The organism is uncultured Cetobacterium sp. (assembly GCF_947038635.1).
GTDB lineage: Bacteria > Fusobacteriota > Fusobacteriia > Fusobacteriales > Fusobacteriaceae > Cetobacterium_A.
On sequence record NZ_CAMQXC010000001.1, the window covers coordinates 1 to 57,671 of the forward strand.

Annotated in this window: 60 protein-coding genes and 2 riboswitches (1 of these 62 running past the window's edge); of the genes, 35 read left to right on the plus strand and 25 right to left on the minus strand. The window is 27.4% G+C overall.

Annotation, left to right across the window (positions count from 1 at the left end; genetic code table 11):
• Positions 1 to 45: 45 nt before the first annotated feature.
• The 22 genes from ispF to rpmH all read right to left on the minus strand — a co-directional run bounded on the left by ispF (position 46) and on the right by rpmH (position 16,054).
• On the minus strand, positions 46 to 522 hold the full coding sequence (gene ispF / locus Q0V08_RS00005; RefSeq protein WP_297430942.1) for a 2-C-methyl-D-erythritol 2,4-cyclodiphosphate synthase: 477 nt from the start codon (positions 520 to 522) through the stop codon (positions 46 to 48).
• Between the two features lie 9 nt (positions 523 to 531).
• A complete protein-coding gene (gene rfaE1, locus Q0V08_RS00010; RefSeq protein ID WP_297430943.1) occupies positions 532 to 1,518 on the minus strand; it encodes a D-glycero-beta-D-manno-heptose-7-phosphate kinase in 987 nt (328 codons plus the stop codon).
• Between the two features lies 1 nt (position 1,519).
• Complete coding sequence (locus tag Q0V08_RS00015; protein ID WP_297430945.1) at positions 1,520 to 3,076, minus strand: hypothetical protein; 1,557 nt, start codon at positions 3,074 to 3,076, stop codon at positions 1,520 to 1,522.
• Positions 3,077 to 3,532 (minus strand): hypothetical protein, encoded by a 456-nt coding sequence (locus Q0V08_RS00020; RefSeq protein WP_297430946.1) that lies wholly within the window; start codon positions 3,530 to 3,532, stop codon positions 3,077 to 3,079. It lies immediately after the preceding gene.
• Positions 3,533 to 3,702: 170 nt separating this feature from the next.
• Positions 3,703 to 4,395: a hypothetical protein gene (locus Q0V08_RS00025; protein ID WP_297430949.1), complete on the minus strand. Its 693-nt coding sequence runs from the start codon at positions 4,393 to 4,395 to the stop codon at positions 3,703 to 3,705.
• Positions 4,376 to 4,930 carry a hypothetical protein gene (locus Q0V08_RS00030; protein ID WP_297430950.1) on the minus strand — a complete coding sequence of 185 codons (555 nt, stop codon included), beginning with the start codon at positions 4,928 to 4,930 and terminating at the stop codon, positions 4,376 to 4,378. The genes Q0V08_RS00025 and Q0V08_RS00030 overlap by 20 nt, the downstream gene beginning before the upstream one ends.
• Positions 4,899 to 5,423 (minus strand): prepilin-type N-terminal cleavage/methylation domain-containing protein, encoded by a 525-nt coding sequence (locus tag Q0V08_RS00035; protein WP_297430952.1) that lies wholly within the window; start codon positions 5,421 to 5,423, stop codon positions 4,899 to 4,901. The genes Q0V08_RS00030 and Q0V08_RS00035 overlap by 32 nt, the downstream gene beginning before the upstream one ends.
• A complete protein-coding gene (locus tag Q0V08_RS00040) occupies positions 5,404 to 5,739 on the minus strand; it encodes a hypothetical protein (RefSeq protein WP_297430954.1) in 336 nt (111 codons plus the stop codon). Before Q0V08_RS00040 ends, Q0V08_RS00035 begins: the two co-directional genes overlap by 20 nt.
• Positions 5,726 to 6,187, minus strand: a complete 462-nt coding sequence (locus Q0V08_RS00045) for a prepilin peptidase (protein WP_297430956.1) — start codon at positions 6,185 to 6,187, stop codon at positions 5,726 to 5,728. Before Q0V08_RS00045 ends, Q0V08_RS00040 begins: the two co-directional genes overlap by 14 nt.
• Entirely contained in the window at positions 6,172 to 6,618 is a 447-nt protein-coding gene (locus tag Q0V08_RS00050) for a prepilin-type N-terminal cleavage/methylation domain-containing protein (protein ID WP_297430958.1), read from the minus strand. The genes Q0V08_RS00045 and Q0V08_RS00050 overlap by 16 nt, the downstream gene beginning before the upstream one ends.
• Positions 6,619 to 6,626: 8 nt before the next feature.
• On the minus strand, positions 6,627 to 7,781 hold the full coding sequence (locus Q0V08_RS00055) for a type II secretion system F family protein (RefSeq protein ID WP_297430960.1): 1,155 nt from the start codon (positions 7,779 to 7,781) through the stop codon (positions 6,627 to 6,629).
• Positions 7,778 to 8,923: a GspE/PulE family protein gene (locus Q0V08_RS00060; protein ID WP_297430962.1), complete on the minus strand. Its 1,146-nt coding sequence runs from the start codon at positions 8,921 to 8,923 to the stop codon at positions 7,778 to 7,780. The genes Q0V08_RS00055 and Q0V08_RS00060 overlap by 4 nt, the downstream gene beginning before the upstream one ends.
• Before the next feature lie 3 nt (positions 8,924 to 8,926).
• Positions 8,927 to 9,079, minus strand: a complete 153-nt coding sequence (locus Q0V08_RS00065) for a hypothetical protein (protein ID WP_297430964.1) — start codon at positions 9,077 to 9,079, stop codon at positions 8,927 to 8,929.
• Positions 9,076 to 9,642, minus strand: coding sequence for a hypothetical protein (locus Q0V08_RS00070; protein ID WP_297430966.1), 567 nt, complete (start codon positions 9,640 to 9,642; stop codon positions 9,076 to 9,078). Before Q0V08_RS00070 ends, Q0V08_RS00065 begins: the two co-directional genes overlap by 4 nt.
• Before the next feature lie 22 nt (positions 9,643 to 9,664).
• On the minus strand, positions 9,665 to 10,480 hold the full coding sequence (locus Q0V08_RS00075; protein ID WP_297430968.1) for a histidinol-phosphatase HisJ family protein: 816 nt from the start codon (positions 10,478 to 10,480) through the stop codon (positions 9,665 to 9,667).
• 108 nt (positions 10,481 to 10,588) lie between these two features.
• The gene (mnmG, locus tag Q0V08_RS00080; protein ID WP_297430970.1) at positions 10,589 to 12,439 is read right to left on the minus strand and encodes a tRNA uridine-5-carboxymethylaminomethyl(34) synthesis enzyme MnmG; all 1,851 of its coding nucleotides are present in this window, start codon (positions 12,437 to 12,439) and stop codon (positions 10,589 to 10,591) included.
• An 87-nt stretch (positions 12,440 to 12,526) separates the two neighbouring features.
• A complete protein-coding gene (mnmE, locus tag Q0V08_RS00085) occupies positions 12,527 to 13,894 on the minus strand; it encodes a tRNA uridine-5-carboxymethylaminomethyl(34) synthesis GTPase MnmE (RefSeq protein WP_297430972.1) in 1,368 nt (455 codons plus the stop codon).
• Between the two features lie 11 nt (positions 13,895 to 13,905).
• Positions 13,906 to 14,643, minus strand: a complete 738-nt coding sequence (jag, locus tag Q0V08_RS00090; protein ID WP_297430974.1) for an RNA-binding cell elongation regulator Jag/EloR — start codon at positions 14,641 to 14,643, stop codon at positions 13,906 to 13,908.
• A gap of 10 nt (positions 14,644 to 14,653) precedes the next feature.
• Positions 14,654 to 15,262, minus strand: a complete 609-nt coding sequence (locus Q0V08_RS00095; protein ID WP_023050042.1) for a YidC/Oxa1 family membrane protein insertase — start codon at positions 15,260 to 15,262, stop codon at positions 14,654 to 14,656.
• Between the two features lies 1 nt (position 15,263).
• Positions 15,264 to 15,500: a membrane protein insertion efficiency factor YidD gene (gene yidD, locus Q0V08_RS00100; RefSeq protein ID WP_040406499.1), complete on the minus strand. Its 237-nt coding sequence runs from the start codon at positions 15,498 to 15,500 to the stop codon at positions 15,264 to 15,266.
• 13 nt (positions 15,501 to 15,513) lie between these two features.
• Positions 15,514 to 15,855, minus strand: coding sequence for a ribonuclease P protein component (gene rnpA, locus Q0V08_RS00105; RefSeq protein WP_297430977.1), 342 nt, complete (start codon positions 15,853 to 15,855; stop codon positions 15,514 to 15,516).
• A gap of 64 nt (positions 15,856 to 15,919) precedes the next feature.
• Positions 15,920 to 16,054, minus strand: coding sequence for a 50S ribosomal protein L34 (gene rpmH / locus Q0V08_RS00110; protein ID WP_023050045.1), 135 nt, complete (start codon positions 16,052 to 16,054; stop codon positions 15,920 to 15,922).
• Positions 16,055 to 16,817: 763 nt separating this feature from the next.
• On the opposite strand from rpmH, the gene Q0V08_RS00115 reads away from it, so the two are divergent.
• From Q0V08_RS00115 to Q0V08_RS00145, 7 genes are all read left to right on the plus strand, one after another.
• Positions 16,818 to 18,668 (plus strand): replication initiator protein A, encoded by a 1,851-nt coding sequence (locus Q0V08_RS00115; protein ID WP_297430979.1) that lies wholly within the window; start codon positions 16,818 to 16,820, stop codon positions 18,666 to 18,668.
• A 225-nt stretch (positions 18,669 to 18,893) separates the two neighbouring features.
• Positions 18,894 to 19,157 carry an HPr family phosphocarrier protein gene (locus Q0V08_RS00120; protein ID WP_023050032.1) on the plus strand — a complete coding sequence of 88 codons (264 nt, stop codon included), beginning with the start codon at positions 18,894 to 18,896 and terminating at the stop codon, positions 19,155 to 19,157.
• Positions 19,158 to 19,248: 91 nt separating this feature from the next.
• Positions 19,249 to 20,991, plus strand: a complete 1,743-nt coding sequence (gene ptsP, locus Q0V08_RS00125) for a phosphoenolpyruvate--protein phosphotransferase (protein WP_297430981.1) — start codon at positions 19,249 to 19,251, stop codon at positions 20,989 to 20,991.
• An 84-nt stretch (positions 20,992 to 21,075) separates the two neighbouring features.
• Positions 21,076 to 22,125, plus strand: coding sequence for an alanine racemase (locus Q0V08_RS00130; protein ID WP_297430983.1), 1,050 nt, complete (start codon positions 21,076 to 21,078; stop codon positions 22,123 to 22,125).
• Positions 22,126 to 22,195: 70 nt separating this feature from the next.
• A riboswitch (SAM riboswitch) is annotated at positions 22,196 to 22,283 on the plus strand.
• Between the two features lie 76 nt (positions 22,284 to 22,359).
• The gene (locus Q0V08_RS00135; protein WP_297430985.1) at positions 22,360 to 23,367 is read left to right on the plus strand and encodes an ATP-binding cassette domain-containing protein; all 1,008 of its coding nucleotides are present in this window, start codon (positions 22,360 to 22,362) and stop codon (positions 23,365 to 23,367) included.
• On the plus strand, positions 23,357 to 24,007 hold the full coding sequence (locus Q0V08_RS00140) for a methionine ABC transporter permease (protein WP_297430988.1): 651 nt from the start codon (positions 23,357 to 23,359) through the stop codon (positions 24,005 to 24,007). The genes Q0V08_RS00135 and Q0V08_RS00140 overlap by 11 nt, the downstream gene beginning before the upstream one ends.
• A gap of 2 nt (positions 24,008 to 24,009) precedes the next feature.
• Positions 24,010 to 24,780: a MetQ/NlpA family ABC transporter substrate-binding protein gene (locus tag Q0V08_RS00145; protein WP_297430990.1), complete on the plus strand. Its 771-nt coding sequence runs from the start codon at positions 24,010 to 24,012 to the stop codon at positions 24,778 to 24,780.
• A 36-nt stretch (positions 24,781 to 24,816) separates the two neighbouring features.
• Here the strand turns inward: Q0V08_RS00145 and Q0V08_RS00150 are convergent, their stop codons facing one another.
• Positions 24,817 to 25,260: a DUF134 domain-containing protein gene (locus Q0V08_RS00150; protein WP_240219122.1), complete on the minus strand. Its 444-nt coding sequence runs from the start codon at positions 25,258 to 25,260 to the stop codon at positions 24,817 to 24,819.
• A gap of 2 nt (positions 25,261 to 25,262) precedes the next feature.
• The gene (locus Q0V08_RS00155) at positions 25,263 to 25,634 is read right to left on the minus strand and encodes a NifB/NifX family molybdenum-iron cluster-binding protein (protein ID WP_297430994.1); all 372 of its coding nucleotides are present in this window, start codon (positions 25,632 to 25,634) and stop codon (positions 25,263 to 25,265) included.
• A 153-nt stretch (positions 25,635 to 25,787) separates the two neighbouring features.
• Here Q0V08_RS00155 and Q0V08_RS00160 point away from each other — a divergent pair, with 153 nt between their 5' ends.
• From Q0V08_RS00160 to Q0V08_RS00175, 4 genes are all read left to right on the plus strand, one after another.
• Entirely contained in the window at positions 25,788 to 27,545 is a 1,758-nt protein-coding gene (locus Q0V08_RS00160; RefSeq protein ID WP_297430996.1) for a sigma 54-interacting transcriptional regulator, read from the plus strand.
• A gap of 225 nt (positions 27,546 to 27,770) precedes the next feature.
• A complete protein-coding gene (locus Q0V08_RS00165; protein ID WP_297430998.1) occupies positions 27,771 to 29,057 on the plus strand; it encodes an L-serine ammonia-lyase, iron-sulfur-dependent, subunit alpha in 1,287 nt (428 codons plus the stop codon).
• 27 nt (positions 29,058 to 29,084) lie between these two features.
• Positions 29,085 to 30,428, plus strand: a complete 1,344-nt coding sequence (locus Q0V08_RS00170; protein ID WP_297430999.1) for a CoA-disulfide reductase — start codon at positions 29,085 to 29,087, stop codon at positions 30,426 to 30,428.
• Positions 30,429 to 30,476: 48 nt separating this feature from the next.
• Complete coding sequence (locus Q0V08_RS00175; protein WP_297431001.1) at positions 30,477 to 31,907, plus strand: cation:dicarboxylase symporter family transporter; 1,431 nt, start codon at positions 30,477 to 30,479, stop codon at positions 31,905 to 31,907.
• Positions 31,908 to 31,942: 35 nt separating this feature from the next.
• Here the strand turns inward: Q0V08_RS00175 and Q0V08_RS00180 are convergent, their stop codons facing one another.
• On the minus strand, positions 31,943 to 33,652 hold the full coding sequence (locus Q0V08_RS00180; RefSeq protein ID WP_297431003.1) for an ABC transporter ATP-binding protein: 1,710 nt from the start codon (positions 33,650 to 33,652) through the stop codon (positions 31,943 to 31,945).
• Positions 33,653 to 33,811: 159 nt separating this feature from the next.
• Positions 33,812 to 33,989, plus strand: a riboswitch (cobalamin riboswitch).
• A 123-nt stretch (positions 33,990 to 34,112) separates the two neighbouring features.
• Between Q0V08_RS00180 and Q0V08_RS00185 the strand changes: the two genes are divergently transcribed.
• From Q0V08_RS00185 to Q0V08_RS00300, 24 genes are all read left to right on the plus strand, one after another.
• Positions 34,113 to 34,955 carry a sirohydrochlorin cobaltochelatase gene (locus Q0V08_RS00185; RefSeq protein WP_297431005.1) on the plus strand — a complete coding sequence of 281 codons (843 nt, stop codon included), beginning with the start codon at positions 34,113 to 34,115 and terminating at the stop codon, positions 34,953 to 34,955.
• Positions 34,956 to 34,999: 44 nt separating this feature from the next.
• Positions 35,000 to 35,860: an ABC transporter substrate-binding protein gene (locus Q0V08_RS00190; RefSeq protein WP_297431008.1), complete on the plus strand. Its 861-nt coding sequence runs from the start codon at positions 35,000 to 35,002 to the stop codon at positions 35,858 to 35,860.
• Positions 35,857 to 36,888, plus strand: coding sequence for an iron ABC transporter permease (locus Q0V08_RS00195; protein ID WP_297431010.1), 1,032 nt, complete (start codon positions 35,857 to 35,859; stop codon positions 36,886 to 36,888). The genes Q0V08_RS00190 and Q0V08_RS00195 overlap by 4 nt, the downstream gene beginning before the upstream one ends.
• Positions 36,889 to 36,890: 2 nt before the next feature.
• Positions 36,891 to 37,640: an ABC transporter ATP-binding protein gene (locus Q0V08_RS00200; protein WP_297431012.1), complete on the plus strand. Its 750-nt coding sequence runs from the start codon at positions 36,891 to 36,893 to the stop codon at positions 37,638 to 37,640.
• A 134-nt stretch (positions 37,641 to 37,774) separates the two neighbouring features.
• Positions 37,775 to 38,905, plus strand: a complete 1,131-nt coding sequence (locus tag Q0V08_RS00205) for a peptidoglycan DD-metalloendopeptidase family protein (protein ID WP_297431014.1) — start codon at positions 37,775 to 37,777, stop codon at positions 38,903 to 38,905.
• Between the two features lie 72 nt (positions 38,906 to 38,977).
• Positions 38,978 to 39,970 (plus strand): iron ABC transporter permease, encoded by a 993-nt coding sequence (locus tag Q0V08_RS00210; RefSeq protein ID WP_297431016.1) that lies wholly within the window; start codon positions 38,978 to 38,980, stop codon positions 39,968 to 39,970.
• The gene (locus Q0V08_RS00215; RefSeq protein WP_297431017.1) at positions 39,970 to 40,752 is read left to right on the plus strand and encodes an ABC transporter ATP-binding protein; all 783 of its coding nucleotides are present in this window, start codon (positions 39,970 to 39,972) and stop codon (positions 40,750 to 40,752) included. Before Q0V08_RS00210 ends, Q0V08_RS00215 begins: the two co-directional genes overlap by 1 nt.
• Positions 40,749 to 41,603, plus strand: a complete 855-nt coding sequence (locus Q0V08_RS00220; RefSeq protein WP_297431019.1) for an ABC transporter substrate-binding protein — start codon at positions 40,749 to 40,751, stop codon at positions 41,601 to 41,603. The genes Q0V08_RS00215 and Q0V08_RS00220 overlap by 4 nt, the downstream gene beginning before the upstream one ends.
• A gap of 100 nt (positions 41,604 to 41,703) precedes the next feature.
• Positions 41,704 to 42,084, plus strand: a complete 381-nt coding sequence (locus Q0V08_RS00225; protein ID WP_297431021.1) for a hypothetical protein — start codon at positions 41,704 to 41,706, stop codon at positions 42,082 to 42,084.
• Between the two features lie 89 nt (positions 42,085 to 42,173).
• Entirely contained in the window at positions 42,174 to 42,782 is a 609-nt protein-coding gene (locus Q0V08_RS00230) for a MotA/TolQ/ExbB proton channel family protein (protein ID WP_297431023.1), read from the plus strand.
• Positions 42,783 to 42,786: 4 nt separating this feature from the next.
• Positions 42,787 to 43,176, plus strand: coding sequence for a biopolymer transporter ExbD (locus Q0V08_RS00235; protein WP_297431025.1), 390 nt, complete (start codon positions 42,787 to 42,789; stop codon positions 43,174 to 43,176).
• Positions 43,169 to 43,873, plus strand: a complete 705-nt coding sequence (locus Q0V08_RS00240; protein ID WP_297431027.1) for an energy transducer TonB — start codon at positions 43,169 to 43,171, stop codon at positions 43,871 to 43,873. The genes Q0V08_RS00235 and Q0V08_RS00240 overlap by 8 nt, the downstream gene beginning before the upstream one ends.
• A 70-nt stretch (positions 43,874 to 43,943) precedes the next feature.
• Positions 43,944 to 45,149: an RNA polymerase factor sigma-54 gene (gene rpoN, locus Q0V08_RS00245; RefSeq protein ID WP_297431028.1), complete on the plus strand. Its 1,206-nt coding sequence runs from the start codon at positions 43,944 to 43,946 to the stop codon at positions 45,147 to 45,149.
• Between the two features lie 90 nt (positions 45,150 to 45,239).
• Complete coding sequence (gene bioA / locus Q0V08_RS00250; protein ID WP_297431030.1) at positions 45,240 to 46,577, plus strand: adenosylmethionine--8-amino-7-oxononanoate transaminase; 1,338 nt, start codon at positions 45,240 to 45,242, stop codon at positions 46,575 to 46,577.
• Between the two features lie 12 nt (positions 46,578 to 46,589).
• Complete coding sequence (locus Q0V08_RS00255) at positions 46,590 to 47,243, plus strand: GntR family transcriptional regulator (protein WP_297431032.1); 654 nt, start codon at positions 46,590 to 46,592, stop codon at positions 47,241 to 47,243.
• Positions 47,244 to 47,421: 178 nt separating this feature from the next.
• Positions 47,422 to 48,807, plus strand: a complete 1,386-nt coding sequence (locus tag Q0V08_RS00260; RefSeq protein ID WP_297431033.1) for an oxaloacetate decarboxylase subunit alpha — start codon at positions 47,422 to 47,424, stop codon at positions 48,805 to 48,807.
• 24 nt (positions 48,808 to 48,831) lie between these two features.
• Positions 48,832 to 49,143 (plus strand): OadG family protein, encoded by a 312-nt coding sequence (locus Q0V08_RS00265; RefSeq protein ID WP_023050002.1) that lies wholly within the window; start codon positions 48,832 to 48,834, stop codon positions 49,141 to 49,143.
• A 19-nt stretch (positions 49,144 to 49,162) separates the two neighbouring features.
• Positions 49,163 to 49,519: a biotin/lipoyl-containing protein gene (locus Q0V08_RS00270; RefSeq protein WP_297431037.1), complete on the plus strand. Its 357-nt coding sequence runs from the start codon at positions 49,163 to 49,165 to the stop codon at positions 49,517 to 49,519.
• A 72-nt stretch (positions 49,520 to 49,591) separates the two neighbouring features.
• Positions 49,592 to 50,668: a sodium ion-translocating decarboxylase subunit beta gene (locus Q0V08_RS00275; protein WP_342663782.1), complete on the plus strand. Its 1,077-nt coding sequence runs from the start codon at positions 49,592 to 49,594 to the stop codon at positions 50,666 to 50,668.
• Between the two features lie 21 nt (positions 50,669 to 50,689).
• Complete coding sequence (gene citD, locus Q0V08_RS00280; RefSeq protein WP_023049999.1) at positions 50,690 to 50,971, plus strand: citrate lyase acyl carrier protein; 282 nt, start codon at positions 50,690 to 50,692, stop codon at positions 50,969 to 50,971.
• Between the two features lie 10 nt (positions 50,972 to 50,981).
• Positions 50,982 to 51,881 carry an aldolase/citrate lyase family protein gene (locus Q0V08_RS00285; protein ID WP_297431040.1) on the plus strand — a complete coding sequence of 300 codons (900 nt, stop codon included), beginning with the start codon at positions 50,982 to 50,984 and terminating at the stop codon, positions 51,879 to 51,881.
• A 1-nt stretch (position 51,882) separates the two neighbouring features.
• On the plus strand, positions 51,883 to 53,433 hold the full coding sequence (gene citF, locus Q0V08_RS00290) for a citrate lyase subunit alpha (protein ID WP_297431042.1): 1,551 nt from the start codon (positions 51,883 to 51,885) through the stop codon (positions 53,431 to 53,433).
• Positions 53,434 to 53,493: 60 nt separating this feature from the next.
• The gene (locus tag Q0V08_RS00295) at positions 53,494 to 54,846 is read left to right on the plus strand and encodes a 2-hydroxycarboxylate transporter family protein (protein ID WP_297431044.1); all 1,353 of its coding nucleotides are present in this window, start codon (positions 53,494 to 53,496) and stop codon (positions 54,844 to 54,846) included.
• Between the two features lie 126 nt (positions 54,847 to 54,972).
• Positions 54,973 to 57,671, plus strand: partial view of a DEAD/DEAH box helicase gene (locus tag Q0V08_RS00300; protein WP_297431046.1) — the 5' portion only. The gene runs 73 nt beyond the window's last position; the window shows 2,699 of its 2,772 coding nt (coding positions 1-2,699); it begins with the start codon at positions 54,973 to 54,975; its stop codon lies beyond the right edge, outside the window.

Genomic DNA, 57,671 nt, shown 5'->3' on the forward strand with positions numbered 1-57,671 from the left:
GTATAGCACAATCCATTCACTAACGCAACTATTTTTTTATATTTTTTATTTTTTTTGTAAAAGAACAACACAATAAGATTTTATTCCTTCCTCATTGCCTGTAAATCCTAGTTTTTCTTCTGTAGTAGCTTTTATACTTATATTTGAAATTTCCGTTTCTAATACTTTAGAAATTTTATCTCTCATTTCATCTAAATAAGGTTTCAATTTAGGTTGTTGAGCAACAATTATACAATCTAAATTTATAATTCTATATCCTTTTTCTTTAATTAAACTAAATACTCTTTCTAAAAGTATCATACTATCTATATCTTTATATTCATTTGATGTATCTGGAAAATGTTGACCTATATCTCCTAAAGCTAAAGCTCCTAAAAGAGCATCCATTACAGCATGGACCAATACATCACCATCTGAGTGACCCAAGACACCTTTTAGGTGAGGTATCTCTACCCCACCTAAAATTAATTTTCTTCCTTCAACTAATCTATGAACATCATAACCATTTCCTATTCTTAACATGAAGACTACCTACTTCCACTCATTATAAATTCTATTATAAAAATCTAAAATCTCTTCAGTTGTAACTGTTGATGTTCCCATTTTTCCCACTACTACACCTGCTGCAGTATTTGCTATCTTAGCAGCTTCATGCAATGTTACACCTGCTGCACTAGCTAACGTAAATACAGAGATAACTGTATCTCCTGCCCCTGTTACATCAAATACTTCTTTTGCATATGTTGGAATATTTATTACCTCATCATTTTGAAACAAACTCATTCCCTCTTCACTTCTTGTTAAAAGAAGATTATTTAATTCTAATTTTTCTTTTAATTCTTTTCCAACTTCTATTATATTATCAAAACTTTTTTTACCTAAACACTCAATGGCTTCCTTTCTATTTGGTGTCATTGAAGTCGCTCCAATATAGTTTAAAGCGTTTTTAGGCTTTGGATCAACTGTTACTATTATCCCTTTTTCTTTACATAATGATATTATCTTTTTTACAACTTTTGGTGTTAGAACTCCCTTATCATAATCAGATAAAATTATTGCATCTAATCCATCAATTTGTTTCTCTATCTGTTTTAATAAAATATCTTCTAAATTTTCAGTGATTGGTCTTGCATCTTCCCAATCTAATCTTAAAAGTTGTTGGTTTCCACCTATTATTCTCCTTTTTACAATAGTAGGCCTATCTTCACTTCTTACAATCCCCATTGTTTCTATAGATTTTTTTTCTAACTCTTTTATTAATCTATCTCCATCAAAATCTTCTCCAACAACTCCAAAACAAACTGCTTTAGCTCCTAATGTTGATAGATTATTAACTACGTTTGCTGCTCCACCTAATACAAATCTTTCCTCTTTTATTGAAACTACTGGTACTGGTGCTTCTGGAGAAATTCTTTCAACTGATCCAATTAAATAATCATCTAACATCATATCCCCAACTACTGCTACTTTTAAATTTTGAAAACTTTTAAGTATCTCTTCTAATCTACTTTTTTCCATTTTAAATCTCCTCTATTACTTCAGCTTTTAATTTTATGTATAAATCTGTATGTTCTAATCTACTTGATTTACTCTTAAATAAAATTCCTACAGCTGGAATTTCACTTAAAATAGGAACTTTACTATTTATTTTTTGATCTATTTTTCTTTTTAAACCACCTATTAAAATCACATCATTATTTTTTAATCTAACTTTTGTTTGAAGATTTCTAGATATTTTAGAACCTCCATCCGCATTAAATGTTCCAGAATTAATATCACTAGGTTTTAAAGATTTTTTTAATTTAAAATCACTTGCTTCTAAATTCAAATCTAAATAAACACTATTATCTTCTTTTATGTATGGTAAAACTTTTAATATAATTCCAGCTTCTTTAAATATAGGTGTATATGTAACAGTATCATTATTTGTGTTTTCTTCTTTATCTTGACCAACAATAACCTCTTCCGTCATTTTCAAAACTCCAGTTTCACCATTCAATAATATTATTGATGGTAACGCATTTATTGTTAAATCTTGAGTTGTTTCTAACAAAGTCAAAGTTAAGTCTAAAACATCTTTTCCACTGTTAAATTTACTTATAAAATTTATAGAACTTCCCATTATTTCACCTAAACCATCTACTGTCCCAGATATAAGCGTTTCTAAATATATACCACTACTTTTATCAGATAATCTTCCTTGAGTATCATAGGCCCAATTAAAACCAAGCTCTTCAAAAAGATTTTCTTTTACATCAATTATCTCTGCGGTAACTCTAACTTGTTTTTTTCTTCTATCTAATTTCTTTATTAAACTTTTTGCAGTATAAACTATATCACCTTTTCCAAAAAGCACTATAGAATTATTTCCAGAACTAATTGAAACTTTTAATTTATCTTCAAAAGTTTCTTTTATTATTTTTTCAATCTCTTCATGGTTTAAATTTTCCAATGAAATATTTTCTATTATATCATCTTTTTTGTTTTTTTGTTCCCTTTCTTGAGGGATATTTTTAGGGAAATTCAAATTTTTTCTCTCTACGTAAAAATCAAATTTATTAACTCCATCCTTTATTTCTAAAAAATCACCATTATAAGTATAATCATTAGATAAAATAGATATAAAATAAGTTCCCTTTACAATACTATCTATTAAATATTCTCCATAAGTTCCTGAATAAGCTTCAATAGTTTCTCTTCTTTTTAAAATTATTTTTACTCCCTTTAACTCTTTATTTGTATTTTTATCAAATACTTTTCCAACTAGCATATCTTTATCTTCTGATTTTCTTCCACGAAATATTAATGTTTTTCCATTTTTTATTTTAGTTAGTCCGTATGTTGTTTCCATTACATCCAAAATTTCATCTATAGATGTTCCCTTTTTAAAATATCCATCAACAACTATATCTTTTACATAGCTATCTCCAATCATTGTATATTTAGAATATTTCGAAAGATGAGCAAATAAATCTACAATAGGGATATCCTTTAAATCTAATTCCTTTGGATATGTTTCCATTGAGAAATTAGCAAGATATATGAAAATAAATAATATAAAAATTTTATATTTCATTTAAATAGACCTCCTTTTTTTACCAATTTCTCTTGTTTTATTTTTTTTAAAAGTCCCATCATTATAATAATCATAATCTAAATTTTCTTTTTTATTATTGAATATATACATAACATTCATTTTTAAATCTAAAATATTATCATTTATTTCTATCAATATAGAATCCTTTTTTAATGTTATATATCTTTTTTCTTCTTCTAACTGAAATATAAAATTATAGATATCCATTTCTCTTCCTGTACTATGATAAAAAAAAGTTCCCTCTATATCATTTAAACTTTTTATTGCTTTTACTTCTCTTCCAATTACCTCAATTGTTAAATTATTTTCATTTGAAATATCATCAATGAATTTGAAAACATCGTATTCATTATTGAAAATTAATTTTTGTTTCTCTTCTAATAATTCATTTTTTTTTGAAATTAAATTTTTTTCTTCATCAGTATTTCTCTTCAATATTCTTTGTTTTTCTATTTCTATACTTTTTAAATTTTTAAGTTCTATTTTTAATTTTTCTCTTATATCAAATCTGTTTTTTAAAACTAATATTGGTTTAAATAATAAAAAATATATTATTAAAAAATTTATTATTGTAAGTATAACTTTAATTTTTAAATTTAAATTCTTTAACTTATCTCTAATTCCATTAAAAAATATACAATTTCCCCCTCTTTTTTTATAAAATCAAATTTTGATTCAATAATTTTTTTATCCATTAATAAATATTTTTTCAGCTTAAATATATTATTTATATTTTTTCCTGTTCCATTTAATATTATTTTATTTTCTAAAAACTCTATTTTTTCTAAGTTTACATCAGATTTTTTACATGCTTTTGATAAAAAAACTAAACTATCCCCAATTTTAGTTTTTTTAAATTTTAACTCTTCATCTTCATCTAAGGAAATTTGAGAAATTTTAATATCTAACTCTTTTAAACTTTTCTTATGACTAATAATTTCTTTTTTTAAATTTAAATTTTCTATATCTAACTTATAATTTCTTAAATAAATAGCTAAACCAAAAATAAACTCTATTGTTAATATTGTCAATAATACTATTTTAATCTTTTTTCCTGTTACTTTAGGTTCTTTTAATAACCATCCATTTTTATTAATAATTTCTTTTATTTGAAGAATTATTTCATTATCTAAAACAATTTTTATTTTTAGTATTACTTCATCAGCAACTTCATATATAGATAATAATTCATTTATTTCTCTTGGAATATCCTCTTCATTTTGAAATAAACCTTGATTAATTATTTCTCCATCTTCTGATAATTTTATTCCTCTATCACTAATTTCCAATATTTTCATTTTTTAATCTAGCCTCAACTCCTCTTATCTCTCTTTTATAACTTTTAAAAAAATCTAATTCTCCTTGTAAATATTCATAAAATAAATCTATTTTAATTTCTATTTGATTTTTTTCTATATCTATAACTTTAATTAATTTTATTTCAAAAATATTTTTTGTAAATGGAATAAACTTTAATCTATCTTCTATAAGTTTTTCATTTTGTTTAACTGTATCTCTTTTATAACCACTTTTAGAAATTTCATTTACATCAATCCAAATAAGAGTTTTATCTTCAAAATACTCAATTATATCTCTATAATCACCACTTTCAATTAAATTGTTTCCTTTAAAAATTTCATACTCTGCTACTGTAGAAAGATTTTCTGTAATCCAATAGTCATCATTTGATATTTTTAAAGAAGATAAACTATCAATTTCATTTTTATAATTTAATAAGCTCATCGAAAATAACCAAACTAAAAGAGTAAGAATAAATAAAATACTTGGAAGAATATATCCATTATTTTTTGAACTCTTTTTTAAATTTTTCATTTAAGTAGTGTCCCTCCATTGAAACTCCATAATCTTCTAAATTAAAATTTGCTTTTAGATTTTTTATAATATTCTCTCTACTTTCGATCTCTACATTTATCATATTTTTTCTTTTATATTTTCCAGAAAAAGATGTAATAATACTGTCTTCTGAATAATATATCTCTATATCGGAGTAAGATTCTTCTCCAGGAATATATTTTTCAACTATAAGTGTATTTCCGTTCTTTAAAGATGGCTTAGAGTAATCAATATAAACATTTATTTTCTCTAAATTATATATTTTATATTCCAATGATTCATATATAGATGTATTTATACTTTCTAATATTAATTTCATATTCTTATTAAAACGAAATCTATTCATTTCTAGTTTTCTTTCTATGTTTAGATATTTTAAATAATAAAATAAAATTTGGAAAATAATTGTAATTATTACTAAAGTAGATAATATTTCTATTATTGAAAATCCTTTATTTTTGTCTATATACATATAATTTACTCTCTCTTTTTAAACTATTTTTTTCCACTTTTATCTCTAATTCGTATATTTTTTCATAAATTTTCTTTGTTTTTATATTAATTGTATACTCTTCATTTGAAGAGATATAATCACCTATATTTAACGAATTTTTATAAAATGATCTAATTTTTTCTATTTCATTTTCTAAATTATTAAATTCATTTAATTTATTAAATCCTTTTTTTAAAGAGATTAAAGAATATAATAGTGGATTTAAAACTAATAATAATATAATTAGACTTATTAAAACCTCTAAATATGTTCCTCCCTTTCTACCATTTTCCATAATTTTCCTTAATTATAACTAAAAAATATGACAAAATTAAAAATGGCCCAAAAGCTATATCTTTATCTAGTTTTTTTAAAAATATATATTTTCCTCCTAAATAAATTAAAGGAGTAATAAAACTTATATTTAAAAAAATTAATATATCAAAAACTTTATCAAATTTTAAAAGAAATCCTAAACTTGTAACTAGTTTTACATCTCCCATTCCTATACATTCTTTATTTAAAATATCACTTCCATATCCATATATTAAGATAAAAGGCAATGTATATAATGCAGCACCCAAAATTCTTTCTTGTAAATCTCCTTCTAAAAAACCTAAAATTATCCCTAAAAAAAGTAATGCTAAATTGCTTTTATTCAAAATTATTTTTTCTCTTACATCTCTTATTATTATCTCTAATAAAATTACTACTATAAAAAAATATACTATAACTTTGACCATTCATCTCCCCTTATATTAAATTCAGCTGTATCTCCATGAGGAGTTAATATAAATTCTTTATTACTATTTAAATCTACCTTTACTTTTCCACCATATTTTATTTCTTTAGTTTCTGGACTTTCTTTACTTCCTCCAATATCTATTAAAAGTTCATTTTCTACTAATTCAAATTTATCTCCTACATATTTCGATAATTCTACTAAAATATCATTCATACTATTATCTTTTGAACTTGGATAATTTCCGTTTTCTAAATAGTAAGTTTCATTAGCCATTCTTAAACTTTGCAGTGTATTTATTGCCTTTGAATCCTTTGCAAGAGCTAAGTAGTCTCTTACTTTTGGAGCTATAAAACTACTTAAAATACCTATTACACCTAAAACTAAAACTATTTCAATTACACTAAATCCTTTATTTTTCTTCTTTTTCATTAAACCTCCTAAATTTCTAAAATATCACTCATATTTAATATTGGTAAATACAAACCAATTACAAATACGCTTATTAATATTCCTACAAGCAATAATAAAATAGGCTCTGATAGTTTTAAAACTATCTTTAACTTTTTATTTAACTCCTCTTCTCTCACTAAAGAAATCTCTTTTAAAACTATTTCGACAGTTCCACTTTCTTCTCCAACTTTAATCATATCTATTTCTTCTAAAGATAATATATTGAGTTTCTTAAAACATTCTGAGAGCAACTCTCCTTTTTTTATATTTTTTAATATAAACATTCTGTTTTTTAAATATCCACTATCTAAATTTTCTAAAATAATATCTATTCCCTTATCTATCGATATTCCTGATTCTAATAATAGAGAAAGATTTTCTAAAATATTTATTATATATTTTTCCAATAAATATTTTTTTATAAAAGATACCTTTTGTAATTGCTTTTTTAAATGAAAAAATTTTATAGAAAAAAAAAATACACAAATTATTATAATTATTGTGTAGGGAAATTTATTCAAGATATGTTGAGTATTTAAAATTATTCTTGTTAAAAATGGTAATTTATTTTTTTCTATTTCATATAATATTTGAAAATTAGGTACAATAAAGTAAAAAATTAAAAGTATTATTATTGTTGATATGAATAAGATAAAAGTTGGATATGATAAAGCTATTTTTAACTCATTTTTTAATTTTTCTTTTTTTTGTTTCAAATAAGCTACTTTTAAAAAACCATCACCTATTTTTCCAGCATTTTCTGAAACATAGATTATTAAAAGCTCTCTTTCTTTTATTAAATTCTCACTTCTTAAAATTTCATATATATCCTCTCCTTTCTCTAATTTTTTATAAAGATTAAAAATTCTAAATTTTAAACTTAAATTTTTACAACTATTTTTTTGAAACTCTATAGATTTTTTTAAGGAAAGTCCTGCGTTTAATAGTCTTCCTATTTTAAAATATATTTTCTCTAACTCTTTCTCTTTAATCCTCCTTTCAAATTGTATTTCTAAAATTTTTATTAATTTTTTTTTATCTTTAACTAATCTATCTAAAAGTATTTTTTTATTTTTTTCTAAATATATATCTTCTATCTGATTTCTTTCTTTATCAAGAATAAGACATCTATATAATTTCATATTAAGCACTCTTTTAAAACTTCAGATTTTGTTGTAATTCTAGTTTCGACTTTTATAAAACCATTATCTAAAAGTGTTTTAAAACCTTTTAACTTTAAATAATTCTCTAAATCTTTTATACTTTTATTTAAAATAATATCTCTTATCTCTTTATCAAAAAATATTATCTCTTCTACAACTTCTCTACCTTTAAAACCTTCATTGCAACAACTATTTTCAGTTTTGCCACCACATATTTTACATACTTTTCTAACTAATCTTTGACTTTCAATAGCATTTATAGCTGTTGCAATAATAAATTTATCTACTCCAAAATTGATTAATCTATCAATAGCTGATATTGCATCTTTTGTGTGAAGAGTAGTTATAACCAAATGACCTGTTAAAGATGCCATTAATGCTATTTCTGCAGTTTCTTTATCTCGTATCTCTCCAACTAATATAATATCTGGATCTTGTCTTAAAACACTTCTTAATATTTTTGAAAAATCTAGTCCTATCTCATTTTTACATTGAATTTGATTAATATTTGGAAATTGATATTCTATTGGATCTTCTATTGTAATTATATTTAATTTTTCATTATTTAAATAATTTACTATTGAATAAAGAGTTGTTGTTTTTCCACTTCCAGTTGGTCCACAAAATAGTAATAATCCATTTTTTCTATTCAACAGTTCTTTTAGTTTAATTAAATTTTCATTTGTAAATCCTAAATTTTCTAAAGAAACTTCAGATATATTATTTTTTAATATTCTTAAAACACACCTTTCTCCAAATATAGTTGGAACTAATGAAACTCTAAAATCTATTTTCTCATTCTTGTATCGTCCTTTAAATCTTCCGTCTTGAGGAAGTCTTTTCTCTCCAATATCAAGTTCACTCATTAACTTTAGCTTAGTCATTAATTTTAATCCAAAATTTTTATTTAAATCTTGATAGTATTTTAAGATACCATCTATACGAACTCTTATTTTAATATCAATTTCTTTTGATTCTATATGTATATCTGAAACATTCTCTTTTAAACTATAGAATATTAATTCATTTAAAAATTCTAAGATATCTTCTTTATTATTTTTTATTTCACTAAAGTCCCTTATTTCAAAAACTTCTCTTTTAAAATAAATATTTTCCCCCATATATCATCTCCTTTCAACTTTTAATACTTTGAATTGAATTTTATTCTCATTTGTAGAAACTTTTACATATTTAATTAACATTTTATTTTTATATGTTGTTTTTATTGGTACAACAGTAAAAACAATCATTATTAAAAAATAATTTTTTAAATTCATTGTTCCTCCATCCATCCAATTCTATTTTGTCCCTCTTGTGAATAGTGATAATTCAATATGTTATCGTAATTAATATCCTTTACAGCTCTATTTAAATATATATTTATTTTTAAAACTTTTTCTTTCTGAAATGTATAAAATGCAACTCTATTTTCAACTTGATTATTATAACCAAATACATATATTGTAAAAGCTTTACTTAAATTTCCACTTTTTGTTGTATCAACTTTAAATTTTTGATTTCTACTGTTATCATAAATTATTTCATATTTTAGTTTTTCAGGAAGATATAATTTTTCTATAATTTCACTATTTAATTTTTTTACATTTAAATTCTTATTTAACATGTCAATTTCTATCTGATATTTACTTTTTTCATATAGCGATCTCATAGTATATTTAATAAAAAAAGTTTGAATGATACGTCTACTTTTTTCAAGGTCCATTTTCTCATTATATTTTAATATTTTGTAAAATAAAAAAGAGCTAACTATAAAAATAATAGCAATACATGCTATTGTCTCTAAAAAAGTTAGCCCTTTGTTCTTTTTATTTTTGTTCATACTCACCTTCTCTTAAAGAAAATTATTTTATTTTTTTAAAAGATACATCAAGTTGGTCAAAAGATGAAATATATTTCACTCCTATACTTTCTAAAAAATCATATGCTTTTTTAAAATCTTTACCTAAATCTGATGCTTTATGTGAATCTGAACCTATTGTTATAACTTCTCCTCCTAGTTTAAAATAACGTTTTACTATATCATCACAAGGATAAAATCTATTTTCATTATATCTTATTCCAGAAGTATTAATTTCAATACCCTTTCCTTTAGAAATAATTTTTTTTAAAATCTCATCAATTATATCTTGATATCTTATATAATCTATAAAACCTTTTTTGTCAATACCACCATATCTTGTAATAAAGTCAAGATGACCTTGAACACTAAACCCATTGAAGTTTTCTACACTTTTTAATATTTCTAAAAAATATTTGTCATGAGCTTGTTCTCTTGTTTTGGTTTCCCAAAACTCCTTTTGATCTAAAAGTAATTTATCCACACTGTGAACAGAAGATATTATAAAATCAAATGGATATTTTTCTATAATTTTATCTCCAACTTCTCCTAGATGTCTTTGAATTCCAAATTCCATCCCTAATTTTATATCTAAGTCACCCTTATGTTGTTCTTTTAACTTTAAAATCGTTGGAACGTATTCATCTAAATTTAACATAAAATCATTACTATTCATTGTCCCAATTACATCTAAATCCATATGATCAGTTATTGCAATTTCTTTAATACCTAATTCTTTTGCTTTTCTACAAATTCTATCTAAATCTTCTACAGAATCTCCAGAAAAACTACTATGTATATGATAATCACTAATAATCACTATTTTTCCTCCAAAATCTATTTTATAGTTATAAGTATAACAAAAAAAACTGTAAATACAAGTTATTTAACTTTATCTTTACAGTTTTTATTATTGTCCGTAGTACTATTATTTTTTTAAAGTTGCTAAAAGTAAAGCTATATCATTTCCTGTTACTCCACTTATTCTTGAAGCTTCTCCTATTGAAAGAGGTTTAATCTCTTTTAATCCAGCTTTAGCTATATTTGAAATACCAGTTACAGTATCAAAATCAAAATCTTCCGGAATACTTAAAGCTTCTAATCTTTTAAATCTTTCTATCTGCTCTCTCTCTCTTTCAATAAATACCTCATACTTTATCATCGTCTCAATTTGATTTTTTACAAATTCAGGATATTCAGGAATATGTAATAAATGAGCTAAATCATCATATGAAACCTCTTTAAATTTAAGAAGTTCATTTGCTTGAACCCCTTTAGTTAATCTTTGTTCTGCTCCCTTTTTTTCTAATAATTCATTAGCATCTTTCATTGGAACTTTTGTTTCTTTTATTCTCTCAATCTCTTTATATACATCTTCTCTACATTTTTTCAAATAATTAATTTTATCTTCTGGAACAATTCCAATCTCCTCAGCTTTATCTAATAGTCTCATAAAACCATTATCAAATCTAAGTGTCAATCTATACTCTGATCTAGATGGTAACACTCTATAAGGCTCAGGTGTCTTTTTATGAATGATATCATCAACTAGTACTCCTATATATCCTTCACTTCTATCAAAAATTACAGGCTGCTTATTTAATGTTTTTCTTGCTGCATTAACTCCAGCAATAAATCCTTGTGTTGCTGCCTCTTCATATCCAGATGTTCCATTTATCTGACCTGCAAAATATAATCCTTTTATTTTTTTACTTTCTAAACTTGGATATAATTGTGATGCAGGTGCATAATCATACTCTACTGCATAACCATATCTCATTATTTTAGCATTTTCTAGACCTTTGATAGATTTTAACATCGCTTCTTGAGCAAACGGTGGCATTGCTGTCGTTAATCCATTCACATAAAGTTCATTTGATTCACTTGATTCTAACTCCAAAAATATCTGATGGTCATATTTATCTGGAAAGTTTAAAACCTTTCTATCTAAAGATGGACAGTGTCTAGGTCCATGTGTTTCAATTATTCCAGAAACTATTGGAGAAAATTTTAACATCTCTTTTGTTACATTTAAAGTTTCCTCTGAAGTATGAGTTAACCATGTTGGAACTACATTATTTTTTTCTTTTTGTGTATATATAGAAAAATATCTTGGATGCTCCTCTCCATAAAGTGGCTTCATAACAGAAAAATCCACAGTTCTCTTATCTATTCTTGGAGGAGTTGCTGTTTGATATCTTTCTAAATGTATTCCATTCTTTTGTAAACTATCTGATAATTTTTCAGCTGAATTTTCACCCATTCTTCCAGCAGGATATTTTACATCTCCTATAACTATTCTTCCTTTTAAAAATGTTCCAGTAGCTAATACAACTGTTTCTGCTAAATATTCAATTCCTAAAGCTGTTTTAACACCTTTAATCATATCATTTTCAAGCAAAAGTTCATCTACACTATCTTGCATAATCTCTAAGTTTTCAGTTTCTTCAAGTAATGTTTTCATTTTTGTTCTATATAAAAATTTGTCAGCTTGTCCTCTTGTTATTCTAGCAGCAGGACCTTTACTTGTATTTAAATGTTTTAATTGAAGATTGTATTGATCTGTATGTCTTCCCATCTCTCCACCTAAAACATCTATCTCTGCAACTAAATTACTTTTTCCAGGTCCACCTATTGATGGATTACATGACATCATTCCTATATTATCTAATGCCAACGTAAAAAGTAGTGTTTTTCTATTCAATCTAGCACTTGCTAAAGCAGCTTCAACTCCAGCATGTCCTCCACCAACAACTATTACATCATATTTAAAAGTCATATATTTCTCCTTTTATTTTTGTCCATATACATAAATAAATATCAAAAAAATTATAGCCACAGACAATAAATCTGTGGCTGATACCTTTTATTTTCCTACACAGAAATTACTAAAGATATGATCTAAAAGATCTTCATTACTAATCTCTCCCGTTACCTCTGACAATGAATCTAAAGCTTCTTTTAAATCGACAGCTATTAAATCCATTGGTAATCCCATATCTATTGTTTCAAATATATTTTCCACTGCTTGCTTAGTTTTTTCCAATGCTGACTTATGTCTAACGTTAGTAATAACTAATTTTTGTGAACTATCTTCAACTTGGCCAGAAATAACATAATTGTATATCTCTTTCTCCATTGAATCTATTCCTATTTTTTCTAATGCAGAAATTTTTATCCATTTTTTTATTTTTGTTAATGGTGTTATATCTAATTTAGATTCTACATCTGTTTTGTTTATAAGACCTATAACTTTATCAGCATGAATTCTTTCATGAATTTTTAAATCTTCTTCATCTAATTCTCTAGAGTTATCAACAACAAATAAGACTAAATCTGCCTTTTCAATTAACTCTTTTGATTTTTCTACACCTATATTCTCTACTAAATCATCTGTTTTTCTTATTCCTGCAGTATCTACTAAAACTAAAGGAATTCCATTCAGATTGACAACTTCTTCAATAATATCTCTAGTAGTTCCAGCTATATGAGTTACAATAGCTCTTTCTTCTCTTAAAATAGAGTTTAATAAACTTGATTTTCCAACATTAGGCTTTCCTACAATAGCTGTTTTTACACCCTCTTTAATCATTTTTCCTTTATTATAAGATTTAATTAAAGCATCTGTTGTATTTACAACGTTATGTAAATTTTCTACTAAGTCATGTGGTAATGGATCATCTATTCCTTCTTCAGGATAATCTAAAACTACATTGACATGTGCTGAAACATCTAAAAGTTGTTTTTTTAATATATCAATTTGCTCTCTTAAATCTCCTCTAAGTTGATTTAATGATAATGATATACTTTTATCAGTTTTTCCATGTATTAAATCTATTACAGCTTCAGCTTGAGTTAAGTCTAATCTTCCATTCATGAAAGCTCTTCTAGTAAATTCACCTATTTCAGCTATTCTAGCTCCACTTTTTAAAACTAATTCTAAGACTTTTTCTGTAATCAGAAATCCACCATGACAGTTTATTTCTACAATATCTTCTTTTGTATAAGTGTTAGGTCCTTTCATTATTGAAACTAAAACTTCATCTATAATTTCATCTCCATCATAAAGATGACCATAGTTAATGCTAAAATTTCTAAGTTCGCTAACATCTTTTTTTGATATAGGTTTAAATATTTTTGTTAGTATACATAAAGAATCACTTCCTGACATTCTAACAATTCCTATTCCACCTTCTCCTCTTGGAGTTGAAATGGCAGCAATAGTATCAAACATATAACTCACCCCTATTTCTTTTTTCTAATAACAATATATCTCTTAGGGTCTTTTCCTTCGCTATAAGTATCTAATTCTGAATATTTATTAACAACTTCATGTATAATTTTTCTTTCTCTTGGTGGCATCGGATTTAATTTTATTGGTTTAGTAGTTTTCATAGCTTTTTCAGCCATCTTTCTTGCTAAATCTCTCAATGTTACATTTCTTTTTTCTTTAAATCCTTCTACATCAACATCTATTCTAACATCTTTAATTAAAGTATTTAACAGATATTCATAGCTATTTAATGTTTTACCTTTTTTTCCAATAATTATTCCATTATCTTCACCATAAAGGTTTATAACACAATTTCTACCCTCTAATCTTAAAATTTCAACTTCTAAATCAAGTCCCATTTTATTTAATAATTCTTGAGATGTTTTTATTATCTCTTTTTCTCTATTTTCTTTTAATTCTTTTTTTGATTCTTTTTTTTCTTGTTCTGCTTCTATGTTAGTTTCTGATTTCTCTGTAGTTTTTACTACTTCATCTTTTTCTGGACCTGAAATCTTAATCTCTTCAGCTTCTACTTCTCTGCTAACTTCAACTTTATATAATCCATCTTTAGCAAAAAAACCAAAGAACGACTTAGGCTTCTCTAATTCAGTAACTTGAACAACTTGATCAGCAGTAACCTCCAATATCTTTATAGCTCTAGCAATAGCAACTTCTCTATTACTCGCTTTGATTTCAATTATATTTTCCATAACTCTAGTCTTAGTCTCCTTTTTTCATTATGAAATATTGTTGTACAATTCCCACAAAGCTTGATGTTAACCAATAAACTTGTAGTCCTGCTGGCATTTTGTAAGAAATAAATACCATCATTACTGGGAAGATATACATCATTTGTTTCATTTGTGGATTACTATCTGTTCCTGTTAATTTCTGTTGAATAAATGCAACAACTCCATTTAAAACAGGTAATATATAATAAGGATCCGGTTGTAATAGATTCATCCATAAGAATGATTCAGCAGGAACGATTCCTCTTTCAGCTCTTAAAACACCAAATAGTGCCCATAAAATTGGTAATTGAACTAAAAGTGGTAAACATCCTCCAGCCGGATTTACATTTTTTTCTTTATAAAGTTCCATTGTTTTCTGGTTTAATAAATTTTTATCATGACCATATTTTTCTTTGTATTGCTCTAATATTGGTTGTAACTCTTTCATTTTTTTCATTGATTTATCTTGTTTCAATGTTAACGGTAATAATATTATTTTTATTAATATTGTTAATCCTATTATAGCTAAACCGAAATTTCCTGTAATTCCATTTATAAATAGCAATATTTGTTCAAATATTTTGTATAAAAATTCCATTTTATTTTTTTCCTCCGCATTTTTTAACTGGTGGCACTGGATCATATCCGCCTTTAGAATATGGGTGACACCTTAAAATTCTTAATATTCCCAAATACACTCCTTTAAAAACTCCATGCATTTCAATTGCATCATACATGTATTTTGAACAAGAAGGTTGAAATATACAGTTTTTCCCCAAAAATATTGAAATATATTTTTGATAAAATCTTATTAAAATCAAGATAGTTTTTTTCAAAATATAAACTAAACTATTTTTTAAATAATTTAGAATTTTTAAGAACACGGTCAAGATCTTTTTTCATCTCCTCAAAACTTAAAGTCTTAAATTTTTCTCCAGCTGTTCTTTTTGCAACAAAAATTATGTCATAACCTGTTATTAGGTTTTCTTCATTTAAACGACAATACTCTCTAAATAATCTTTTTAATCTGTTTCTACAAACTGCATTTCCAGTTTTTTTACTTACAACAAATCCAAATTTGTTTTCATTAGTTTCATTTGCTTTAAAAAAAATAAGAGAGTAATATCCAAATGATTTTTTTCCATAATTATAAACATTTTGAAACTCCCTATTTTTTTTTAAATTAATCATAATATTTAACTCCCTAAAATAGTCCTTAAATCTTTAAAAACCCGGTGTTTTAGATCACCGGGTTTTATGCTGATAATACTTTTCTTCCTCTTGCTCTTCTTCTCTTTAATACTTTTCTTCCGTTTTTAGTTGCCATTCTAGCTCTAAATCCGTGATCCTTCTTGTATTTTCTGTTATTTGGCTGATAAGTTCTTTTCATTTTTTCACCTCCTAAAAATATCTATATTTCAGATAAATATTTTAGAAGAAATTTTGAGTTTTGTCAAGTAAATTCTAATAAATAAAAAATTAATCTTAAAATTCAAACAAAATAATAAATTATAAGGAGATTGATTGTATTCATGCACATAGTTGTTTTTTGTTTTTTGTATAATGTTATATGTACAGACTAAGTTAAAAAAAAAACATACGTTCAACCATTGATTTTAAAGAATTTATATATAAAAAAATATTATTGATAATATACAATTGAAATACTGTTGATTTTATTGAGTAGTGTTAGCACTTAATTTATTTAAATCTAATAAAATCAATACTTTTTAAATATTATTGATAATATACATAAAAGAGAAGTCCAATTTTACAGGAGTTTTGTGTATTAGTAGATTTATAAAGCTAGAAAAATCAATAGTTTTATAAAAAAAATAAATATTATTGTGAGTATACATAAAAGAAAAGGTTATTTTATAAGGGATTTTAATTTAGTAAATAATAAAAACTTAATAAATATAAGCTTTTTAATAATTGAAAAAATATTATTGATAATATACACAAAATAAACCGTTTATTTATATACATTTAGACTTATTTAAAAATTAAAAAACCTTATTTTATAAGGGGATTAAAAAACAAAAAAATATTATTGTTAATATACAGAAAAAATGGTATATTATATTACGCTAAATATATTTATTATTGTTAATATACATATTTAGTATTATAAAATTATAGAGAGGTTTTTAATGGAAAAGAAGGTGAAAAAAGAAAAAGATGATATCGTAGAAAATTTTAATATAACATCTACAGGATCACTTTTAACAGATATAACAAAAATTGATATAAGATTAAATCAATTACCAGATATTGAAGTTAGAGAAGTTATAATAAAAGAAACTGGAAATTTTTTAAATTTAAAAGATAATGTAATAAATATACCTGTCGAAATGATTGTTTTTCCATTTTTTACTCCTCAAAAACAAAATAAAAGAGTAAATTTTCAATATTCTTTTGAAGATTTAGGTGTTACTATGTATTGTACATTAGTAGCTAAAGATTCAAGAGATAAAGTATTTCAACCATCTATTTTTGAAGAAAAAATATATACGTATTTAATTTCAACTTATGAAGCAAAAAAAGATTTAGATGATGAAGATGAATATATTGAATTTGAAATTTCAGACTTTATAGTTCATTTTTTAGGAAATAAGATGAATAGAACTTATTATACAAAAGTTGAACAAGCTTTAAAGAATTTAAAGAATACAGAATATCAATTTATAGTTTCAAATCATACAAAATTAGGGAAGTATAAGTTTGAAGATGAGGAATTTAAGCTTCTAACTTATCAAAAATTAAAAAAAGGTAAAAAAATATATTATAGAGTTACTCTTAATAAAAACATAAGAAAAAAAATAAGTGATAAAAGATATATAAAATATAATTCAAAGGCTTTGATGGAAATTTTAGCAAAAGATCCTATAGCTGGAAGAATTTATAAATACATTAGTAAAATTAGATATGAAAAGCAAGAAGATAGAATAAATTTAAGAACAATAGCTGCAATTATTCCATTAAAAACAGAACAAACAACAGAAAGAGTAAATAAAAATGGAGATACAAAAACTTATGTTCTTTGTAGAATGAAGCAGGTATTGAAAAGAGTTGAAAAAGCCTATGATGTATTAGTCGAACTTGGATATGTGGAGTATTACAAATCATATCAAGATAAAAGTGAAGATACATATTATATAATTTATAAATTTAATAGTAAAAAAGATGGAGAATGTCATGTTTCGTCATTTATAGAAAATTCAAAGTCAAATAAGCCTAAAGAGATTACTTATTCAAAAGAGAAAGAAAGATATGTTGAAAAATCCAATTTTAATTCCGATGATATAGAAGAAGCTGAAATTGTTGAGATTATAAATGAAAAACCAAAAAAAGAAGAAAAATTAAAGATAGAGAGTAAAAAAGAAGTAAAAAAAGAAGTTATAAAAAAAGTTGAAAAAAATAATGAATTTATTTATCCAGATGAAGTAATAAAATATATTCAAAAAGCCAAGAAAAATATATATGTTTCAAGATCGTGGGATAAAAGAACAGATACAAAGATAAAGAAAATTTTTATAGAAGAGGGAGAAATTGTTTTAATTGAAGTCTTGAAAATTATATATAAAAATTTGAATTCTAATATAAAAACAACTTTAGTTCAATACATAAATGGTGTTCTAAAAAATCTCTTAAGTCAAGAAAATGATGTTTCAAAACAAAACTTAACTTTATTTAACAATATTGTTAAAGAAAAAGGATTAATAAGTAAAAAGAAAATAAATCAAGCAAGAAGAACCGTTAAAAAACCAGTTATAAATAGTTTAAAAGAATTAATTGATGAAACTGATATATCTGTAGATATATTAAAGGTTTTTGATGAATATGATGAGTATGAAAAATTAAAAATAGAGGAGCAAGCTATTAAACTTTGTTCTCTAGAAGAAAATATAGATGTGAATTTTTTACTTACTATGAAAAGAAAATCAAAAAAAATCTATTTTAATACAATAAAAAAATATATTGAGAGAGTTATTAATGAGTAGATTTAACAAAACGTTAAATATGTTAAATCAGAGTGTATAAAATAGTTAAAATATCATAAAATACACAATTAAAGACTTAAAAATGAACATTTTTTGACAAAAAAACAATTCAAAATAAAAATTGACAAAATTTTGAAAATTAAGTATTCTATATTTGAATAATAGATTTAAACTTTATGTTTTTATATAATAATAAACAATAAATGTAGAAAGGTGAGTAGGATTATGGTAAGTAAAACAGTTGAAATTAAAAATGAAACAGGACTACATACAAGACCTGGTAACGAATTTGTAAGTTTAGCAAAAACATTTACATCTCAAATTGAATTAGAAAATGAAGAAGGAAAAAAAGTAAAAGGAACATCTTTACTAAAATTACTTTCTTTAGGAATTAAAAAAGGTGCAAAAATAACAGTTCATGCTGCAGGAGAAGATGAGAACGAAGCAGTTGAGAAGTTAGCTCACCTACTTGAAAATCTAAAGGACTAATAAATAGGACGATAGTTTAAAGTGTGAGAAGGATGGGGGTGACTCTGTCCTTTTTTTTGTCAAAAAATTAAAGTTTTGGGAGAGATAAAATATGAGAAAATTTGTAAAAGGTATAGACGCATCTCCAGGGGTAGCAGTAGGAAAAGTATTTTTATATAAAGAAGAGGAACTTTTCATAGATAAGAGTGAGTGCTCAAATATTGAGATTCAAAAAGAAAAGTTAATCGAAGGTAGAGAAAAAACAAAAGAGCAATTATTAAAAATTAGAGAAAAGACAGCTAGACAACTAGGTGAAGATAAAGCGGCAATATTTGATGGACATATAACATTATTAGAAGATGAAGATCTATTTGATGAAGTAACAGAACTAATTGAAGATGAAAAAATAACAGCAGAAAATGCTTTAGAGCAAGGTATCAGCGGATATTGTGATATGTTAGCAAACTTAGAAGATGAGTATTTAAGAGAAAGAGCAGCAGATTTAAGAGATATAGCTAAAAGATGGTTATACAACATTGTAGGAATAGATATTGTTGATTTATCTTCACTTCCTGCAAATTCAGTTGTAGTAGCAAGAGATTTAACTCCATCAGATACTGCTCAATTAGACTTAAAAAATGTTGTAGCATTTATAACTGATATTGGTGGAAAAACAGCTCACTCATCTATTATGGCTAGATCTTTAGAGATACCTGCAGTAGTTGGAACTGGAAACATAACTGAATTAGTAACTAATGAAGCTTCAATAATAGTTGATGCTTTAACTGGTGATGTTATAATTGAACCTACACAAGAGGATGTAGAGAAGTACTCAAAGAAAAGAGAAAAGTATTTAGAGGAAAAAGAGTTATTAAAGCAATTAAAGGATAAAACAGCTACATCGAAAGATGGAATAACAGTTGGAGCTTGGGCAAATATAGGATCTCCAAAAGATGTTGCAGGAGTTTTAAGAAATGGTGCTAATGGAATTGGTCTTTATAGAACAGAATTTTTATTCATGGCAAATGATAGATTCCCAACAGAGGATGAGCAATTTGAAGCTTATAAAATTGTTGCTGAATCAATGAAAGATGAAAATGGAAAATCATATCCAGTAACAATTAGAACAATGGATATAGGTGGAGACAAATCATTACCGTATATGGAGCTACCACATGAGGAAAATCCATTCTTAGGATGGAGAGCTTTAAGAATATGTCTAGATAGACCTGAAATCTTAAAAACACAGTTTAGAGCGCTTTTAAGAGCATCAGCATTTGGATATATTAAAATAATGTTACCTATGGTAATTTCAATAGAAGAGTGTAGAAGATCAAAAGCTTTATTAGAAGAGTGTAAAGCTGAATTAAGAGCTGAAGGAATAAAGTTTGATGAGGATATTCAATTAGGAATTATGATTGAAACTCCAGCTACAGCATTTAGAGCTAAATGGTTTGCGCAAGAGGTTGACTTCTTCTCAATAGGAACAAATGACTTAACTCAATATACACTAGCAGTAGATAGAGGAAACGAGAGAATATCTCATTTATATGATACATATAACCCAGGAGTTTTAGCAGCTATTAAAGCGGCAATAGATGGAGCTCACGAAGGTGGAATCTCTATATCAATGTGTGGAGAGTTTGCAGGAGAAGCTAGAGCAACAGCTTTATTATTTGGAATGGGATTAGATGCATTTTCAATGTCAGCTATTTCAGTTGCAAAAGTAAAGAAAAATGTAATGGCTATAGATAAAGCTTCAGCAGAGGCTTTAGTTGAAAGAGTAATGTCAATGAGTACAACAGAGGATGTATTAGCAGAAATAGATAAATATAACGAAGAACTATTAGGATAGTACTTTCAAAAAAAGGTGAAACTTTGTTTCACCTTTTTTTATTTTTAGAGTATACTATTGTAAAAAAGTAATAGGGAGGATGTTATGGGATTAAAAGATTTTAAAATAAAAGTTTCTAGAGAAAATATTTTACATAACTACCACTATTTAAAAAAACTTAGAAATAAAGATATAATTGCAGTTGTAAAAGCTAATGCTTATGGGCATGGAATAGAAAATATAGTTAAATTTTTATCAGAAAATGATTGTAAATATTTTGCAGTAGCTAGAGAATGTGAAGCTGAAAAAATATTAAAATTAAAAATAGAAAATATAAATATTATTATTTTAGAAACAATAGATGAAATAGAAATTTTAAAAAATAATAAAAATGTTCATATGGTAATAAATAGTTTTAAAGATCTTTTAGATCTTTTAGATAAAGGTGTTTCAACACAACAACTACATTTAAAATTAGATTTTGGATTTGGAAGAAATGGAATTTTAGAAAAAGATTTTTTTAAACTAAAAGAGTTGATAAAAGAAAAAAAATTAAAATTTAAGGGTCTTTGTACTCATGTTTTTGCTGCAGATTATGATGATATGGTTTTAATAGAAAAAAGATTTTCTCAAATATTAAAAGAATTAGGAAATGAAAGATTTGAAATTATTCATATGCAAAATAGTGCTGGAGTTATTTCGATAGAGGGTGAATTTTGTACTCATATAAGATGTGGAACTGTCTTATTTGGACTTCAAGAAATAGGATATTATGATCCATATATAAAAAGAGCTTTTAAATTAAATGGTAGAATATTAGATATAAAAGATATAGATGATTTAAAATATATAGGGTATGAAAAAAAAGAAAATTTAAATATAGGAAAATATAGAAAAGTAGCAAAAATTCGTTTAGGTTATGGAGATGGCTTTTCCAAAAGAAGTGAAGGTATTATGTCTATAATCAATAATAAAAAGTTTAAAATAGTTCATATTAGTATGGATAGTTCATTTATTTTAGTAGATGATTCAGTAAAAGAAGGGGATAACATTGAGATATTTCATGATTTAGAGGAAAGCATAAATCATTTAAAAGTTCCTCATTATGAATTTTTATCTTGTATAAATGACAGAATAAAAAGAGAATTAACATGACTATAAACAAAAATAAAATTTTATTTTAAAAAAATATTGACATTTTTTTTCAAATAAGATATTATACAGCAAACCATCAAGAGAGACCGAGGGACTGGCCCGATGACGTTTCAGCAACCTACCATTATGGTGTGGTGCTAACTCCAGATAGATGGGAGAAGTAGAAGTCTTGTTTACTTACTCTCATCTTAATTAGAAATTAAGATGGGAGTTTTTTTTATACGGGAGGATAAAATGATTACTTTAGAAAAAGTGAATAAAATTTATAATAATGAGTTTCATGCTGTAAAAGATGTTTCTTTAAAGATTGAAAAGAGTGAAATATTTGGAATTATTGGATTAAGTGGAGCTGGAAAATCATCTTTAATAAGATTATTTAATGGGTTAGAACCATTGACAACAGGAAAAATAGAGATTGAAGGAGTAGATTTATCAAAGCTTTCAAAAAATGAACTTTTAAATAAAAGAAAAAAAATTGGAATGATATTTCAACATTTTAATTTATTAAAATCTAGGACAGTTAAAGAAAATATAGCATTTCCCCTAGAAATTGATGGGTGGTCAAAAGTGGAAATTGATGTAAGAGTTAAAGAACTTTTAAAGTTAGTGGAGCTTGAAGATAAAGAGGAGTTTTATCCAACTCAACTTTCAGGAGGGCAAAAACAAAGAGTTGCAATAGCTAGAGCTCTAGCTAATAATCCAGACATTCTTTTATCAGATGAAGCAACATCTGCTTTAGACCCAAAAACTACAAAATCTATATTAAAATTAATTAAAGATATTCAGAAAAAAATGGGATTAACAGTTGTTTTAATAACTCACCAAATGGAAGTTATTAGAGAGATTTGTGATAGGGTAGCTGTTATGTCAAATGGTGAAGTTGTAGAAACTGGGAAAACATATGAAATATTTTTAAGTCCAAAAACAGAGATTACAAAGGAGTTAATATCATACGTTCCACCTCAAGAAAAAGAGGAGATTGATTACATAAAAAAATCTGGAAATAAAGTTATAAAATTAATGTTTTTAGGCTCAGTAGCAGGAGATCCGATTTTATCTAAAGCTGTAAAAAAATTTAATATAGATATAAATGTCTTAGGTGGTGCAATTGATCTTTTGTCAACTATGCAGGTAGGACATTTAATGGTTGAATTAATAGGAGATATAGACAAACAAAACGAGGCGATAGCTTGGTTTCCAAGTTTAGATGTAGGAGTGGAGGTTATTTACGATGGTATTTAATATGTTAGTACAAGCGACGATAGAAACAATATATATGGTTTTATTATCTGCTGTGGTTTCATTAGGAATAGGATTTCCCTGTGGAATTTTAGCAGCAATTACATCAGATGGACATATATTTGAAAATAAAGGAATAAATAGAGTTTTGAATGGAATTATAAATATAACAAGATCTTTTCCTTATATAATTTTAATGATTTTATTATTGCCACTATCTAGATTTATAATAGGGACAACAATAGGAAGTACAGCAGCAATAGTACCTCTTTCTATATCAGCCGCTCCCTTTGTAGCAAGAATAGTTGAAAATTGTGTTTTAGAAGTAGATAAGGGAGTTATAGAAGCAAGTGAAAGCCTAGGAGCTAATAATTTTACAATAATAACTAAAGTAATGATTCCAGAATCATTGCCATCACTAGTCCAAGGAGTTACACTATTAATCATTAATTTAATAGGTTTATCTGCAATGGCTGGAGCTATTGGTGGTGGTGGACTTGGAGATTTAGCTATAAGATTTGGTTACAATAGATTTAAGTTAGATATAATGATTTATTCGGTTTTAATTATTATAGTTTTAGTTCAAGGAGTTCAATTAGTTGGAAATTTAATATCAAATAGATTGAAAAAAAATGGGAGGTAGTTATGAAAAAATTAGTTTTAGTATTAGGTTTATTGGGTTCAGTTATAAGTTTTGGGGCAAAATTAAAAGTAGGAGCTTCTCCAGTTCCTCATGCACAGCTTTTACAATTGGTAAAAGATGATTTGAAAAATGAAAATGTAGAGTTAGAAATAATAGAATTAACAGATTATGTAACACCAAATTTATTATTGGATTCAAAAGAATTGGACGCTAATTTTTTCCAACATAAGCCATATTTAGAAACTTTTGCTAAAGAGAAAAACTTAAAATTAGTATCAGCTGGTAATATTCATGTGGAGCCATTAGGAGTTTATTCTAAAAAAATTAATAAAATAGAGAATATAAAAAAAGGTGGAGTAGTAGCGATACCAAATGATCCTACAAACGGTGGAAGAGCACTAATTCTTTTGCATAATAATGGTATTATAAAATTAAAAAATCCTCAAGATTTATTAGCTACAGAGTTTGATATTGTAGAAAATAAAAATAATTTAAAATTTAAGTCTTTAGATGCTGCTCAAATACCAAGAGCATTAGAAGATGTTGATTTAGCAGTGGTAAATGGTAATTATGCAATAGAAGCGGGATTAAATCCTCTGACACAAGCTTTAATAATAGAAGGAAAAGAATCGCCTTATGCTAATTTAATAGCTGTGAGAGAGGGAGATGAGAATAAAGAGAATATTCAAAAATTAGTAAAGGCTTTACAAAGTGAAAAAGTAAAAGTATTTATAGAAAATACTTATAAAGGTGGAGTAGTTCCAGCTTTTTAATAAAATAAATAAAAAAGTGAGTTTGAACTCACTTTTTTATTTTATATCCAGTTTACAAACTTTTTTACATTTGACTTTCTTTTTCGTACAGAAAATATCTTCTGAATTACAATTAGGACAAAAATCTAAATCTTTTTTTAGTGTTGGAATAAAAGTTTGACCACAAGAGTTACATATAAATTGACAATGAGGAGTTTTAAAATCTCCGCCTTTTAATTGAATACCATATCCCATAATAAGAGCTTCGGTTATTTTAACTCTTGCTGAATTAAGTATATTTTGAAAAGTTTGTCTAGAAACTCCCATTTTTTCAGCACACTCTTCTTGAGATAAATTTTCTAAATCTTTAAGTCGAATTGCTTCTAATTCCTCAATTTTTATATTGTTAAAATGAATATTACAATTTTTACTTCCTTCAGGAATAAATTTTGTTTCATTTGGAATAAATTCTACACTTCTAACTTTAGTAGGTCTAGCCATACTTATTTTCCACACTTACAGTTACAAGAATGTCCATGTCCATGATGATGTTCATGGTGATGCTCATGACTATTACATACTGCTTCTCCGTTAACTAATATATGTTTAAAGAATCCATCAGCTATATCGTCACAAAATCCTTCCAGGCCAGAAAAAACTTTAATATCAAGAGATTTTAAGTTATTTAAAGCTCCTTCACCAATTCCACCACAAGCTACAAATTCAACACCTAGTTCTTTTAATTGACTAGGAATAGCTCCGTGTCCATTACTTTTATGGTATTCTTTATTTGTACCATCATAAACAAAAAAACCTTCTGCTCTTCCAAAATGTTGACTAATTTTGTTATTTTCAGAAACAACTGCAATTTTCATAAAAACACCTCTTTTTTTAGTTATTGGCATATGCTATAATTAATATTAATTTTTTTTAGTAAAAAAGTCAAGAATTATTTTTTTAAAATTGACTGTTACGATTATTTTTGATAATATACATATATAAAAATGGTATAAATTAAAGGGAGTATAATGAAAACTGATTTATTAGTAATAAAAGATGAGTTAAAAAAATATGCAAAAACAATATCAAAACTCTTTGCAATGGATGTTGGAATTTGTGATAAAAATCTTATAAGAATAACAGGAAGTGGACCTCAAAAAATAGGTGAAAAAATAAGAGGAAGAGCTAATAAAAAAACATTAGAAACCAAAGAAACAACAGTTATTTTAAATCCTAGAGAGGATGAGATTTGTAGTGGTTGTTCAGAAAAAGATTGTTGTTTAGAAGTGCTAGAAATATCAACTCCAATAATGTATGAAGGAAAATTAATTGGCTTAATAAGTTTAGTTTCTTTTGATGAAGACCAAAAGAAAAGAATTTTAGAAAATTTAAAAAATTATTTAGATTTTGTTGAACAAATGGCAGAATTAATAAGTATAAGATTTATTGAATATAATGAAAGTTTAGAAAAAACAGAAAGAGAAAATGTTCTTACAACGATATTAAATACAATTCAAAAGGGTGTTTTGAGATTTAATAGTGAAGGAATAATAACGAGTATTAATAATTTTGCTTTGAAAAAGATAGAATCAGATAGTAGAATTATTGGGAAAAAAATACAGTTAAATTCACAAAATGATTTTCTTATGGAAGAGGAGATATATAAATTAAAAGTTCAAGAAAAAGAGTTAACAGTTCTTGGAAAAATATTACCTTTTGAAGCTTTTGGAAAAAATGAAAAAATTTTTATTTTTGATGATATGAATAAGGTAAACGATGGAATTAGAGGACTTGTTGAAACCTCAAATAGTGTTTCACTAGAAAATATAATAGGTGATTCAGAGTTCACTAACCTATTGAGAGAAAGAATAAAACATGTTGCACCTTCAAAATCAACAGTGTTGATAACAGGAGAAAGTGGAACGGGAAAAGAGTTAGTAGCGAGAGCTTTGCACTATCATAGTTCGAGAAGAAATGCTCCTTTTGTTGTTATAAACTGTGCTGCAATTCCGGAATCTCTTTTAGAAAGTGAACTATTTGGTTATGTAAGAGGAGCATTTACAGGTGCTGATAAAAACGGACGTATGGGAAAATTTGAGTTAGCAAATGGAGGAGTCATATTTTTAGATGAAATTGGAGATATGCCTTTATATTTACAAGCTAAAATATTAAGAGTACTTCAAGAGAGAAAAGTAACAAGAGTAGGTTCAAATAGAGATATAGAATTAGATATTAGAATTATTGCAGCAACAAATGTAGATTTAGAGAAGAAGATTCTTGAAAAAGAATTTAGAGAGGATCTTTATTATCGTTTAAAGGTTATTCCTTTTGAAATAGCACCTTTAAGAAATAGAAGAGAGGATATTTTACCAATAACAAAAAATCTTATAAAAAAATATAATAGAATAACTGAAAAATATATAAGTTTTATTGATATAGAAGTAGAAAAGTTATTTTTAAATTACTCTTGGCCAGGAAATATAAGAGAATTAGAAAATGTAGTAGAGTTTATGTTTAATCTTTCAGATAATAGTGATATTTTAAGTTTATCTACAGTTCCTGAAAAATTATTAGAAAATAGAAGAATAAATAGTGAAATAGTGGTAAATAAAAAAGAATTAAAAGATATCTCTTATATGGAAGATTTTCAAGTAGTAGAAAAAAATTATATTGAAAAAGCACTCAAAATTTTTGGAAGAGATACAGAAGGAAAGAAAAAAATAGCAGATAAAATGGGAATAGGATTAACAACTTTATATAGAAAAATACAGAAATATAATATTTGATTTTTTCAAAATGAAAAAAATTATTTTCAAAATGAAAAAATTTTCAAAATGAAAAAAATAAAAATTAAATTTATATAAAAAATGTTAAATTATATTTAAATTTTATAGAAAATAATACAAAAAAAAATAAAAAGTTACAAAAATTCAAGAAAAATATCTATTGGAATGAAAATTGCTTATTATATACTTGTATATTATAAAATAATTAGGTATTTAAAGGAGGAATTGAGAGTTATGATAGATAAAATTTTAAGTATTTTAAATGAAGAGATAGTTCCAGCAGAAGGATGTACAGAACCAATAGCTTTAGCATATATAGGAAGTAAATTAACATCAATATTAGGTGGAGTTCCAGAGAAGATTGATATTGCTTTATCAGGAAATTTAATAAAAAATGTTAAAAGTGTAAAAATACCAAACTCAGAAGGAATGGTAGGAATAGAAGCAGCTGTAGCTCTTGGAACAATTTTAGGAGATTCTAAAAAAGAGTTAATGGTTATATCAAATGTTGATAAATCAAGATTAAATGAAGTTAAGGAGTATTTAGATAATAAAAAAGTTGTAGCTACTAAAATAGAGGGAGATGTAAAGCTTCATATGAGAGCTACAGGAGTTTTAGGGCAAGATACAGTTACAATAGAAATTAAAGATTATCATACAAATATTGTTAAGATAGAAAAAAATGGTGAAATAATAAAGGGAGTATCTTGTGATGAAGTTGTTACTGGAGATATGATGACAGACAAAAGTTTTTTAACTGTTGAATTAATTCATGACTTAGCTAAAACTATAGATTTAACTTTAATAGCTCCAATATTTGAAAAAGTTATAGCTTATAATTCAGCTATAGCAAATGAAGGTTTAAAAAATGATTATGGAATAAGTATGGGTAAAAGTTTATACGAAGGTATGCAAGAGGGAGTTTACGGTAAAGATTTAAAAAATAAGATTGTAAGTTTTGCAAGTGCTGGAAGTGATGCAAGAATGAACGGATGTTCTATGCCAGTAATGACAACAAGTGGAAGTGGAAATCAAGGTATGTCAGCATCTTTACCAGTTATAAAGTACTGTGAAGAAAAAGGATTGACACATGAGCAGCTAATAAGAGGATTATTCTTCTCACACTTAACAACAATACATATAAAATCAAATGTTGGAAGATTATCAGCATACTGTGGAGTTGTTTGTGCTGGTGGAGGAGTAGCTGGTGCTTTAGCATTTTTAGATGGAATGCCTTTAGACAGAATAGATGCAGCAATTGAAACAACTTTAGCAACATTATCAGGAATGTTATGTGATGGAGCGAAGAGTTCTTGTGCAACAAAAATAGCAAGTTCAATTGGAATGGCATTTGATTCATACTACTTATCTAAAAAGAAAAAGAATTTTGAATATGGAGAAGGAATAGTTGGTAAAGATGTTGAAGCAACTTTAGCCAATGTAAAAGTTCTAGCTCATGAAGGATTAAGACAAACAGATGAAGTTGTTTTAGAAATAATGTTAAATAACTAGTTTTAATATATGGTTTTAGGAGGAAAAATGAAAATAATAATTATCGGTGGAGTTGCTGCTGGAATGTCAGCAGCAGCAAAAGCAAGTAGACTTAACAAAGAAGCAGAGTTAGTAATTTATGAAAAAACTGAGGTTGTTTCATGGGGAGCTTGTGGGCTTCCATACTATGTTGGAAACTTTTTTGAAAGTCCAAATAATATGATAGCAAGACCAGTAGAGAAATTTATAGAAGCTGGAATGAACATAAAAATAAAGCATGAAGTTATAGCAATTGACGTAGATAAAAAAGAGGTAACTGTTAAAAATTTAGTAACAGGTGAAACTTTTATAGATAATTACGATAAATTAATGGTAGCTACTGGGGCTCATGCAATAATGCCACCAATCAAAAATTTATCAACTAAGGGTGTATATACTTTAAAAGATTATACAGATGGAATTATCTTAAAAGAAGAGATGCTAAAAGATGAGAATCAAGATATTGTTATAGTTGGAGCTGGATATATCGGACTTGAAGTAGCAGAGGCAGCTAAGCATTTAGGAAAAAGAAGTGTTAGAATAATTCAATTAGGTGATAGAGTTCTTCTAGAAAGTTTTGATAAAGAGATAACTGATGTTATGGAAGAGGAAATAAGAACTCACGAAGGCGTAGAACTACATTTAGAAGAGATTGTACAAGAGATTGTAGAAGAAAATGGAAAAGTTGTAAAAGTGAAAACTAACAAAGGTGAATACCCAGCTGATATAGTTGTTGTATCAACAGGAGTAAGACCAAATACAGCTTTCTTAAAAGAAACAGGAATTGAAATGTTAGGAAATGGAGCTTTAATAATAGATAATCATGGAAGAACAAGTATTGATTCAATCTATTCAGCAGGAGATTGTGCAACAGTTCCTCACTTAGTAAGAAAAGAAAATGTATATATTCCTCTTGCAACAACTGCTAATAAAATTGGTAGAATAGTTGGGGAAAACTTAGCTGGAGTAGAAACTGAGTTCCAAGGAACTTTAGGATCAGCAGCAGTAAAAGTTATGGATGTAGAAGCTGGAAGAACTGGAATAACAGAAGCTGAAGCAATAAAAATGGGAATAAACTATAAAACTGTATTTATAAAAGATAAAAATCAAACAAACTACTATCCAGGTAGAGAGGATATATTTGTAAAGTTAATTTATGATGCAGATACAAGAGTTCTTTTAGGAGGACAAATTGCAGGTAAAAAAGGTGCAGTTTTAAGAGTAGATTCATTAGCAACAGCAATTTATGCTGAGTTAACAGTAGATGAGATTGGAATGATGGATTTCTGTTATGCTCCACCATTTGCTAGAACTTGGGATGTAATGAACGTAGCAGGTAATGTAGCAAAATAAAATAGGCTTCAATAAAAATTAAAATATAGAAACGGGAGAAAAAAAACAATGAACAATGTATTTTTTGAACAATTTTTAATGATTAGTGATTTGAAAACTGTTGGTTTCTTAGTAGCATTATTAGTAATTTTATTTCTAATAAATATGTTACCAAAGAAAAAATTTAACTTTTCAGCAAAAGTTATGGTTGCAACAGTTGTTGGTTTAATTTTAGGATTAGCAATTCAATTTGTAGCTGGATTCCCAGAGAATCCAATGAACTTAACATTCGTAAAAGAGACAACGCTATGGTATAGTTTACTTGGTGGAGGATTTATCTCTTTAATTAGAATGTTAGTTATTCCATTAGTTATGGTATCAATTATCCATGTTATTATTAACATGAAAGAGGATGCGAATTTAGGAGACTTAGTAAAGAAAAGTTTAATTATTACTTTAGTAATGGTTGCAATTTCTGTAGGTGTAGGATTACTTTTAGGAAATCTATTTGAAGTAGGAAAAGTTTCAACTGATGCGGCTCAAGCAATGGCAACAACAGGTGGAGGAAAAATTAGAGAGGTTAGTAATATTGTTGATACATTAAAAGCCCTTATTCCTTCAAATCCAGTTGAAGCAATGGTTAAGTTAAATATCGTTGGATTAGTTATATTCTCAGCAGTTGTTGGAGTAGCAGCAAAGAGAATGTCAAAGAAATATATGGATACTGTAAAGCCATTCTTTGATTTAATAAATGCTTCTCAAAAGATTATAGTATCGATGGCAATGAGTATTATTAGATGGATGCCTTTAGCAGTAGTTCCATTATTAGCAAACACAATTGCACAAAAAGGTATTGGAGCAATAGCAGAAGTAGGAAAATTCATCGCAGTTTTATACTTAGCAACAGCAGTTATGTTTGTAATACAGATGATAGCAGTATCGTTCTTTGGATTAAATCCATTTACATATGTAAAGAAAAGTATCTCTTTAATGATTTTAGCATTTACATCTAGATCAAGTGTTGGATGTTTACCAGTAACAATTTCAACATTAACTAATAAATTAGGTGTTAGTGAATCAACAGCAAGTTTTGTTGCGAGTTTTGGTACAACAGCAGGAATGCAAGGATGTGCAGGAATATTCCCAGCATTAACAATTGTGTTTGTTACAAATATGAGTGGACATCCAATTGATGCAACATTAATAGTAATGTCTATAATCGTTGTGGCAATTAGTTCGTTAGGAATTGCAGGAATTCCAGGAACAGCAACAATGGCAGCTTCAGTTGCTTTATCAGGAACTGGATTAGCAGCTATGTTCCCTCTAATTAATCCAATCTTAGCAATCGATCCTATCATCGATATGCCAAGAACGATGTTAAATGTAATTGGATCAGTTACAAATGCATTAATGGTTGATAAGAGTTTAGGAAACTTAAATCATGAAGTTTATCAAAATGCAGAAGCAGGAAATGAAGCAAACTCTTCTGAGATTGAGTAATAATAAAAAAAGCCACCTTTAAGGTGGCTTTTACTTTATCTAATTCCATGATATAACCTATAGAATTTACCTTCTAATTTTAAAAGTTCTTTGAATGAACCTGATTCAACAATATTATCATCTCCTAAGACATAGATTTTATCAAAATCTTCAAGAATACTAAGTCTATGAGTTATTGCGATAACAATTCTATCACTATACTCCTCTTTTATATTTTTTAAAATAGATTTTTCATTGATAATATCTAAGGCATTAGTTGCTTCATCTAAAAGAATTAAATCAGGATTTTTTAAGAATAATCTAGCCATAGCAATCTTTTGTCTTTGTCCAGAGCTTACATGTACTCCCCCTTCCCCAATTATAGTATTTTCCTCTTGAGGAAATTTGTCAAAAATTTCATAAACATATGATTTTTCAATTGCAAAGTTTAATTCATCTTCAGTATAATTTTCTTTTACAAGAGTGATATTATCAATTAAGCTTCCATTTATAATATAGTCACTTTGGTCTACAATTCCAAGTCGTTCTAAATAAGTTTTAAAAGTTATTTTATTTAATGGAATATTATTAATTAAAATCTCTCCATTTGTAGGAAGTAAAGCTCTTTTTAAAAGAGAAGCAGTAGTACTTTTTCCAATTCCACTTTCACCAACTAAAGCTATCTTCTCACCTTTTCCAATTTTTAAATTAAAATTTTGTAAAATAGATTTTTCATCATAAGAGAATCCAATATTTTTAAATTCAATTGAGATAATAGGTTCTGTTAGTGGTGTATCTCCATCTATTCTGTTGTTAAGATTTACAATTTCAGTAAATCTATTAACTCCGGATATCCCTTTTTGATAGATATCAACAAGTCCAACCATTCTCATAATTCTGAGTCTAAAACGATCAACCAAAAGTAAAAAAGATAAGATAATTCCCATAGTAACTCCATCTTTTATATACAAGTAACCTCCAGCAAGAATAATTATAAGTTGAGTTATATTGGAGTAAAAAGTTACACCTGAAACAATTAAGCTAGATGGAATCATATTTTTCTTTTCACTTTCTAAAAGAGTATCATTTTTTTCAAGAAATCTTTTTTGAGCATAATCTTCTAAATAGTTATCTTTTAAAAAAGAGATAGTTCTTAAAATATCATGGAGATTAGCAGATAATAAACCTGAATTTTTTCGAACACTTCTATGACCAGCCTTCATTTTTTTATTTTCCTTATAAACAAAGATTAATGTTAGAGGTAAAGGAAACAAAGTAATTAGTGAAAGTTTTAAATCAAAATCTATCATTATAAATATAGAGGCAATAATAGTTATAACTGAAAATATAAAATCTTCTAATCCTCTGTGACAAAGAGTAGAAACGCTATCTAAGTCATTAATAACTCTAGAAATTAAATCACCACTTTGATTTTTTTTAAAAAATTCACTAGGTTGATTTAAAAGTTTTTTTAATAGATCATTTCTCATACTTTGTTTTATTTTACTACCCATTAATTTTCCGTTTGCTTGAGAATTAACAGCAAAAAATAGACGTAAAATATAAAGAATAATTAGTACAACAGAAAATTTTAATAATAAATCAATATTTTTAGATGGAAGAGCATCATCTATTAAATTTTTAATTAAAAGTGGTGAGTATACATCAATAGCAGTCATAGCTAATCTCACACCTAAAAATAGAAGAAGAAGCTTATTTTCCTTTTTCAAATAGTAAATAAGAGTTCCAAAAGATGTTTTTTTCATAAAAAGTTCTCCTTAAAATACATTTATTTCTAAATTAATAGTAACTTTTTTTATATATAAAAGTCAATACTTCTAGATATAAATAATATAAATAATAGATGATAATGTTATAAATTTTAGATAATTTGATTGAAATTTGTACGATAAAGTGCTAATATTAATTAGATAAAACGTAATGGTTCAACTAGATTAAAAGGGAATTGAGTGTGAGTCTCAAACGGTCCCGCCACTGTATAGAGGATGAAAACAGTAATACCACTGAGGTAAGAAACCTTGGGAAGGGCTGTGAGTAGGATGAATCTAAGTCAGGAGACCTGCCATTATTTAGAATTCTGCGAGGACAGAGAAGGTAAAATTTTTTACACTTCTCTTTTAGTATTTTCAAAAGGGAGGTTTTTTTTATTGGTGAGAATTTTTAATTTAAAATAAAATAAATAAAAATGATATAGGGAGATTAGAGATGAACTTTTACAAAACTATGGAAAAGGGCGCAATTGTAGCAGCACATTTTGGAACGACGCATGAGGACACAAGAGAAAAAACAATAGATATAATAAATAAAAAATTAAAAAATGAGTTTGATAAATTAGATTTTTTTCAAGTTTACACATCAAGAATTATAAACAGAATACTTTCAAAAAGAGGTATCGAAAATTTAAATACTACTCAAGTCCTAGAAAGATTAGTTGAGCAAGGATATCAGCATGTAATTATTCAACCAACATATATAATAAATGGAACTGAAATGGAAGCTTTAAAAAGAGAAGCGGATATGTTTTCTGATAAATTTGAAGATATAAGAGTTGGAACACCATTATTAACAGAAGTAGATGACTATTTTAACCTAATTGAAGTAATAGAAAAGGAAACTGGTATTTTAAAAGATGATGAAGGTGTTGTAATGATAGGGCATGGAACAGAACATCCAGCACTATCAGCTTATCCTATGTTAGCTTATGTTACTAGGGATTTAGAAAAATCTATATATATTGGTACAGTAGAAGGATATCCGGGATTAGATAATGTTGTGAGAGAGTTAAAAAGAGATAATAAAAGAAAAGTTACATTAATGCCACTAATGTTTGTTGCAGGAGATCATGCTAAAAATGATATAGCTGAAGACTGGAAAGAAGCATTAGAAGAGAATGGCTTCGAAGTAGAAGTAAATTTAAGAGGTTTAGGTGAAATTGAATCTATTCAAAATATTTTTATAGAAAAAGCTAAAAAATTAGAAAATTCTCAACCAGAAGATATACTAGTGAAAAAAGCTGAGTATGCTAAAGGAAGAAAAGCTTCTCACTAATTGGAAGAGTTAAACTCTTCCGCTTTTTATTAAAAGGAGAAATTATGAAGAAAATATTATTACTATTTTTATTGATAACTACTTTAAGTTTTTCTAAAGAGAATGTAAGAGCAGTTTCAACATCACAGTTTACAACAGAAATTTTATTAGCTATAGGAGCAGAAAATCAAATTTTAGGAACAGCTTATTTAGATGATGAAATACTTCCAGAATTAAAGGAGAAATATAATAAAATACCAATTTTATCAAAAGGAGCTCCAACTAAAGAGCAATTTTATGCTTTGAATCCTAATTTTTTGACAGGATGGAAGTCTATAGCAACTCCTAAAAATTTAGGAACAGTGGAAGAGTTAAAAGAAAATGGAGTAGAAGTAGTTTTTACAAAATCTCAGGATACATCTAAAATTGAGGATATATATGATGATATAATAATGTTTGGTAATATTTTTAATTTAAAAGACAATGCTGAAAATGTTGTTGAAAATATGAAAAAAGATATTGAAAAAGTAAAAGAAAATAATAAAAATAAAAAGAAAATAAAAGTTTTTGCATATGATAGCCAAGAGTCAGCTCCTTTTGTAGTTGGAGGAAATGGAATTGGAAATACATTAATAGAAATAGCTGGTGGAGAAAATATTTTTAAAGATACAAACTTTTCTTTTGGAGTTGGAACTTGGGAAAAAGTTTTAGATGAAAATCCAGAGGCTATAATAGTTGTAGATTATGGAAATATAAGTTATGAGAATAAAATAAAGTATTTAAAAAAGAGTTCTCCAATATCACAATTAGAAGCAGTAAAAAATAATAGATTTATAAGAATTCCCTTAAGTTATATCTCAGCTGGAATAAAAGCTAGTAAAGGTATTGAAATAATTTCAAATGGGTTAAGAGAGGATAAAAAGTGAAAATAAAAGATAAAAATATAGTTATAATATCTCTTATTTTAATTATAGTTTTAGGAACAATAGCGGTAACAATTGGAAGTGTTTCTTTATCTCCAGTTCATGTTTGGAAAATACTAATAAATAAATTATCTAATAAAGAAATATTTTCTACTGAATGGAAAAAATCAACAGAGATGATTGTTTGGAATTTAAGAGTTCCAAGAGTTATTTTGGCTTTATTAGGAGGAGCTGGTTTATCTTTAGTTGGAATTTTAATGCAAGCATTAACTAAAAACTCTTTAGCTAGTCCATATATTTTAGGGATATCTTCAGGAGCTAGTACAGGTGCAGTAATCTCTATTGTATTAGGAAGTCTTTTAGGAGTATCATTTTCACCTGGTGTTGGCGCTTTTGTTTTTGGAACCTTTACAGCTTTTTTAGTTTTTTATTTAGCTGGAAATGGAGGGTATTCAAGTACAAAACTTGTTTTAATAGGTGTAGCTGTCTCCTCTTTATTTTCAGGAATTACAACATTTTTAGTTACAACTGCTAAAAATGAATCACAGCTTAGAGGAGCAATGTTTTGGATTTCTGGAAGTTTAGCAGGAGCTAGATGGGAAGGGTTAATGACACTGTTTTTAGTTTTATTAGTATCAATGATTTTAGTTATATTTAAGTATAGAGAATTAAATATTTTGATTGCCGGAGATGAATTAGCTGAGACATTGGGAGTAGATGTAAAGAGATTAAGGTTTTTTATTGTAATTATATCTACTTTTTTAACAGGATTTATAGTTTCAGCAACAGGAGTAATTGGATTTGTAGGATTAGTAATTCCTCATATATGTAGAGGACTTGTCGGAAGTAATCACAAAAGATTAATTCCTTGTGCAATACTTTTAGGTGCTTTATTTTTACTAGGAACAGATACTTTAACAAGAATGACGTTTAAAACACAAGAAATTCCAATAGGAGTTGTAACATCTATGCTAGGAGCTCCATTTTTTATGAGTATGTTAAGAAAAAATAGTTATAATTTTGGAGGATAATCGTGATAAAAATAGACGATTTAGATTTTAAAATAGAAAAAAGAGATATTTTAAAAAATATTAAATTAAATATAGAAGAAAAGAAATTCATTGGAATAATTGGCGAAAATGGTTGTGGGAAAAGTACACTTTTAAAAAATATATATAGAAATTATATTCCTAAAAAAAATAGTATCTATGTAGATGGAGTGGAACTAAATGATTATTCTGTGAAAGAGTTATCAAAAAAAATATCTGTTTTAAGTCAAAATCAAAAAATTATTTTTGATTTTACAGTTAAAGAGATAGTTGAAATGGGAAAATATAATAAAAGTTCTTTATTTTCAAAAAAAGATTATGAAAAAGATATTGATGAAGCTTTAGATAAGGTTGGAATGAAACATTTAAAAGATTCTAGTTTTTTAACACTTTCTGGTGGGGAGATGCAGAGAGTTTTAATAGCTAGATCTATAGCACAAGAGAGTCAAGTATTACTATTAGATGAACCAACAAATCATTTAGATGTAAGATATCAATATCAAATTATGGATTTAGTAAAAAGTCTTGATAAAACGGTTGTCGCAGTAATTCATGATATAAATATAGCAAGTCGTTACTGTGATTATATTTTTGCCATAAAAAATGGTGAAATAAAATACGAAGGAACACCAGAAGAGGTAGTTGTATCTGAAAAGATAAAGGAGATATTCCAAATAGAGGTAGAAGTGATTAAACACCCTTTAAATAACAAGCCAATAGTCATTTTTTTATAAATTTTTTGTGAAAAAAGCTAATTATATTCAGAAAAAATACAAAAAAAATAAAAGCTAGACTAAAAAGATAAAAATATGGTAAAATTTATAAAAATTTATAAAAATACTAAAAATAAAGAAAAGAATGGTGGGTTATGAAAAAAGGGAAAAAATTAGTCATAGGTATTTTAGTCTTTTTAGTAACATCAATTTTTTATAGAGAGTTTACATTAAAAAATAACGAGGCTAAAAATAAAGAAATAATTGAAAATAAAGAAGTAGTAAAGAGTGAACAAGTTGTTGAAACTGAAATCTTAGCAATAGAAAAAGTTGAGGTCAAAGAGAACAATAAAGAGGAAAAAGTTGTATCTAATAAGGAAAGTTCAACTAAATTAGTAGAGGAAAAAATAATACAAACTTCAGAAGAAGAATCGACTTTAGAGGATTTAGAATTAGAGAATAAAATTGCTAAAGAGTGGGATGATCAAGAGGGACAAGAGTTAGCAGATCTTGATAGTAGTATTGACCTAGAAGAAAAAATTGTATTAGAAAATATGGAGTATGTAATTAAAAAAGGAGATACTATTTCAGATTTATCTAAAGAATATAAAATAAAAACTGACTATATCTATGCAAATAATATTGATAAAAACTTAAGAGTTCTTCAAATAGGGAAGAAAATAAATATTCCAACAGAGCCTGGAATATTCTACTCAATAAAAAAAGGAGATACTTTTGAAGGGTTGTCAAAGAGATTTGAAGTGGATGTTAAAACAATAAAAGAGGATAATGAGATTGATAGACTTTTAGTTGGAGCTAAAATCTTTTTAAGAGAACCTAAAGTTTCCAGATACTTAAGTAGTTTTAAACAAGAATATGTTAAGAAAACTAATTTAGGTACTTTTTCTAATCCTTTAGTAGCAATGAGTTTAACAAGTAGTTTTGGTTCAAGAAAACACCCTGTATTAAAGAAAGTTTTAAATCATGCAGGTGTAGATTTAAGAGCTAAAACTGGTACAAGAGTTGTTTCTGCAAGAGAGGGTACTGTAACTTTTGCTGGAAGAGCTAGTGGATATGGGAAACTTATTATAATAAAACATTCAGATGGTTATGAAACAAGATATGCTCATCTTAGTCAAATAGATGTTAAGAAAGGTCAAAAGATATCTCAAAATCAACATATAGCTTTAAGTGGAGCAACAGGAAGAGTAAGTGGTCCTCACTTACATTTTGAAATAAGAAAAAATGGAAAAATAGAGAATCCATTGACGTATTTAAAATTTTAATAAAATAAAAAATCCCCCGAATAGTTTTGGGGGATTTTATTTTTTGATAAAAGGTTAAGAGGGAGAAGTGTAATGATTTCAAAAAATAAAAGTATAGCTATAATTTCGGTTGGAATTTTAATTTTTCTTTTTTGTTTTTCACTTTTCATAGGAAACTATGAGATAAGCTTTATTAAAGGTTTAAATTTACTTTTTAGAAATGGAAATATAGATTCATTAGAATATAAAATAATTTGGAATTTGAGAATACCAAGAGCAGTTATGGCAATAATAATTGGAATGTTATTGGGAAGCAGTGGAGCAATAACTCAAACACTTTTTAGAAACCCCATGGCGGATCCGTATATAATAGGGATATCAGCTAGTGGAACTTTTGGAGCTGTTATAGCATTTTTATTAGGACTTTCAGAGATGTATTTTGGTATTTTTGGATCAATATTCTCGTTTATTACATCATTATTAATTTTTAAACTTTCTAATAGTAAAAGAGGAAGTTTAGATTTGTCTACTCTTTTAATAATAGGAATAGCCATCTCAGCTCTTTTAAGAGCGGTAATTTCTTTAGTTATGTATCTTGTTGGAGAGGATAGCTTTAGAGTTGTTCTATGGACTATGGGATATTTAGGAGGCGCAGATTGGAAAAAAATAATAATTCTTTTAGTTCCCCTTCTATTTTCGTTGATATATTTTTATATTAATAGATATAATTTAGATATAATTTTACTTTCAGATGAAGAAGCTCATAGTTTAGGTATAGACATAAAAAAATTTAAATATAAGGTGTTGATGATTTCTACATTTATGGTAGGATTTTCAGTAGCTTTTACAGGAATGATAGGCTTTGTAGGTCTAATAATACCACATTTAGTTAGGATTATATTTGGAAGTAGTAATATAAGATTGATTCCATTATCAATGTTATATGGAGGATTATTTCTTTTACTATGTGATACTATTTCAAGAGGCGTATTAACAACTATGGAAATACCTATAGGTATTGTAACAGCTATATTTGGAGCTCCATTTTTTATATACTTAGCTTTTAAAAATCGAAGAGGTGTGTAATGAAAAGTTTAAAATTAAAAAATTTAAGATACTCATATGGAGATTACCAAATTTTAAACAATATAAGTTATAATTTTTTTCCAGGTGAACTTGTAGGTATCTTAGGTGCTAATGGTTGTGGAAAAAGTACGTTATTAAAAGTTATAATGGGATTTTTAGAAAAAGAAGGGGGAGAAATTTATTTAGATAATTTAGAAGTTGAAAAATTCTCAAGAAAAGAGTTTGCAAAAAAAATATCTTTTATAGCACAAAAATCCAATCAAAATTTAAATTTTACAGTACTAGAGATATTAAAACTTGGAAGAGTACCTCATATAAAAAATAGTTTTAAAGGTTTAGATTTAGAAGATGAGGAAATAATAGATAAAGTTATAAAAAAATTAAATTTACAAGAATATTTGAATAGAGATATAAAAAGTTTAAGCGGAGGAGAGTTTCAAAGAATTTTACTGGGAAGAGCATTTATACAAAATAGTGAGGTTATTTTATTAGATGAACCAACATCAGCTTTAGATGTAAATTACTCCTTAGAATTTTTAGAACTTTTAAAAGAAGAGATTAAAACTAAAAGTTTAATTGGAGTAATTGTAATACATGATATAAACTTGGCTTCGTTGTTTTGTGATAAAATTCTTTTTATAAAGGATGGTAAAATACCAATATCAGGGGAACCAAAAGATGTAATAAAAAAAGAGTGGTTAGAAAAAGTATATAATTTTACACCAGAAATTTTAAATTTAGAAAATGATATATATGTATTACCAAAGCGAGGTAAAAAATGAAGAACTTAATTTTATTATTTTTGATATTGTCTTTAAAAACATTTTCATTAGATATAGTTGATAATTATGTGGTTGGAGAAAAGGGTGAAAAAATTTTATTAAAAGAATATAAAAGAATAGTTATTTATAATTTTGGAGCAGTAGAGATTTTATATAAACTAGGAGCAGATAATAATATTGTGGCTATTGCAAACCATAGTAAAAAAATATGGCCACAGGAAAAAACTGAAAAATTACCTTTAGCTGGAAGTATATCGAAACCTTCATTGGAAAAGATTTTATCATTTAATCCAGATTTAGTCATTTTTAATGTTATGGGAAATGAAAAAACGGGACTAGAAAAATTTAATATACCCTCAATAACTTTTTCAAATAAAAATTTAAATGATGTTTTAAAAAATACGTTAATTTTAGGAAAATTAGTAAACAAGGAGAAAGAAAGTCAAGAGCTTGTAGATATCTTAAATAATAAATTAAAATATATAAAAGAAAATTTTAAGCTACAAGGAAAAGCTATAATTTTGTATTCAGATTCTCCACCTACATCTTTTGAAAAAAACTCTCTTCCTGTAGAAATTTTAGAAACTTTGGGGTTAAATGTCATAGTCCCAAAAGTAGGAAAAAAACCAATTATCTCTTCAGAATATATTTTAAGAGAAAATCCAAAATATATTATAGGAACTAGGGGAGTAAAGAATATTGATGGAATAAAAAATAGCGTGCAATTAATTGAAGAAACAGATGCCTATAAAAATAAAAATATATATGTTATCGATTCTAGCGAGATACTTAGAGCATCTCATAGAGTTTTTGATGAAATTGAAAAAATCTATGAAGAATTAAAAAAATAAAAAAAAAAGTCAAAAAAACTTTTTTTGCCATATTTTAGCCATAAAACTTTGTTAATATATTTGTGTAAAAGACAAATAGAAAACTTAGGAGGTATAAAAAATGAAAAAATTTTTATTAGTATCTATGATGGCTTTAGGATTAGGAACAGTAGCAATGGCAAAAGGAAACAATGGGCACAGAATGTCAGCTGATGGAATGGGACATAATAATGGTGGAAAAATGATGATGGGTCAATGTCAAACAAATGAAGAGAAAGCTTTAATGAGAGAAAAGATGAGAACAAACCCAAAACTTCAAGAGGGAAGAATCAAACTTCAAGAAAATAAAGTAGCTATGATGAAAGAGATGGCTAAAGAGAATCCAAATTTTACAAATATTGAAAAAATAAATAAAGATAGAGCTAACATCCAAGCTGAGATGAAAACAGAGCAAATGAAAATGAAATATGAGATGTTAAAGACAAATAAAACTACAAATTAATTATTAGAGAGCAAGGTTAATACCTTGCTCTTTTTTATTGAATAATATATACTTTAATTATAAATACTATGAAAAATTTGGAGGGTGAGATGTTATATTATATAAAAGCTGGAGGACCAATACTATATGTATTACTTATTTTATCAGTGGTTTCTTTAGGAGTAATTTTAGAAAGGTCTTTGTGTTTTATAAAAAATAAAACATCGGTAGACTCTATGTTTAAAAAAGAGATAAAAGAACTTTTAATAGATGGAAAATATAATGAAGCTATAGAGTTTTCAAAGAAAGAAAAAGGGGTAATTGGAAAGACTTTAACAAAGTTTTTAATTCGTTATTGCTTAATTGGAGATTATAAAAATAGTGATGAGCTTTTAAGAGAGATTGAATTAGAGGAGATGGATATTTTAGAAAGAAATACATATATTTTAGGAATTATTGCATATACAGCCCCTATGATTGGACTTCTTGGGACAGTTACAGGTATGATTCAGGCTTTTGGAAAAATTGCAGTTTCTGGAACAGGAGACCCTAATGCAATAGCCGGAGGAATATCTCAAGCTTTATTGACAACTGCAGGAGGCTTAATAATAGCTATACCATCAATAATAGCTTATAATATATTCAATAAAAAAATAGAAAAAATGAGCTTAGAAGTGGAAAAGATAGCTACATTTATAGTAAATATAGTGAAGAGGTAAAGATATGAAAAGAAGAACAAAAAGAAGAAGTTTAGCAACTCCAGATTTAACACCTTTAATTGATGTTGTTTTCCTACTTTTAATCTTTTTCATGTTAGTTACAACTTTTGATAAGTATAGTGGATTTAAATTAGAGCTTCCTAAGGGTGGCGTAGTTTCTGAAACATCTAAAGGTGTGTATGAATTAGTTATAGATAAAGATGAAAACTATTTTTTACTAGTAGATAAAATCTCTAATCCTATTACCTTAGAAACTTTAAAAGAAAAGGTAACGAATATCAATGAAATAACAATAAGCGCAGATAAAAATTTGAAATATGAAGTTATAGTAAAAGCTATTAGTGCTTTAAAAAGTAGTGGTGTTGATAAAGTGGAGCTGAATTTTTATGAATAAATTTTATATTCTATCAGCTATTTTACATGGTCTGGTCATATTTTTTTTATTGGGATTTGCAAAAGATGAGGAATTAAAGTTTAAAGAGAAAAATACAATGGTTGTATCAGTAAAAAATAGAAGAGCAATTAGTAATAATACTAATGTTAATTCAGTAAAAGAAAATGAAAAAAAAGAAGATGCTAAAGAGGAAAAAATTAAACCTCAAGAGAAATCATTAGAAAAAGAGGTAGTAAGAGAAAAAATCAAAAAAATAGTGAAAAAAGAAAACATTAAGAAGAAAAACTTAGAAAATAAAAAGCAAGATGATAAAGAACAAAAAAATAAGTCTGATAAGATAAAAGATAGTTATAATGAGTTCAAAGATCAAAATAGATTTTTACAGGGAGAGGATGGAGTATTTACAGCAGTATCATTAGATGGTATAGAGTACGAGATATTAAAAGAAGTAGATCCTCAATATCCTGTAAAAGCACGAAAAATAGGTTATAATGGAATTGGTAGTGTTAAAGTTAAATTTCTTGTAGATACTGATGGAACAATTAAGGAGATAAAATTTGTATCTGGAGAAAGTAAGTTTGGTTTTAGAGAAGAAGTAGAAAAAGCTTTGAAAAAATGGAAATTTAAACCGATTATATATAAGGGGAAGGTAATTAAAGTTCATTTTGAAAAAGAGTTTAAATTTAAAAAAAATTAATAATTAGGTAGAGTATAGATATAAAATTAGGGCTCTACCTATTTTATATTTATAGAAAGGGGGAATAAGAGTGGATTTTAAATTGGGATTGGATCAAAGTTTAAAATTAAATCTTTCTATGGAGATGAAAATATCTATAGAGATTTTAAAAATGAGTTTAAAAGAACTAAAAGAGTATTTAGAGAAAGAAAGCGTAAAGAACTCAAATATAGAGATTATCTTTCCAAAATCTAATTTTTCAAAAAATGAAGATTATGAAAATTATATTGAAAATATAGGAGAGGAAGATGAAAGTTTAATAAGTTATTTAGAAGAACAAATAACTTACTTAGAAATAAAAAAAGAGATTAGAGATATTTTAGAGTATCTAATTAATAATTTAGATGAAAAAGGTTATTTGGTTTCTACTCCAGAAGAGTTAAGAAAAAATGGTGGCTTTAAATTAAATGCATTTAAAGAAGCTATAAATATATTGCATACTCTAGAACCGATAGGAGTAGGGGCAATTGATCTTATAGAGTGTTTAAAAATTCAACTTGAAAATAAGGGCATTTTAACAGACACCTTATTAGATATTTTAGAAAAAAACTTAAGGGATATTGGAAATGGAGATTTAAAAAAGATTTCTTTAGAGAGAAATATTTCACTAGTTAAAGTAAATGAGTATATAAATACGATAAAAAAGTTAAATCCAAAACCAGCAAGAGGCTTTTATGTAAATAGCAAAACAAATTATATTGTTCCTGATTTAATTGTAGAAGTAGATAATGGAGAAATAGTTGTAAATTTAAATGATATGGGAATTCCAAAAATAAGATTAAAAAGTGAAAATAAAAAAGATCAAACGTTAGTTTTAGCTTTAGAAAGAGGTTTAGTAAAAAGACAGGAAACACTTTTAGAAGTTGGAAAATATATTTTAAATTATCAAAAAAATTATGTTCTTTTTTCTGAAAATTTAAAAACACTAAAAATCAAAGATATTGCTTACAGTTTAAATCTTCATGAATCAACAATTTCAAGAGCAGTAAAAGATAAATTTATAAAAATAAATGGAAAAATAGAGAGTTTAAAAAAATATATTATTTTAGATGACAAAACAGAATTAATAAAAAGAAATATTTTAAAAATCATTAATAATGAAGATAAAAAAAATCCTCTTTCAGATGAAAAAATTTTGTTAAAATTAGCTGAAGAAAATCTTTTTGTTCAGAGAAGGACTATAGGAAAATATAGAGAAGAACTTGGAATTTTATCTAGTAGAAAAAGAAAAAAATAGGTAATAAAAAAGTATTTATGCTATAATAGGCACTAAAGATTATTTTTGTATTAAATATATGAATTTTATAATTGAAGAGGTGTACCTTAAATGAAAAACCTAAGTGATTTACAGAAAAAAGATTTAGAACATATCTTTCACCCATGCTCACAGATGAAAGATTATGAACAACTTCCTCCTATGGTAATAGTAAAAGGAGATGGCTTATACGTAGAAGATGAGTTTGGAAATAGATATATGGATTGTGTTTCAAGTTGGTGGGTAAATCTATTTGGACATTGTAATCCGAGAATAAACGCAGCTATAAAAGAGCAAATAGATAAATTAGAGCATATAATTTTTGCAAATTTTTCTCATGAAGCAGCAATTGAATTGGGAGAAAGATTGACAGCTGTTGCACCAAAAGGACTTAATAAACTTATATTTACAGATAATGGCTCTTCAAGTACAGAAGTAGCTATAAAGTTGAGTTTTCAATATCATGTTCAAACAGGAAATCCACAGAAAAAAACATTTGTTTCAATAGATGGTGCTTATCATGGAGAAACAATTGGTGCTTTAGGTGTTGGGAATATGGATAGATTTACAGATGTTTATAAGCCTCTTTTAAAAGAAGGGGTAAAGGTAAAGGGGCCAGATTGTTTTAATTGTTCTTTCAATAAAAAAAGAGAAAGCTGCGATGCAGAATGTTTTACTTATATGGAAGAGTATTTAAAAGAAAATGGAGATACAATTTCTGGAGTAATAATTGAATCAATGGTTCAAGGTGTTGCAGGAATGAGAATATATTCGCCAATATATTTAAAAAAACTAAGAGGATTAACAGAAAAGTTAAATATTCACTTAATTGTAGATGAAATAGCGATGGGATTTGGAAGAACAGGAAAGATGTTTGCTATAGAACATGCAGGAGTTAGTCCTGATATTATGTGTGTTGGAAAAGGTTTAACAGCAGGATATTTTCCGATGTCTATAGTTTTAATAACAGATAAATTATATGATGCATTTTATGCAGATTACTCAGAAGGAAAATCATTTTTACACTCTCATAGCTACTCAGGAAATCCTATAGGATGTAGAATAGCTGTGGAAACCTTAAAAATTTTCGAAGAGGAAAATATTTTAGATGTTATAAAAGAGAAAGGTGATTATTTAAGAAAAGCTGCTACAGAAAAATTAAAGAACACCCCTTATTTAGGAGAATATAGACAAATAGGATTAATTGGAGCTATTGAATTAGTTGGAATTCCTGGCGAACGAGCAGGATATGAAATATATAAAATAGCTTTAAAAAAAGGAGCTATTTTAAGACCATTAGGAAACATTGTTTATTTTATGCCACCCTATATAATTAAAAGGGAAGAGATAGATAAAATGTTAGATATCTTCAATGAATCACTTAGGGAGTATCTAGAGACAATTGAATAAAAGGGGAATATGATGGTTATAAAAAAGAAAAAATCGATACGTGAACAAGTATATGATTATCTAAAAGATGAAATTGTAAACGGAAAGATAAAAGAAGGAAGTAGAATAGTAGAAGAGGAATTTGCAGAAAAGCTTAATATAAGTAGAACACCTTTGAGGGAAGCAATAAGAATGCTTGAATTAGAAGGACTTATAGAAGCAAGAGAAAAAGGTGGGGTAACAGTACCAAAAACCACTAAAAAAGATGTAGAAGAGGTTGTGAAAATTAGAATAGCTTTAGAAACAGTCATATTTGAAGAGTTATTTGAAAGAGTTACAAAAAAAGATATTGAAAGATTAGAAGAAAATGTGGCTAAAGCAGCAGCGATAGTTGATGATGAAGAGAAATCTTTAGAAGTTTTTAAATATTTTTCTGAGTTTAATAAGATACTTTATAGTATATCAGATTTACCTAGAGTAGTAACTTTAATTAATAATTTAAATCTATATCTAAAAAAGTTTAGAAAGATATCAGCTGAAAATAATAATAGAAGACTGAGTGCTCATAGAGATCATACTAAGATAGTTGAACTAATAAAAGCTGGTAAAAAAGAGGAAGCGATAGCTGTAAATAGAAAGCATCTATTAGAAGCTAAAGAGTTCTTAATAAAACAGGTTGAAAGTTAAAATCAGAAGAAATTCTGATTTTTTTTTGGAAAAGTAGTTCACACTGTACTAAAATTATATTTTTTACTATATTAAACATACAAAAAATAATTTGACAAATATAAAAAATGTTGTATACTTTAGTGTAGATAATAAATTGTATACAGAATACGGGACACCGGATACCAAGGAGGATATTTTGAAAAATAAAGTTAAAATAACAGAAACTTGTCTAAGAGATGGACATCAATCTCTAATAGCCACAAGATTGACGACTGCAGAGATCCTTCCAATTGTAGAAAAAATGGATGAAGTTGGGTATCATGCATTAGAAGTTTGGGGTGGAGCCACTTTTGATGCTTGTATTAGATTTCTAAATGAGGATCCTTGGGAGAGATTAAGAGAAATAAAGAAAAGAGCAAAAAATACAAAATTGCAGATGCTATTAAGAGGGCAAAACCTTTTAGGATATAGACACTATGCTGATGATATAGTAGAGGAGTTTGTAAAAAAATCAATAGAGAATGGTATTGATATAATTAGAATATTTGATGCACTAAATGATACAAGAAACTTAAAAGTTGCAGCAGAAGCAACTAAAAAATATGGTGGACATTGTCAACTTTCAATTGCTTACACAATAAGTCCTGTTCACACAACAGAGTACTATAAAGAGTTAGCAAAAGAGATGGAAGGTATGGGTGCAGACTCAATTGTTATAAAAGATATGGCTGGAATATTATTGCCAGAAACAGGGTATAACTTAATAAAAGAGATTAAGTCAGTAATTAATGTACCATTAGAGTTACATACTCATGCTACAAGTGGAATAGCAAGCATGTTATATCTAAGAGCTGTAGATGCAGGAATTGATATTATAGATACATCTATTTCAACTTTTGCAGGAGGAACAGCACAACCAGCAACGGAATCTATGGTTAGAACTTTTGAAGGTGGAGAAAGAGATCCAGAACTTAATTTAACACTTTTAAAAGAGATTGCAGAATACTTTAAACCAATAAGAAAAAAATATATGGATGAGAAAGTTTTAAATATGCAAGCTTACTTCGTTGAGCCAAGTATTTTAGAGTATCAACTACCAGGAGGAATGTTATCAAATCTAGTTTCTCAATTAACAGCTCAAAAAGCAGCAGATAAGTATGAGGATGTATTAAAAGAGATTCCAAGAGTTAGAGAGGACTTAGGATATCCTCCACTAGTAACACCATTAAGTCAAATGGTAGGAACTCAGGCAGTATTTAATGTACTAACTGGAGAAAGATATAAGATGGTTCCAAAAGAGATAAAAGACTATGTAAAAGGTTTATATGGAAAATCTCCCGCACCAATGTCTGAAGAGATAAAGAAGAAAATTATTGGAGATGAGCCAGTATTCACAGGAAGACCAGCAGATCTTTTAAAACCTGAATATGCTGAAATAGCAAAAGAGATAGGAGACTTAGCAAAATGTCCAGAGGATGTTTTAATGTATGCTATGTTCCCACAAATTGCTAAGCCATATTTAGAAAATAGAAATAAACCTAAAGTAGAAAAAGAGTACAGAAATATAAATATAATTTTTTAGTTGAAAGGAGAATGATTTATAAGAATGTTTAAAGGAGCAATATCACTTATAACGTCTCTTGAAATAACTTTAATAAGTATGCTAGTTGTATTTACAATATTAGCTATATTAGCTTTTGTTCTTTCTCTGTTTAAATATATTCCAGCAGAAAAAGTTCAAGAGATAAAAAAAGCTACACCAGCAGCAGCACCAAAGAAAGTTGAAAGAGAAAAGTTTGATCCATCTAAAATAACAAGTGAAGAGATGAGAGTAGCAATGATGGTAGCATGTATAGAGGCAGCTGGAGAAGATAAGGATGCCAACGTAAGAGTTATAGGAATAAAAGAATTAAACTAATATAGGAGTGTAACTAAAGATGATAAAAGTATATAAAGTTAAAATTGGAGAAAAAGTATACGAGGTAGAAGTAGAATCAGTTAAAGAAATAAACGGAACAATATCAACACCAGCATCAACAACTGCAGCACCAGCTGCTCCAGTAGCTGCATCAGCAGGAAATGGAACAAAAGTTGAAGCACCTATGCAAGGGTTAGTAGTATCTATAGAGGTAACTCCAGGAGCTAGAGTAAAAGCAGGAGATACTTTATTAATATTAGAAGCTATGAAAATGGAAAATCCAATCGTTTCACCAGTTGATGGAGTAGTAGAGTCAATTACTGTAAATAAAGGTGATACAATTGATGGTGGAGTAGTAGTAGCAACAATAGCTTAATAATAATGAATGAAGTAGAGAGGAGTTAAAATGGAGTTTTTAAATAATCTATTTGCAACAACAGGAATTGCAATGATGACAGTAAATCAAGGGATTATGATATTAGTTGCCCTATTCCTATTGTTTTTAGCAATAAAGAAGCAGTATGAACCATATCTATTACTTCCAATAGCTTTTGGAATGCTATTAGTTAATCTACCAGCACCAGTAAGTGAAGGAATAATGGATAAAGATGGACTTTTAAATATTTTATATCAAGGAGTTAAATATGGAGTTTATCCTCCGTTAATATTTTTAGCAATTGGAGCGAGTACAGACTTTGGTCCTTTAATTGCAAACCCTAAGAGTTTACTTCTTGGAGCAGCAGCACAACTTGGAATTTTTGGAGCTTTCGTAGGAGCAGTTCTATTAGGATTAAATGGTAACGAAGCAGCATCTATTGGAATTATAGGTGGAGCAGATGGACCAACAGCAATCTACTTAACTTCAAAATTAGCGCCACATATGTTAGGACCAATAGCAGTTGCAGCTTATTCATATATGGCACTAGTACCAGTAATTCAACCACCAATTATAAGACTATTTACAACTAAAGAGGAAAGACAAATAAAGATGACTCAACTTAGAACTGTAAGTAAGAGAGAAAAAATTCTTTTCCCAATAGTAGTAACAATAGTAGTAACTTTAATAATTCCATCAGCAATTCCATTAGTAGGAATGTTAATGTTTGGAAACTTAGCTAAGGAAAGTGGACTTGTTCCAAACTTAGTTGAACATATAAAAGGAGCTTTAATGTATATAATCACAATATTCATTGGATTAACAGTTGGAGCTACTACAAATGCAGAAGCATTTTTAAATCTTGCAACAATAAAGATAATAATTTTAGGACTTTTCGCTTTCTCTTTTGGAACGGCTGGAGGAGTAATCTTTGGAAAGGTTATGTGTAAACTTAGCAAAGGTACAATAAATCCAATGATAGGAGCAGCAGGAGTAAGTGCTGTACCAATGGCAGCTAGAGTTGTTCAAAAAGTAGGACAAGAGGAAAATCCAAGTAACTTCTTACTAATGCATGCAATGGGACCAAACGTAGCGGGAGTTATAGGTTCAGCAGTAGCAGCAGGAGTGTTACTAGCAATGTTTAAATAAAAATAAAGTGGAGGCCAGGAGATGGAGATCAAAGTAAAAGCAGTGGCAGGTACTCTTGAATCGAGTGATATGTACGTAATAATTGAGCCAAATGCTACAGGAATTGAATTAGAAATTGAAAGCGTTGTAATGGGACAATACGGAGATGACGTTAGAAGAGTAATTTTAGAAAGCTTAGAAGAGCTTGGAGTTACTTCAGCTAAAGTTTTAGTTAATGATAAAGGGGCTATTGAGCCAGTAATCAAAAGCAGAATCCAGACAGTTGTTACAAGAGCAGCTCAACAAAAATTCACTTGGAAGTAGGAGGAAAAAAATGAAATTAAGACGTTCGATGCTTTTTATTCCAGGAAATAATCCAGGAGTAATAAAAGATGTACATATATATAGACCAGATTCAATAATGTTTGACTTAGAGGATGCAATTGCTGTAACAGAAAAGGATTCAGCTAGATTCTTAGTTTACAACATGTTACAAAAAATGAGACCAGTATATAAGAGTTTAAATATAGAAACAGTTGTAAGAATCAATGCTTTAGATACAGAGTATGGAGTAGAGGACTTAGAGTTTATTGTAAGAGCTCAGCCAGATATCATAAGAATACCTAAGACAGATACACCAAAAGATGTTTTAGATGTTGAAGCTCATGTAGAAAGAATTGAAAAAGAAGCTGGAATTCCAGTTGGAACAACAAAGTTAATGGTAGCAATAGAGAGTCCCTTAGGAGCTTTAAATGCTTACCAAATTGCAACTTCTTCAACTAGACTAGTAGGAATGGCTATTGGTGGAGAGGACTATGTAACTAACTTAAAAACAAATAGATCTCCAGAAGGTGTAGAGTTATTCACAGGAAGAGGATTAATAGTAATGGCAGCTAGAGCAGCTGGAATAGATGCTTTAGATTCTGTTTACTCAGATGTAAATAATGATGAAGGATTTATAAAAGAAGCAACAATGATTAAACAAATGGGATTCTCAGGAAAATCATTAATCCACCCAAGACAGATTGAGTTACTTCATAAAGTATATACTCCTTCAGATATTGATATAAAGAAAGCTAAGAAAATTGTAGATGCAACAAGAGAAGCTTTAGAGCAAAACAAAGGTGTATTTACAGTAGATGGTAAAATGGTAGATAAGCCAATTATTGAAAGAGCTGAGCATGTTTTAAGACTAGCAAAGGCAGCTGGGGTAAGATTAGGAGGAGACGAGTAATATGATAAATAAAAGAATTGACGAAAATCTTTTAAAAACAATAAAAGGTTACGGAGAAAGAAAAGCATATAAAGCTCCATTTACTAATCAACCTGAAGGATCTGTTAATGAAAATGCAGAATCTTTAAAAGGTGCTATAAAAAGAACTAAAGTTGTAGATTCTTTAGAAGAAGCTATAAGAAATTCAGGATTAAAAGATGGAATGACTATATCTTTCCACCACCACTTTAGAAATGGTGATAAAGTTTTACCAATGGTTTTAGATAAATTAGCAGAGATGGGATTTAAAAATCTTAGAGTAGAAGCTAGTTCATTTACTAAAGCTCATGAGGGAATCGTAAAGCATATTAAAGCTGGTGTAGTAAATAGATTAGGTTCAAGTGGATTAAGAGGAGACTTAGCAAAAGAGATATCTAATGGAATGTTAGGAGATTATCCAGCAGTTATAAGATCTCATGGAGGAAGAGCGAGAGCTATTGTTGAAGGAGATATTAAAATAGATGTAGCGTTCTTAGGAGCATCGTCATCAGATTGTATGGGAAATGCTAACGGAGTAAAAGGAAAATCACTTTGTGGATCATTAGGATACGCAAAAGTAGATGCAGCTCATGCTGATAAAGTAATCATAATAACAGATACTTTAGTTGACTATCCAAATAGCCCAATGAGTATTCCACAAACACAAGTTGATTATGTTGTTGTAGTTGACGAGATTGGAGATCCAAACGGAATAATGTCTGGAGCTACAAGATTTACATCAAATCCAAAAGAGTTATTAATGGCTAAAAAAGTTTTAGATGTAATGTTAGCATCAGGATACTTTAATGATGGTTTCTCTATGCAAACAGGTTCAGGAGGAGCTTCATTAGCAGTAACAAGATTCATAAGAGAAGAGTTATTAAAAAGAAATATAAAGTGTAGCTTTGGTTTAGGGGGAATAACAAAAGCTTTCGTTGACTTATTAGAAGAGGGACTAATGGGACAACTTTATGATACACAATGTTTTGACTTAGCAGCAGTTGAATCAATTGGAAGAAATGAAAAGCACGTAGAAGTAAGTGCTGATTTCTATGCAAATCCATTTAACTGTTCACCAGCTGTAAATAAGTTAGACTTTGTTATCTTAAGTGCTTTAGAAGTAGATAAAGACTTTAATGTTAACGTTATATCAGGTTCAGATGGAGTTATTAGAGAAGCTTCAGGAGGACACTCTGATACAGCAGCAGCAGCAAATGTATCAATTATAGTTGCTCCATTAACAAGAGGAAGAATACCGACAATAATTGATAAAGTAACAACTGTTGTTACTCCAGGAAGTACAGTAGATGTAGTTGTAACAGACTATGGAGTAGTTGTAAATCCAACTAGAACTGACTTATTAGAAAGATTCCAAAAAGCTGGAATAGAACTGGTAACTATGGAGAAATTAAGAGAGTTAGCAAACTTTATTGTTGGAGAGCCAAAAGAGATAGAGTTTGAAGATCAAGTTGTAGCTGTTGTTGAATATAGAGACGGTAGCATAATCGATGTTGTTAGAAAAATAAAAAGATAATAGGGTATAGAAATCAAAATTCAAAAAACATATATAAATTAAAGAAATAAGGGGAGAAAAATGGCACAAAAAAATTTCAAAGAACTGTTTGATCCAAGACAGTCAAAGTGGAGCGGATTATCAATTCAGATGTTCCTAGGTTTATTAGCAATAGTTGCATTAACTGTGTATGTACCTTTTGGTGGAAAAGAGGCAGCTTTTTTAAGAGGTAACTTTTTAGTAATATTTGGTATATTAGCAGTATTTGGTATCTTATTTGGAGAAATTGGTGATAGAATTCCAATATGGAATGACTACATTGGTGGAGGAACAGTTTTAGTATTCTTTGCATCGGCAGTAATGGGTACTTATAACTTAGTTCCAGCAAAAGTTTTAAAAGCAATTGATGTTTTCTATGGTGAGCAACCAGTAAACTTCTTAGAGTTATTTATTCCAGCTTTAATAGTTGGTTCAGTTTTAACAGTAAATAGAAAAACTCTTCTTCAATCAATAGCTGGTTATATTCCATTAATTTTAATTGGAGTAGCAGGAGCTACATTAGGTGGAGTAGGAGCAGGACTTATATTTGGAAAAGAGCCTTTAGATATTATCATGAACTATGTTTTACCTATAATGGGTGGAGGAACTGGAGCAGGAGCTATCCCTATGTCAGAGATGTGGGCTCAAAAAACTGGTGGAAATCCAAAAGATTGGTTTGCATTTGCAATTTCTATATTAACAATAGCTAACGTTATAGCTATATTCACAGGAGCATTCTTAAAAGAACTTGGAAAGAAGCACCCAGGATTAACAGGAAATGGAAACTTAATACTAGATGATACTAAGGAAGCTGTAAAAGAGGAAGCAGGACCTAAAGTTGTAGTTACTGCAAAAGATATCGCATCAGCATTCATTTTCATCGGAGTATTATTTATGTTCTCACATATATCAGGAGTAATTTGGACTTCATTAAAGTTCCCATTTGAAATGCATAGATTAGCATTCTTAGTAATCTACTCAATCATTTTAAATATATTAAACGTTGTTCCTGCAGCATTAAAAGCTGGAGCAAAAGAGATTCAAGCATACTTCTCTAAATACACTATTTGGGTATTAATGGGAGCAGTAGGATTTGGAACAGATGTACAAGAGATTATAAACTCTTTATCTATAGCTAACTTAGTAATCGCTTTAGCAATCGTTTTAGGAGCAGTGACATTAATTATGTTAGCATCTAAAAAGATGAAGTTCTATCCAGTAGAAGCTGCTATTACGGCAGGATTATGTATGGCTAATAGAGGTGGATCTGGAGATATCGCAGTTCTTGGAGCGGCAGATAGAATGGAACTTATCTCATTCGCACAAATCTCTTCAAGAGTAGGAGGAGCAATGATGCTTATCCTAGGATCTATGGTATTTGGATTCTTTGCATAATTTAGCTCTTAGTTAATTTAATTTACATACATTAAAAGAGGTTGGAGGAATCCAATCTCTTTTTCTTTTAATTTGGAATAAATAATGTATAATAAAGATAAAATGTAGAAGAATTAGGAGGCGTATATGTTTAGAAAAGATATTCCAAAATTTTTAATAGAGAATAAAAATAGTGTAGTATATATAGGGTCCTCTAATAAAAATATAGATATTTATTTTGAAAATATAGTTAACCAACAAGATATTAATTTAATTGAACTTTCAAATATACAAGAGGAAGATGACTACTATAAAGTAAACTATCAACTTTTAGAAAGTTTAAAAAATAACAAAAAATTGATAATTTTAACATCTTTGGAGGGACTTTTAACAGAATATTCTTTAAATAGTGATGTTTTAACTTTAACGTTGGGAACAGGAATAACAAGAAAAAATCTTATAGAACTTTTAGAAAAAAATGGATATAAGAAAAACTATTTAGTGGAAAAAAGAATGGAATTTTCTGTAAGAGGAGATATTATAGATATATTTTCTTTAAGTGGAGATAATCCTATTAGAATAGAGTATTTTGGAGATGAAATTGATAGAATAACATATTTTTCTATTTTTGATCAGAAAAGTTTTGAAAAAATAAATAGAGTAAATATGTATATAAACAAAAATAATTTATATAAAATAGATTTTATAGAACTCTTAGAAAAAATAAAAGAGAATAGAGTATGTGATATTTATTTAGAAAATTCTGAAATAATAAGCTATAAACTAGAAGAAGCAATAGTGAGAGAAAGAGATAAAGAGGAGAAAATAAGGGAGTTATACGAAAGGATAGAAAATCTATCTAAAAAAATAGATGTAATTAAGAGTGAAGGGGATACAGAAAGAGTTAAATCTTCAAACACAAAAGATGGAGTAAAATATGAGAATATATCTCAAATAAGAGAGGGAGATTATATTATTCATGAAAATTATGGTGTTGGAATTTATTTAGGAATTCAAGAGATTGATGGAAAGGATTATCTTGCAATAAGGTATGCAGATGAGGATAGACTATTTGTCCCTATTGAAGGATTAAATAAGATAGAAAGATTTTTAGTATCAACAGGAAAGACACCTGAACTGTATAACTTAGGAAGAAGAGGATTTAAGAGAAGAAGAGAAAAATTAGAAGAGGATATGCTTAAATTTGCTAAAGAGATTGTAGAAATTCAAGCTAAAAGAGCACTTCATACAGGGTATAAATTTTCTCCAGATACAGTTTGGCAAGAGGAATTTGAAGAAAAATTCCCATACATAGAAACTAGAGATCAAAAAAATGCTATAAGAGATGTTAAAAGAGATATGGAGTCCTCAAAAGTTATGGATAGAATTGTGTGTGGAGATGTCGGATATGGAAAGACAGAAGTAGCTATAAGAGCAGCATTTAAATGTGTTATGGATGGAAAACAAGTTTTAATAGTAGCACCAACGACAGTTTTAGCTCAACAACATTATGATAGATTTGTAGAGAGATATGAAGATTATCCAATAAGTCTTGAGTTATTAAGTAGATTAAGTGGAGATAAAGAGCAAAAAGAGATAATAAAAAAAGTTGAAAATGGAAGTGTAGATATTATTATTGGAACTCATAGAGTTTTATCAGGTGATTTAAAATTTAAAAATTTAGGACTTATTATAGTTGATGAGGAACAAAAATTTGGAGTAAAAGATAAAGAAAAATTAAAAAAAATGAAAAATAATGTTGATATGTTAACTCTAACAGCAACACCTATTCCTAGAACTTTAAATTATGCCTTATTAGGTATTAGAGATATCTCTGTTATAGAAACCGCTCCTGAAGGTAGAGTACCGGTAGAAACAAGTTTTATAAATGATAATAAAAAAGAGATAAGAGAATCTATTATGAAAGAGATAGCTCGAGAAGGACAAGTTTTTTATATATTTAATCGAGTTAAAAGAATAGAGGATAAATTAAATGATTTAAAGAAAATTTTACCTAAATTTGTAACTATAGATTATATTCATGGAAAAATGACTCCTAAAAATATAAAAGAGAAATTAAAAAAATTTCAAGATGGGGATATTGATATTTTATTAAGTACTACAATTATAGAAAATGGAATTGATATAGAAAATGCAAATACTATTCTAATAGAGGGAATAGATAAATTAGGACTTTCTCAAGTTTACCAACTTCGTGGAAGAGTGGGTAGAGGAAAAAGAAAAGGTTATTGTTACTTAATAGTTGATAAAGAAAAAAAACTAGGTAAAAAAGCTTCAGAGAGAAAGGAAACTTTAAAGGATATTGGTGAATTTGGAGGAGGATTTAAACTTTCTTTAGAAGATATGAGAATAAGAGGAGCAGGAGAAATATTAGGTGATAAACAACATGGTGCTTTAGAAACTTTTGGATATAATCTTTATACAAAACTATTACAAGAGGAGATTGCTAAAGTAAAAGGAGATTACAAAGAGGATTTTGAAACAAAAATTATCTTAAATAATGATTCTTATATTCCCAGAGATTATATAGAAGGCGATGAAAGATTAATAATCTATAGAAGATTAGTTGATACAAGAGATTTAGAAAAACTATCAGAGTTAAAAGTAGAATTAATAGATAGATTTGGAGAACTACCTAAAGAGGTAGTAAGTTTATTAAGATATTTAGAGGTAAAAATATTAGCTAAAGATTTAAAAATTGAAGAAATAGTAGAAAAAGATGGAGAATATTTCTTAAAGTTTAATAATGACTATGTAAATTTTGAAAAATTAATGAAGCTAATTGAGGAAAAAAAAGCTAGATATTCTCAAAAAGAGGGCGGATT

Excerpts from the sequence above, each read along its gene's own strand:
- ispF (WP_297430942.1), bottom strand. The coding sequence starts at position 522 with ATGTTAAGAATAGGAAATGGTTATGATGTTCATAGATTAGTTGAAGGA.
- rfaE1 (WP_297430943.1), bottom strand. The coding sequence starts at position 1,518 with ATGGAAAAAAGTAGATTAGAAGAGATACTTAAAAGTTTTCAAAATTTA.
- Q0V08_RS00015 (WP_297430945.1), bottom strand. The coding sequence starts at position 3,076 with ATGAAATATAAAATTTTTATATTATTTATTTTCATATATCTTGCTAAT.
- Q0V08_RS00025 (WP_297430949.1), bottom strand. The coding sequence starts at position 4,395 with ATGAAAATATTGGAAATTAGTGATAGAGGAATAAAATTATCAGAAGAT.
- Q0V08_RS00030 (WP_297430950.1), bottom strand. The coding sequence starts at position 4,930 with ATGAAAAATTTAAAAAAGAGTTCAAAAAATAATGGATATATTCTTCCA.
- Q0V08_RS00035 (WP_297430952.1), bottom strand. The coding sequence starts at position 5,423 with ATGTATATAGACAAAAATAAAGGATTTTCAATAATAGAAATATTATCT.
- Q0V08_RS00040 (WP_297430954.1), bottom strand. The coding sequence starts at position 5,739 with ATGGAAAATGGTAGAAAGGGAGGAACATATTTAGAGGTTTTAATAAGT.
- Q0V08_RS00045 (WP_297430956.1), bottom strand. The coding sequence starts at position 6,187 with ATGGTCAAAGTTATAGTATATTTTTTTATAGTAGTAATTTTATTAGAG.
- Q0V08_RS00050 (WP_297430958.1), bottom strand. The coding sequence starts at position 6,618 with ATGAAAAAGAAGAAAAATAAAGGATTTAGTGTAATTGAAATAGTTTTA.
- Q0V08_RS00055 (WP_297430960.1), bottom strand. The coding sequence starts at position 7,781 with ATGAAATTATATAGATGTCTTATTCTTGATAAAGAAAGAAATCAGATA.
- Q0V08_RS00060 (WP_297430962.1), bottom strand. The coding sequence starts at position 8,923 with ATGGGGGAAAATATTTATTTTAAAAGAGAAGTTTTTGAAATAAGGGAC.
- Q0V08_RS00065 (WP_297430964.1), bottom strand. The coding sequence starts at position 9,079 with ATGAATTTAAAAAATTATTTTTTAATAATGATTGTTTTTACTGTTGTA.
- Q0V08_RS00070 (WP_297430966.1), bottom strand. The coding sequence starts at position 9,642 with ATGAACAAAAATAAAAAGAACAAAGGGCTAACTTTTTTAGAGACAATA.
- mnmG (WP_297430970.1), bottom strand. The coding sequence starts at position 12,439 with ATGACTTTTAAATATGATGTAATAGTTGTTGGTGGAGGACATGCTGGA.
- mnmE (WP_297430972.1), bottom strand. The coding sequence starts at position 13,894 with ATGTTTGATACTATTGCTGCCATTTCAACTCCAAGAGGAGAAGGTGGA.
- jag (WP_297430974.1), bottom strand. The coding sequence starts at position 14,643 with ATGGAAAATATAATTGAAATCAAAGCGAGTAATAGAGAAGTTGCTATT.
- Q0V08_RS00095 (WP_023050042.1), bottom strand. The coding sequence starts at position 15,262 with ATGGAATTTTTATACAAAATATTTGAACAAATATTGCTATTTATAAAT.
- rnpA (WP_297430977.1), bottom strand. The coding sequence starts at position 15,855 with ATGATTAATTTAAAAAAAAATAGGGAGTTTCAAAATGTTTATAATTAT.
- rpmH (WP_023050045.1), bottom strand. The coding sequence starts at position 16,054 with ATGAAAAGAACTTATCAGCCAAATAACAGAAAATACAAGAAGGATCAC.
- Q0V08_RS00115 (WP_297430979.1), top strand. The coding sequence starts at position 16,818 with ATGGAAAAGAAGGTGAAAAAAGAAAAAGATGATATCGTAGAAAATTTT.
- Q0V08_RS00120 (WP_023050032.1), top strand. The coding sequence starts at position 18,894 with ATGGTAAGTAAAACAGTTGAAATTAAAAATGAAACAGGACTACATACA.
- ptsP (WP_297430981.1), top strand. The coding sequence starts at position 19,249 with ATGAGAAAATTTGTAAAAGGTATAGACGCATCTCCAGGGGTAGCAGTA.
- Q0V08_RS00130 (WP_297430983.1), top strand. The coding sequence starts at position 21,076 with ATGGGATTAAAAGATTTTAAAATAAAAGTTTCTAGAGAAAATATTTTA.
- Q0V08_RS00135 (WP_297430985.1), top strand. The coding sequence starts at position 22,360 with ATGATTACTTTAGAAAAAGTGAATAAAATTTATAATAATGAGTTTCAT.
- Q0V08_RS00140 (WP_297430988.1), top strand. The coding sequence starts at position 23,357 with ATGGTATTTAATATGTTAGTACAAGCGACGATAGAAACAATATATATG.
- Q0V08_RS00145 (WP_297430990.1), top strand. The coding sequence starts at position 24,010 with ATGAAAAAATTAGTTTTAGTATTAGGTTTATTGGGTTCAGTTATAAGT.
- Q0V08_RS00150 (WP_240219122.1), bottom strand. The coding sequence starts at position 25,260 with ATGGCTAGACCTACTAAAGTTAGAAGTGTAGAATTTATTCCAAATGAA.
- Q0V08_RS00155 (WP_297430994.1), bottom strand. The coding sequence starts at position 25,634 with ATGAAAATTGCAGTTGTTTCTGAAAATAACAAAATTAGTCAACATTTT.
- Q0V08_RS00160 (WP_297430996.1), top strand. The coding sequence starts at position 25,788 with ATGAAAACTGATTTATTAGTAATAAAAGATGAGTTAAAAAAATATGCA.
- Q0V08_RS00170 (WP_297430999.1), top strand. The coding sequence starts at position 29,085 with ATGAAAATAATAATTATCGGTGGAGTTGCTGCTGGAATGTCAGCAGCA.
- Q0V08_RS00175 (WP_297431001.1), top strand. The coding sequence starts at position 30,477 with ATGAACAATGTATTTTTTGAACAATTTTTAATGATTAGTGATTTGAAA.
- Q0V08_RS00180 (WP_297431003.1), bottom strand. The coding sequence starts at position 33,652 with ATGAAAAAAACATCTTTTGGAACTCTTATTTACTATTTGAAAAAGGAA.
- Q0V08_RS00185 (WP_297431005.1), top strand. The coding sequence starts at position 34,113 with ATGAACTTTTACAAAACTATGGAAAAGGGCGCAATTGTAGCAGCACAT.
- Q0V08_RS00190 (WP_297431008.1), top strand. The coding sequence starts at position 35,000 with ATGAAGAAAATATTATTACTATTTTTATTGATAACTACTTTAAGTTTT.
- Q0V08_RS00205 (WP_297431014.1), top strand. The coding sequence starts at position 37,775 with ATGAAAAAAGGGAAAAAATTAGTCATAGGTATTTTAGTCTTTTTAGTA.
- Q0V08_RS00210 (WP_297431016.1), top strand. The coding sequence starts at position 38,978 with ATGATTTCAAAAAATAAAAGTATAGCTATAATTTCGGTTGGAATTTTA.
- Q0V08_RS00215 (WP_297431017.1), top strand. The coding sequence starts at position 39,970 with ATGAAAAGTTTAAAATTAAAAAATTTAAGATACTCATATGGAGATTAC.
- Q0V08_RS00220 (WP_297431019.1), top strand. The coding sequence starts at position 40,749 with ATGAAGAACTTAATTTTATTATTTTTGATATTGTCTTTAAAAACATTT.
- Q0V08_RS00225 (WP_297431021.1), top strand. The coding sequence starts at position 41,704 with ATGAAAAAATTTTTATTAGTATCTATGATGGCTTTAGGATTAGGAACA.
- Q0V08_RS00230 (WP_297431023.1), top strand. The coding sequence starts at position 42,174 with ATGTTATATTATATAAAAGCTGGAGGACCAATACTATATGTATTACTT.
- Q0V08_RS00235 (WP_297431025.1), top strand. The coding sequence starts at position 42,787 with ATGAAAAGAAGAACAAAAAGAAGAAGTTTAGCAACTCCAGATTTAACA.
- Q0V08_RS00240 (WP_297431027.1), top strand. The coding sequence starts at position 43,169 with ATGAATAAATTTTATATTCTATCAGCTATTTTACATGGTCTGGTCATA.
- bioA (WP_297431030.1), top strand. The coding sequence starts at position 45,240 with ATGAAAAACCTAAGTGATTTACAGAAAAAAGATTTAGAACATATCTTT.
- Q0V08_RS00255 (WP_297431032.1), top strand. The coding sequence starts at position 46,590 with ATGGTTATAAAAAAGAAAAAATCGATACGTGAACAAGTATATGATTAT.
- Q0V08_RS00265 (WP_023050002.1), top strand. The coding sequence starts at position 48,832 with ATGTTTAAAGGAGCAATATCACTTATAACGTCTCTTGAAATAACTTTA.
- Q0V08_RS00270 (WP_297431037.1), top strand. The coding sequence starts at position 49,163 with ATGATAAAAGTATATAAAGTTAAAATTGGAGAAAAAGTATACGAGGTA.
- Q0V08_RS00275 (WP_342663782.1), top strand. The coding sequence starts at position 49,592 with ATGATGACAGTAAATCAAGGGATTATGATATTAGTTGCCCTATTCCTA.
- citD (WP_023049999.1), top strand. The coding sequence starts at position 50,690 with ATGGAGATCAAAGTAAAAGCAGTGGCAGGTACTCTTGAATCGAGTGAT.
- Q0V08_RS00285 (WP_297431040.1), top strand. The coding sequence starts at position 50,982 with ATGAAATTAAGACGTTCGATGCTTTTTATTCCAGGAAATAATCCAGGA.
- citF (WP_297431042.1), top strand. The coding sequence starts at position 51,883 with ATGATAAATAAAAGAATTGACGAAAATCTTTTAAAAACAATAAAAGGT.
- Q0V08_RS00295 (WP_297431044.1), top strand. The coding sequence starts at position 53,494 with ATGGCACAAAAAAATTTCAAAGAACTGTTTGATCCAAGACAGTCAAAG.